Origin of the sequence: Leptospira perdikensis, from assembly GCF_004769575.1 — a bacterium.
GTDB classification, from domain to species: domain Bacteria; phylum Spirochaetota; class Leptospiria; order Leptospirales; family Leptospiraceae; genus Leptospira_A; species Leptospira_A perdikensis.
Genome location: NZ_RQGA01000014.1, coordinates 284,738 through 342,408 on the forward strand (window position 1 = coordinate 284,738; position 57,671 = coordinate 342,408).

49 protein-coding genes and 1 tRNA gene (2 of these 50 running past the window's edge) are annotated in these 57,671 nt (G+C 39.6%); 19 read left to right on the forward strand and 31 right to left on the reverse strand.

Going from position 1 to position 57,671, the window contains the following annotated elements; translation table 11 throughout:
* Nucleotides 1-212, reverse strand: partial view of an MORN repeat-containing protein gene (locus EHQ49_RS14130; protein WP_135580308.1) — the beginning only. It extends 325 nt beyond the left edge of the window; only the first 212 of its 537 coding nucleotides appear in the window; it begins with the start codon at nucleotides 210-212; its stop codon lies off the left edge, out of view.
* A 46-nt stretch (nucleotides 213-258) separates the two neighbouring features.
* Nucleotides 259-2,253, reverse strand: a complete 1,995-nt coding sequence (locus EHQ49_RS14135; RefSeq protein WP_135580309.1) for an ATP-dependent helicase — start codon at nucleotides 2,251-2,253, stop codon at nucleotides 259-261.
* A 79-nt stretch (nucleotides 2,254-2,332) separates the two neighbouring features.
* Between EHQ49_RS14135 and EHQ49_RS14140 the strand changes: the two genes are divergently transcribed.
* Entirely contained in the window at nucleotides 2,333-3,424 is a 1,092-nt protein-coding gene (locus EHQ49_RS14140; protein ID WP_135580749.1) for a response regulator, read from the forward strand.
* 7 nt (nucleotides 3,425-3,431) lie between these two features.
* Here EHQ49_RS14140 and EHQ49_RS14145 read toward each other — a convergent pair whose 3' ends face one another.
* Complete coding sequence (locus tag EHQ49_RS14145) at nucleotides 3,432-3,782, reverse strand: hypothetical protein (RefSeq protein WP_135580310.1); 351 nt, start codon at nucleotides 3,780-3,782, stop codon at nucleotides 3,432-3,434.
* A 224-nt stretch (nucleotides 3,783-4,006) separates the two neighbouring features.
* Between EHQ49_RS14145 and EHQ49_RS14150 the strand changes: the two genes are divergently transcribed.
* Genes EHQ49_RS14150 through EHQ49_RS14175 form a run of 6 tightly spaced genes read left to right on the forward strand, consistent with a single transcriptional unit; the run spans nucleotide 4,007 to nucleotide 12,582 of the window.
* On the forward strand, nucleotides 4,007-6,913 hold the full coding sequence (locus EHQ49_RS14150) for an LPS-assembly protein LptD (protein WP_135580311.1): 2,907 nt from the start codon (nucleotides 4,007-4,009) through the stop codon (nucleotides 6,911-6,913).
* Nucleotides 6,914-6,925: 12 nt separating this feature from the next.
* The gene (locus tag EHQ49_RS14155) at nucleotides 6,926-8,326 is read left to right on the forward strand and encodes an undecaprenyl-phosphate glucose phosphotransferase (protein WP_135580312.1); all 1,401 of its coding nucleotides are present in this window, start codon (nucleotides 6,926-6,928) and stop codon (nucleotides 8,324-8,326) included.
* Nucleotides 8,327-8,335: 9 nt separating this feature from the next.
* A complete protein-coding gene (gene gatC, locus EHQ49_RS14160) occupies nucleotides 8,336-8,620 on the forward strand; it encodes an Asp-tRNA(Asn)/Glu-tRNA(Gln) amidotransferase subunit GatC (protein WP_135580313.1) in 285 nt (94 codons plus the stop codon).
* Nucleotides 8,617-10,083, forward strand: a complete 1,467-nt coding sequence (gatA, locus tag EHQ49_RS14165) for an Asp-tRNA(Asn)/Glu-tRNA(Gln) amidotransferase subunit GatA (RefSeq protein WP_135580314.1) — start codon at nucleotides 8,617-8,619, stop codon at nucleotides 10,081-10,083. Before gatC ends, gatA begins: the two co-directional genes overlap by 4 nt.
* Nucleotide 10,084: 1 nt before the next feature.
* Nucleotides 10,085-10,852: an imidazole glycerol phosphate synthase subunit HisF gene (hisF, locus tag EHQ49_RS14170; protein WP_002974178.1), complete on the forward strand. Its 768-nt coding sequence runs from the start codon at nucleotides 10,085-10,087 to the stop codon at nucleotides 10,850-10,852.
* Nucleotides 10,849-12,582, forward strand: coding sequence for a sodium:solute symporter family protein (locus tag EHQ49_RS14175; RefSeq protein WP_135580315.1), 1,734 nt, complete (start codon nucleotides 10,849-10,851; stop codon nucleotides 12,580-12,582). The genes hisF and EHQ49_RS14175 overlap by 4 nt, the downstream gene beginning before the upstream one ends.
* 7 nt (nucleotides 12,583-12,589) lie before the next feature.
* On the opposite strand, the gene EHQ49_RS14180 is transcribed toward EHQ49_RS14175, so the two are convergent.
* The 5 genes from EHQ49_RS14180 to folD are packed head-to-tail and all read right to left on the reverse strand — an operon-like array spanning nucleotide 12,590 to nucleotide 17,716.
* Entirely contained in the window at nucleotides 12,590-13,693 is a 1,104-nt protein-coding gene (locus tag EHQ49_RS14180; protein ID WP_135580316.1) for a lipase family alpha/beta hydrolase, read from the reverse strand.
* Complete coding sequence (gene rlmB / locus EHQ49_RS14185) at nucleotides 13,680-14,453, reverse strand: 23S rRNA (guanosine(2251)-2'-O)-methyltransferase RlmB (RefSeq protein ID WP_135580317.1); 774 nt, start codon at nucleotides 14,451-14,453, stop codon at nucleotides 13,680-13,682. Before rlmB ends, EHQ49_RS14180 begins: the two co-directional genes overlap by 14 nt.
* The gene (gene cysS, locus EHQ49_RS14190) at nucleotides 14,435-15,892 is read right to left on the reverse strand and encodes a cysteine--tRNA ligase (protein WP_135580318.1); all 1,458 of its coding nucleotides are present in this window, start codon (nucleotides 15,890-15,892) and stop codon (nucleotides 14,435-14,437) included. Before cysS ends, rlmB begins: the two co-directional genes overlap by 19 nt.
* Nucleotides 15,889-16,857: an acetylxylan esterase gene (locus EHQ49_RS14195; RefSeq protein WP_135580319.1), complete on the reverse strand. Its 969-nt coding sequence runs from the start codon at nucleotides 16,855-16,857 to the stop codon at nucleotides 15,889-15,891. Before EHQ49_RS14195 ends, cysS begins: the two co-directional genes overlap by 4 nt.
* Nucleotides 16,841-17,716, reverse strand: a complete 876-nt coding sequence (gene folD, locus EHQ49_RS14200) for a bifunctional methylenetetrahydrofolate dehydrogenase/methenyltetrahydrofolate cyclohydrolase FolD (RefSeq protein WP_135580320.1) — start codon at nucleotides 17,714-17,716, stop codon at nucleotides 16,841-16,843. Before folD ends, EHQ49_RS14195 begins: the two co-directional genes overlap by 17 nt.
* Nucleotides 17,717-17,771: 55 nt before the next feature.
* Here folD and asnS point away from each other — a divergent pair, with 55 nt between their 5' ends.
* Nucleotides 17,772-19,076 carry an asparagine--tRNA ligase gene (gene asnS, locus EHQ49_RS14205; RefSeq protein ID WP_135580321.1) on the forward strand — a complete coding sequence of 435 codons (1,305 nt, stop codon included), beginning with the start codon at nucleotides 17,772-17,774 and terminating at the stop codon, nucleotides 19,074-19,076.
* 59 nt (nucleotides 19,077-19,135) lie between these two features.
* Nucleotides 19,136-19,939, forward strand: a complete 804-nt coding sequence (locus EHQ49_RS14210) for a hypothetical protein (protein ID WP_135580322.1) — start codon at nucleotides 19,136-19,138, stop codon at nucleotides 19,937-19,939.
* Here EHQ49_RS14210 and EHQ49_RS14215 read toward each other — a convergent pair.
* The 6 genes from EHQ49_RS14215 to EHQ49_RS14240 all read right to left on the reverse strand — a co-directional run bounded on the left by EHQ49_RS14215 (nucleotide 19,902) and on the right by EHQ49_RS14240 (nucleotide 26,899).
* Nucleotides 19,902-20,759 carry a hypothetical protein gene (locus tag EHQ49_RS14215; protein WP_135580323.1) on the reverse strand — a complete coding sequence of 286 codons (858 nt, stop codon included), beginning with the start codon at nucleotides 20,757-20,759 and terminating at the stop codon, nucleotides 19,902-19,904. The two genes, EHQ49_RS14210 and EHQ49_RS14215, sit on opposite strands and share 38 nt — an antisense overlap.
* Before the next feature lie 2 nt (nucleotides 20,760-20,761).
* Complete coding sequence (locus EHQ49_RS14220; protein WP_135580324.1) at nucleotides 20,762-22,750, reverse strand: ATP-dependent DNA helicase; 1,989 nt, start codon at nucleotides 22,748-22,750, stop codon at nucleotides 20,762-20,764.
* A gap of 116 nt (nucleotides 22,751-22,866) precedes the next feature.
* Nucleotides 22,867-24,453, reverse strand: a complete 1,587-nt coding sequence (locus tag EHQ49_RS14225; RefSeq protein ID WP_135580325.1) for a sodium:neurotransmitter symporter family protein — start codon at nucleotides 24,451-24,453, stop codon at nucleotides 22,867-22,869.
* A gap of 99 nt (nucleotides 24,454-24,552) precedes the next feature.
* The gene (locus EHQ49_RS14230) at nucleotides 24,553-24,948 is read right to left on the reverse strand and encodes a helix-turn-helix domain-containing protein (RefSeq protein ID WP_100790558.1); all 396 of its coding nucleotides are present in this window, start codon (nucleotides 24,946-24,948) and stop codon (nucleotides 24,553-24,555) included.
* Nucleotides 24,949-25,048: 100 nt separating this feature from the next.
* Nucleotides 25,049-26,566 (reverse strand): LIC12015 family putative lipoprotein, encoded by a 1,518-nt coding sequence (locus tag EHQ49_RS14235; protein ID WP_135580326.1) that lies wholly within the window; start codon nucleotides 26,564-26,566, stop codon nucleotides 25,049-25,051.
* A 33-nt stretch (nucleotides 26,567-26,599) separates the two neighbouring features.
* Nucleotides 26,600-26,899 (reverse strand): hypothetical protein, encoded by a 300-nt coding sequence (locus EHQ49_RS14240; RefSeq protein WP_135580327.1) that lies wholly within the window; start codon nucleotides 26,897-26,899, stop codon nucleotides 26,600-26,602.
* Nucleotides 26,900-26,972: 73 nt separating this feature from the next.
* Between EHQ49_RS14240 and EHQ49_RS14245 the strand changes: the two genes are divergently transcribed.
* Together EHQ49_RS14245 and EHQ49_RS14250 are read left to right on the forward strand one after the other, a co-directional pair.
* Nucleotides 26,973-27,329 carry an STAS domain-containing protein gene (locus EHQ49_RS14245; RefSeq protein ID WP_135580328.1) on the forward strand — a complete coding sequence of 119 codons (357 nt, stop codon included), beginning with the start codon at nucleotides 26,973-26,975 and terminating at the stop codon, nucleotides 27,327-27,329.
* Nucleotides 27,330-27,333: 4 nt separating this feature from the next.
* Nucleotides 27,334-28,083 carry a diacylglycerol/polyprenol kinase family protein gene (locus EHQ49_RS14250; RefSeq protein WP_135580329.1) on the forward strand — a complete coding sequence of 250 codons (750 nt, stop codon included), beginning with the start codon at nucleotides 27,334-27,336 and terminating at the stop codon, nucleotides 28,081-28,083.
* Nucleotides 28,084-28,169: 86 nt separating this feature from the next.
* Here the strand turns inward: EHQ49_RS14250 and EHQ49_RS14255 are convergent, their stop codons facing one another.
* The 8 genes from EHQ49_RS14255 to eno are packed head-to-tail and all read right to left on the reverse strand — an operon-like array spanning nucleotide 28,170 to nucleotide 35,457.
* The gene (locus EHQ49_RS14255; RefSeq protein ID WP_135580330.1) at nucleotides 28,170-28,772 is read right to left on the reverse strand and encodes a hypothetical protein; all 603 of its coding nucleotides are present in this window, start codon (nucleotides 28,770-28,772) and stop codon (nucleotides 28,170-28,172) included.
* Nucleotides 28,747-29,280: a DUF4416 family protein gene (locus EHQ49_RS14260; protein ID WP_135580331.1), complete on the reverse strand. Its 534-nt coding sequence runs from the start codon at nucleotides 29,278-29,280 to the stop codon at nucleotides 28,747-28,749. The genes EHQ49_RS14255 and EHQ49_RS14260 overlap by 26 nt, the downstream gene beginning before the upstream one ends.
* Before the next feature lie 3 nt (nucleotides 29,281-29,283).
* Nucleotides 29,284-30,663, reverse strand: a complete 1,380-nt coding sequence (locus EHQ49_RS14265; RefSeq protein ID WP_135580332.1) for a TldD/PmbA family protein — start codon at nucleotides 30,661-30,663, stop codon at nucleotides 29,284-29,286.
* Complete coding sequence (locus EHQ49_RS14270) at nucleotides 30,663-32,048, reverse strand: TldD/PmbA family protein (RefSeq protein ID WP_135580333.1); 1,386 nt, start codon at nucleotides 32,046-32,048, stop codon at nucleotides 30,663-30,665. Before EHQ49_RS14270 ends, EHQ49_RS14265 begins: the two co-directional genes overlap by 1 nt.
* A 31-nt stretch (nucleotides 32,049-32,079) precedes the next feature.
* Nucleotides 32,080-33,093, reverse strand: a complete 1,014-nt coding sequence (locus tag EHQ49_RS14275; protein ID WP_135580334.1) for a YheT family hydrolase — start codon at nucleotides 33,091-33,093, stop codon at nucleotides 32,080-32,082.
* The gene (locus EHQ49_RS14280) at nucleotides 33,080-33,688 is read right to left on the reverse strand and encodes a ClpP family protease (RefSeq protein WP_135580335.1); all 609 of its coding nucleotides are present in this window, start codon (nucleotides 33,686-33,688) and stop codon (nucleotides 33,080-33,082) included. Before EHQ49_RS14280 ends, EHQ49_RS14275 begins: the two co-directional genes overlap by 14 nt.
* Nucleotide 33,689: 1 nt before the next feature.
* The gene (locus EHQ49_RS14285) at nucleotides 33,690-34,154 is read right to left on the reverse strand and encodes an FtsB family cell division protein (RefSeq protein ID WP_135580336.1); all 465 of its coding nucleotides are present in this window, start codon (nucleotides 34,152-34,154) and stop codon (nucleotides 33,690-33,692) included.
* A gap of 1 nt (nucleotide 34,155) precedes the next feature.
* Nucleotides 34,156-35,457: a phosphopyruvate hydratase gene (gene eno / locus EHQ49_RS14290; RefSeq protein ID WP_135580337.1), complete on the reverse strand. Its 1,302-nt coding sequence runs from the start codon at nucleotides 35,455-35,457 to the stop codon at nucleotides 34,156-34,158.
* A 122-nt stretch (nucleotides 35,458-35,579) separates the two neighbouring features.
* On the opposite strand from eno, the gene lepA reads away from it, so the two are divergent.
* The 3 genes from lepA (at nucleotide 35,580) to EHQ49_RS14305 (ending at nucleotide 39,558) form a co-directional block, all read left to right on the forward strand.
* Nucleotides 35,580-37,385: a translation elongation factor 4 gene (lepA, locus tag EHQ49_RS14295; protein WP_135580338.1), complete on the forward strand. Its 1,806-nt coding sequence runs from the start codon at nucleotides 35,580-35,582 to the stop codon at nucleotides 37,383-37,385.
* Nucleotides 37,386-37,489: 104 nt separating this feature from the next.
* A complete protein-coding gene (locus EHQ49_RS14300; protein ID WP_135580339.1) occupies nucleotides 37,490-38,608 on the forward strand; it encodes a hypothetical protein in 1,119 nt (372 codons plus the stop codon).
* Nucleotides 38,605-39,558, forward strand: a complete 954-nt coding sequence (locus tag EHQ49_RS14305) for a glycosyltransferase family 2 protein (protein ID WP_135580340.1) — start codon at nucleotides 38,605-38,607, stop codon at nucleotides 39,556-39,558. The genes EHQ49_RS14300 and EHQ49_RS14305 overlap by 4 nt, the downstream gene beginning before the upstream one ends.
* A gap of 131 nt (nucleotides 39,559-39,689) precedes the next feature.
* On the opposite strand, the gene EHQ49_RS14310 is transcribed toward EHQ49_RS14305, so the two are convergent.
* Genes EHQ49_RS14310 through EHQ49_RS14320 form a run of 3 tightly spaced genes read right to left on the reverse strand, consistent with a single transcriptional unit; the run spans nucleotide 39,690 to nucleotide 43,063 of the window.
* The gene (locus EHQ49_RS14310; RefSeq protein ID WP_135580341.1) at nucleotides 39,690-40,421 is read right to left on the reverse strand and encodes a succinate dehydrogenase/fumarate reductase iron-sulfur subunit; all 732 of its coding nucleotides are present in this window, start codon (nucleotides 40,419-40,421) and stop codon (nucleotides 39,690-39,692) included.
* An 8-nt stretch (nucleotides 40,422-40,429) separates the two neighbouring features.
* Nucleotides 40,430-42,355: a fumarate reductase/succinate dehydrogenase flavoprotein subunit gene (locus tag EHQ49_RS14315; RefSeq protein ID WP_135580342.1), complete on the reverse strand. Its 1,926-nt coding sequence runs from the start codon at nucleotides 42,353-42,355 to the stop codon at nucleotides 40,430-40,432.
* Between the two features lie 18 nt (nucleotides 42,356-42,373).
* Nucleotides 42,374-43,063 (reverse strand): succinate dehydrogenase cytochrome b subunit, encoded by a 690-nt coding sequence (locus tag EHQ49_RS14320; protein WP_135580343.1) that lies wholly within the window; start codon nucleotides 43,061-43,063, stop codon nucleotides 42,374-42,376.
* Nucleotides 43,064-43,264: 201 nt separating this feature from the next.
* On the opposite strand from EHQ49_RS14320, the gene EHQ49_RS14325 reads away from it, so the two are divergent.
* Together EHQ49_RS14325 and EHQ49_RS14330 are read left to right on the forward strand one after the other, a co-directional pair.
* The gene (locus tag EHQ49_RS14325; RefSeq protein WP_244241494.1) at nucleotides 43,265-43,771 is read left to right on the forward strand and encodes a hypothetical protein; all 507 of its coding nucleotides are present in this window, start codon (nucleotides 43,265-43,267) and stop codon (nucleotides 43,769-43,771) included.
* A gap of 115 nt (nucleotides 43,772-43,886) precedes the next feature.
* Nucleotides 43,887-46,055: a SulP family inorganic anion transporter gene (locus EHQ49_RS14330; protein WP_135580344.1), complete on the forward strand. Its 2,169-nt coding sequence runs from the start codon at nucleotides 43,887-43,889 to the stop codon at nucleotides 46,053-46,055.
* Between the two features lie 135 nt (nucleotides 46,056-46,190).
* Here EHQ49_RS14330 and EHQ49_RS14335 read toward each other — a convergent pair whose 3' ends face one another.
* Nucleotides 46,191-46,574: a DoxX family membrane protein gene (locus EHQ49_RS14335; RefSeq protein ID WP_135580345.1), complete on the reverse strand. Its 384-nt coding sequence runs from the start codon at nucleotides 46,572-46,574 to the stop codon at nucleotides 46,191-46,193.
* Between the two features lie 213 nt (nucleotides 46,575-46,787).
* Here EHQ49_RS14335 and EHQ49_RS14340 point away from each other — a divergent pair, with 213 nt between their 5' ends.
* Nucleotides 46,788-47,375, forward strand: a complete 588-nt coding sequence (locus EHQ49_RS14340) for a hypothetical protein (protein WP_135580346.1) — start codon at nucleotides 46,788-46,790, stop codon at nucleotides 47,373-47,375.
* A gap of 247 nt (nucleotides 47,376-47,622) precedes the next feature.
* Here the strand turns inward: EHQ49_RS14340 and EHQ49_RS14345 are convergent, their stop codons facing one another.
* From EHQ49_RS14345 to EHQ49_RS14355, 3 genes are all read right to left on the reverse strand, one after another.
* Complete coding sequence (locus EHQ49_RS14345; RefSeq protein ID WP_135580347.1) at nucleotides 47,623-48,105, reverse strand: SRPBCC family protein; 483 nt, start codon at nucleotides 48,103-48,105, stop codon at nucleotides 47,623-47,625.
* Nucleotides 48,092-48,421 (reverse strand): ArsR/SmtB family transcription factor, encoded by a 330-nt coding sequence (locus tag EHQ49_RS14350; RefSeq protein WP_135580751.1) that lies wholly within the window; start codon nucleotides 48,419-48,421, stop codon nucleotides 48,092-48,094. Before EHQ49_RS14350 ends, EHQ49_RS14345 begins: the two co-directional genes overlap by 14 nt.
* A gap of 171 nt (nucleotides 48,422-48,592) precedes the next feature.
* Entirely contained in the window at nucleotides 48,593-52,300 is a 3,708-nt protein-coding gene (locus tag EHQ49_RS14355) for a fibronectin type III domain-containing protein (protein ID WP_135580348.1), read from the reverse strand.
* Between the two features lie 629 nt (nucleotides 52,301-52,929).
* Here EHQ49_RS14355 and EHQ49_RS14360 point away from each other — a divergent pair.
* Nucleotides 52,930-54,396, forward strand: coding sequence for a flavin-containing monooxygenase (locus EHQ49_RS14360; protein WP_135580349.1), 1,467 nt, complete (start codon nucleotides 52,930-52,932; stop codon nucleotides 54,394-54,396).
* Between the two features lie 226 nt (nucleotides 54,397-54,622).
* Here EHQ49_RS14360 and EHQ49_RS14365 read toward each other — a convergent pair whose 3' ends face one another.
* Both EHQ49_RS14365 and EHQ49_RS14370 read right to left on the reverse strand, forming a co-directional pair.
* Nucleotides 54,623-55,231, reverse strand: a complete 609-nt coding sequence (locus EHQ49_RS14365) for a L,D-transpeptidase family protein (RefSeq protein WP_244241495.1) — start codon at nucleotides 55,229-55,231, stop codon at nucleotides 54,623-54,625.
* Between the two features lie 151 nt (nucleotides 55,232-55,382).
* A tRNA-Asn gene (locus tag EHQ49_RS14370) sits at nucleotides 55,383-55,455 on the reverse strand.
* A gap of 221 nt (nucleotides 55,456-55,676) precedes the next feature.
* Between EHQ49_RS14370 and EHQ49_RS14375 the strand changes: the two genes are divergently transcribed.
* Nucleotides 55,677-57,671: the 5' portion of a vitamin B12-dependent ribonucleotide reductase gene (locus tag EHQ49_RS14375; RefSeq protein ID WP_135580351.1), read on the forward strand. It continues 1,623 nt past the right edge of the window; the window shows 1,995 of its 3,618 coding nt (coding positions 1-1,995); its start codon is at nucleotides 55,677-55,679; the stop codon falls past the right edge of the window.

A 57,671-nucleotide genomic window follows, 5' to 3' on the forward strand; every position in this document is an offset into this window, starting at 1 on the left:
TTGTCATAAACATATTTGCCGATTCCATTCACACAGTTTCCTTCAATACAACCAAACTTCTTTCCACCTTTTTCTGGATCTTCCAAATTGGCATTTCGTGAATTTGTTTTTGTATCTTGGTTGGATGAATCGGCATCTTTTGTATCCTGCGATGCACAAGCCAAAAACATTGGCAAAAGAAAAAGCCCACAAATGCGAACGGATAATTTCATACGTCCCCCAAATCTGAACCCATCGTAGCGGATGATTTTTCAGAAATCAATTCAAAAAGTATCTTTGGATGTCTTGGAACCGGTCGTTTTCAGTAGAAGTATCGGGTTTCATTGGAGAAGTTTCCAATGGTTTTGGAATGACTTCATCTACTATATCTTTTAAGTTTGGTAAGTCTATAAGGAATCGACTGACAGTCATTAACCTGCTTTTATCAGAAAAAATCGGAGAAGTGAGAAATAAACCCTGTTTGGCTCGAGTGATGGCTACATAAAATAACCTACGTTCTTCTTCTAGGTCTTGGACAGTTTTGATTCGAGAGCTCGGCATACTTCCTTCCACCACTTGCATGGTAAAAACATATTTCCACTCCAAACCTTTAGCAGAGTGGATGGTAGAAAGAGTTAAAAATTCATCTTCTTCCGAGTCTGGTGCGTTTGTATCCTCTCTTTCTGTAGGATCGAGTGTAAGGTTTGCTAAATAATCGGAAAGATGTGGTGATGATTTGGCTAGAATCTTAAAAGAATCCAAATCTTGTTTCCTTTTATCAAAATCATCATATTCCATTTCTAAAATTGGAAAATAGTGAGAAAGGACAGCTTCTACGATGCCCATACTATTTCCTAAATTTAGGTTTTGGGATTTAAAAAGTTGGATTAGGTTTTGAAAGGAAGTTTTTGCCAAATCAGGAATTCCCAAAAAAAATGTAGGAGAGTTTTCGATAACTTCATATTGAAAGTTATGTGTTTCCAAATTTTTATAAAGAACTTGTGCATACTTCTTACCAATACTTTTTTCTAAAAGCAAAACTCGATTCCAAGATAAAATGTCTTTCGGATTATCAATAATACGTAAATAAGAAAGTAAATCTTTTACATGTGCTAAGTCCAAAAATCGTTTCCCTCCGTATTTTCTAAAGGGAATTTGTTTAGCGCTTAGTTTAACTTCCAAAAGATTGGAGATGTATCCCGCACGAAAAAGAACCGCAATTTCTGTCAAAGGAATATGATTTTCATACAATTCCAAAATTTGATCGGTTATCCATGTTGCTTCTTCTTCAGCAGATTCAAATTTGATATGTTTTGGTTTGTCTTGGATATGTTTTGAATGGGCAACCAAACTTTTTTTATAATTTTCTTTACTCTCTGCTAATACAGCGTTAGCCAAATCCAAAACAGGTTGGGTACTCCGATAGTTATCTGTTAGGTGAATTATTTGAGTCTTTGGAAAAATTTTTGGGAAATCCAACATATTATGAACATTGGCACCGCGAAACCCGTAGATACACTGTGCGTCGTCTCCAACCACAAGAATGTTTTGGTGTTTACTTGCCAGTAAACAAGCAATATGTGCCTGGACACGATTTGTATCTTGGTATTCATCAACAAGAATGTATTTATATTGTAATCCAACTTTTTCTCGAATGGATTCTTCTTCCATTAGTATCTTACGAGTAAAATCCAAAAGATCATCAAAGTCTAATGAATTGTGTTTGAGTTTGAGTTCTGTAAATTTGGATTTGATTTCTTGGATTTCTTTTGTAAGACCAAGAAACATAGGGTAGTCTTTTTGAAGCAGTTTTTCTAAAGAAATCTGCAAATTGAAACAACCAGAAAAAATCTCGGCTAAGGTTTCTTTCTTAGGAAAACGGACTTTTGACTGTTTGGAAACCACTTGGTCCCGGGCCATTCCGACAAGACTCACGGCATCATCTTCATCCAAAATCGTAAAATTGGAACCTAGGGATACGGCTAGGGAAAACTTTCGAAGGAACTGATGGCAAAAAGAATGGAAGGTTCCCCCTTGAACGGAGAACATACGTGAATCGTGTAACCCGCTGGCACGATTTAACATTTCTTTTGCTGCCCTTCTTGTGAAGGTGAGAAGGAGGAGGGAACTTGGATCAATCCCACTCTGAACTAGAGATGCCAATTTATGAACAATCGTGTTTGTTTTTCCAGTCCCGGCTCCCGCAACGACTAAGATGGGGCCTGGAGGAGACAGAATGACCGAATTTTGGGCTTCGTTTAAATCCTCATTCACAATACAGAGAATTGTGATATGGATTCTGTTGACAAACTCTAATTATTCTATTTGATAGATGGAACCGGTTTCAGAATATATGACAGCAGTTGTGGGAACAGATAAAGAAACAGACGTTAAAAGAATCCTTGTGGTTGAGGACGAAAGGATCATTGCTATCAATATTTGTTCCACTCTGAAACAATACGGATACAATGCGACTTATGTTTCCGATGCGAACGATGCCATTGAACATATCGAAACAGAACATTTTGATTTGGTGCTCATGGATATCATGCTAAACGGTCCCATGGATGGAATTGAAATAGCAACCATCATCAAAAAAACAAAAGAAATTCCTGTGATCTACCTAACTGCTTATTCGGATGAAGCAACCATCAACCGAGCCAAAGCCACAGAACCTTTCGGGTATTTAATCAAACCATTTAACAGCCGTGATTTGTACATTTCGGTTGAAATGGCAATTTATAAATCGCAAGTACAAAAACACATACGTAATGTAGAGAGCCGACTAGCAGAAAATCAAAAATGGGAAACCATTGCTCTTGTCGCTTCCGGAATTTCTCATGAAGTAAACAATCCACTCACGTCCATTCTAAATTTAGCAGACCTGATTGCGGCAGAAGCTAAAAAATTAGGTAACCCTTCCTTAGGGGAAAAAGCTTCCAAAATTGCAGAAGAATCAGATCGAATTGCAAAGATCATTAAAAACCTAGTTTCCTATTCTCAGTCCACTTCCTCCCAATGGAATTATTCCAATTTGGGTACGATTTTAAACGACACTCGTTCCTTCCTCCACCAATACTTTTTAAAAGAAGGAATCCAATGTGAAATTGAAGTAGGGGATGTTCCTCTCGCCTACTGCCAACCCCAAAAGATCAAACAAGTCCTTCTCAATCTCATCCAAGATGCTAGGGTTCGTGTCAATACCAGGGAAGATACGATTGGAAGAAAAATTGCAGTTTCTTTGCAACAAGCAGAGGAAGATGGAACCAACCATATCCTAATTCAAATTAAAGACAATGGGGCAGAGGATTTAATGAAGGGAATCTCCCAAATGAATTCACTGGAAGTGACAAAAAGTATCATCGCAGAACACAAGGGAAAGATGTATCGAGATGAAAATTCTTCTTCTTGGTTTTTTACTCTACCAATCGTTAAACCACTGTAACAGTCGTTTAACGTTTTCCTAAGGCCAGTGGTTTTGCAAGTTCAGGGGTTTCTTCTAACAATTTAAAAAACAAGGTAATACGGCTCGAGTGTAACATCCAATTGTCCTCTAAAAAGAGGCCTGCCAAGAAAAAGTTAAAATCTTTATAATAAGAAAACGAAGTTTGTGGATTTTTTGTAAAATCGAGAAGGATAGCCAATGCCAACCGATTGGCGCTTTCGTCCGGACCAAACCCTTCCATCGGGATTTGGATCGATGGCTCTGGAATTGTAAAACAATGTTCCGCACTTCCCTCTCTGACTTTGAGATTGTACCGCAAAGTACCAGGAATACGTTCCCCAGAGTAGGTTTTTGCCATTCAAAACTCCCGGATGCTCAAGGAATGAGCCATTTGATTATGTCCATTACATGAATAGTTAAGCAACCTCTTTTTCCGGTAAAATACGAGATTCCAGTCCGAAATTCTGCCTGGTTTTCCATTGATTTTTTCGACCGGTGTAAAACTCTCGTTCTATACTTTCAAAGCCCGCTGTGCAAAAATCCATTCGTTTTCTTATATTATTTTATGGTTTTCTCTTCGGAATGGAAATTCTGGCGCAGGATATCAATGGGCTAAAACTTCTTTTTCCCGATGCTTCTGGACCGTCCAAAAACTCCCAAGAGGACGAAAGAAAACAAACAACAGCCCAAGTACAACGAGGGCTGGTTCGAAAGTCTGTCGATGCCATGTCTGATCGCGAAGTAGAAGATAACCTTCGCAATTTAGGACTAAATCCATCTGGAACCATTTATACAAAAAGAGAAAGACTGAGAGAGGCTCTAGTTCCAGCAGAAGAACAAACGTTAACTCCTGAAGCACTCCTGAGTTCCCAACCGAAAAAAGACCCACCAATTCAAATCCAAAATGCGGCTGAAGGCCAACTTTTGAATATCGACAAAACCAAAGGTGGTGTTCTCGTACTTCGTGGTAAAGTGCGACTTAAAATCAGGTCTGGAGAACTTGTTGCGGATTCCGTTTCTATTGATGCCAACCGCCAAGAGATTTATGCCGAAGGTGGTGTGGAATACAAAGATGGAAGCGCCAAAGTAAACGGCGACCGAATGATCTATGATTTAAAGATCAACCAAGGTGTAGTTTATAATTCGAAACTCAGTATGTTTCCTTCTTTTTTCATTGGTCAAAAGTTAAAACGGTTAGATGAAAAACGTTATCTTTTGGAGATGGGATACTTTACTGCTTGTAATGCGGAACTACCTCATGAGTCGTTTCAAGCTCGTAAAATCTTTATACACGATGATAAGTCCGTTGTTGCTTATAGTGTTTCCTATAAAGTAGGTGGCACATCATTATTTTGGTTACCTGTTTTATACAATTCCGAATCAGGAAATGGAGTTACAACTCAAGTTGGTAAAAACAATACCCAAGGTTGGTTTTGGCAAAACTCCTACCAATGGTCAGATTCTTATCCTAATAGTATCTTCCTTGCCAACGGTTATAAATTTAGATTCGATATGTATGAAAAAACGGGGCAAGCTGCTCAGTTAGAGATGTGGAAAGTCTCTCCAATTTTGAATTACAATATCAATCTCGGTTATGCGAATTATAAAAACAACGCAATCACCCCCGTTTATGAAGATCGTTTTAAAAATGGAGGTGTTGGCAACGTTGCTGTTACCAATAACGTAGATCGCGGAGAGATGTTTCCAAACACCGGACTTCCCTATCGCAATACAGGCGTTAATTACGACCCTTGGTGGAAAACAGACATTCGGTTAAATGCAAAATTTAACGATTTTTCTCGTGATTATACAAGAAACGTTCAAGTACAATACGAAAATTATAGTAATCGTCAATTTGATTATGAATTTGGAAACAGATACCAACCATCTAATTCATTACAATCTTTATATACATATAGAGATGTAAGATTTGGACTCATTCGTAACATGCTCAACTGGAACTTAAATTATACGGAAAACCGGGGAGATTTGAGTGTCGGATTTTCAATGAGCAGAACTCTCGTTTACCAAATCCAAGCGAACCAGTACTTTGCAGCACAGGATACTTTACCTGCAGTAACTATTAGAAACTCAAGTAATATTGGACTTGTCCCTGGAACTAGTAGTCCAATCTATTGGGACTTACTTTTCCAAACCAATATCAATCGAATTTATGGTGCTCCCCAACAGAGAACCAATCCTACAACAGGCGTTGTGGACCCAAGAAGTCAATACCAAGACTTCGTCTTAAGATCACAAACCAATGTGATCGGGGAAACAGGTTTTAGATCACCGATTGCTATGGGTACATATATGTCCTTTACGCCATCAGTTTATATGGGTGCCACAAAACAAACAGTGGAGTATCCTGGATCAGGAAATGATTTAAATAGCCCCGACCGGGATGTGAACAAAGCTTATGCCACGATGTTAAAACAACAATCTTATCAGTATGTAAGGCAATCACATACGGCTCGGATAGGAATTCCTGAAATATTTTTATCTACTACATATCGTCGTTTGGATGCAGACAAAGCAGAGGCAAAAGATCCTATCCTTGGAAACTTACGTCAACATGAAGCAGAATTTGCATTAGAAAGTTACGCACTCAATGACTGGGATATCTCAGTGAGAACCATTCGTGATTTGCGTCAATTCTCATCTACCTATAATCCGGGTCTTACCAATATGCAAAGATGGTATTATACTGTAGTACGAGTGGGTGGGTTCTTTGATTTCGTAGATGGATTTACAACGCGTAGACCAAGTCTTCTTGAAAGAAAAAGAAACTTTTATTCTGGTGTATTTATTAACAACGATTACGTACATCACACTCCGCAAAATCGTTCACTTTCAAATAACCTAACTGTTTCTTATAAAATGGGGGGATTTTCATGGCCCATTATTAGAGCCTTTCGTAGTTTAGAAGTAGGGTCTACTTGGTATCATGTATACAAAGACAGTTATTTAGATAGTTATCGTTTTTTCTTTAAAACGGATGTGAAAGTAACTAGATATTCTGGCGTTGAATTAGAACTCGATTCTCGAGTCACCGAACCTTGGAGGCTCACTGCTCTGGCCCAAGGCCAGTTTTATGCAATGAATACGAGCCCCGAGTTGTACACCTCACAAACAGGTACTAACTATGACCAAACCACCATTTGGGAAGATTTAGCTGCAGGAACCGGAGCACAAGGACAAACAGAAAGACAAAAAACTGTTTTCAACATCAACAGGTTTATGATGACTTTGAAACTCGACTTACACAACTGGGAATACCGTCTGGGATACAGTATGAATTTACGGGCATTACCTGGAGGTCTCACAATGAACAACCAATTGACTTTTTATGACCAGTCAGTATACTTCTCTGTGAACTTAACCAATTTCAGTTTTGCAGATTCTGCATCGGCACAAGCGACACGTGTTCGATTATACAGATTCCGTAAACGTCCTCTTGACGGAACCTCTACAGACTTAACGGACTAACCTGAGTTTAAAATGCTAAAAGAAAGAAGCCAATCCTTCAAACTCCTATTCCTTGTGACAGACTTTTTCATTGCACTCACAAGTTTTGTTTTTGCTTATACGATTCGTTATTATCTATCTCCTGATTCTGCGTTTCAGATCCAAACAATCGATCCATTAAACTATTTGATATTAGGTATTGTTCTTGGGTTCTCTCAAGTATTATCGTTTTTATCTATAGATTTGTATCATCCACGAAGAGGATTGTCCTTTTCCGATGAACTGTTTGCAATCATCGCTGGTGTGGTTCTAAATCTACTTGTTGTTTTATCTCTTTTGTTTTTCTTTCGAGGAGAAAGTTTTTCAAGACTTGTAATTGCTTATTTTGCGATTTGTACTGTCATCCTTACTTCCTTTTCCCATTTCATTTTACGTTTCCTGATGCAGTATTTAAGAAGTAAAGGATTCAATTTAAAATCTGTACTCATCATTGGTACAGGGAAATCTGCGATCAATTTTTCTGAGACCCTCAAAAAACATTCTATCTACGGATATATGGTAAAAGGTTTTGTTGCAGGAAAGAAAAACCTATCTTCCAAAAAAATACAAACGGTTACTACGACAGAAAAATTAGAAGCTTATGTCGAAAAAAATAATATCGATTTGATTGTTTATGCTTTGTCACACGAAGAAGGAGATTCTTTAAAAGGAGTCATAGATATTGCAGATTTTCACGGTATCGACCTAAAAGTAATTCCCAGTTACGAAGAAATTGTAACAGCAAAAGGAAGAGTAGAGGTATTGGATGGAATTCCCATTATCTCAATTCGAAATATTCCTTTAAGATTGGGATACAATTTAGTTTTAAAAAGAAGTTTTGATATTCTATTTTCTCTACTTTTTATCATCCTATTTAGCCCATTCTATCTTCTGATTGCATTACTCATAAAACTAACAAGTAAGGGACCAATCTTTTACAAACAAGAAAGGGTCGGACTCGACAATAAAGTTTTTGGAATGATTAAATTTCGGTCCATGGTAGTTCAAACCAAAGAAAAGTCAGACACACTTTGGACAGTGAAAGATGATCCACGAGTTACCGTCGTCGGCGCTGTTCTAAGAAAACTTTCCCTAGATGAAACTCCTCAGTTTTTTAATGTATTACTTGGTGACATGTCTGTTGTGGGACCAAGACCCGAACGTCCATTTTATGTGGAGAAATTTCGAAACGAACACCAACAGTATATGAGACGTCATGCGGCCAAAGCAGGGATTACTGGTTGGGCTCAAGTACAAGGATTTCGTGGAGATACTTCGATTGAAAAACGAATAGAGGCAGATATTTTTTATATTGAGAACTGGTCCTTACTGCTTGATATCAAAATCATTTTGCTCACACCCCTAAAAGCCATTATAGATAGGAACGCATACTGAGGAAATATTATGGATGAAAAAGAATTAAAAAACATTGCCCACTTGGCAAAACTGAACATTGAAGATAAAGAAGTTTCTTCTATGTTGAATGACTTTTCTCGGATTGTACAATACGTAGACGAAATCAAAAACTTGGACACAACGAGTGTAGGTGATGACGAAATCTACGAACAGATCTTCTATGAATTGAGAAAAGACTTAGCAGAAAATGCTCTTAAAAGAGACGACTTAGCAAAAATTGCGCCAGCATATGAAAATGGATACGTTGTTGTTCCCAAGGTAATTGAAACATGAAAGATTTAATTTATCTAACTTATTCCGAAATTAAAACTAAACTAAATGACGGTTCCTTAAAATCTACAGATTTAGTTTCAGCTTATATCAAACGTATTGAAACCGCTGATTCAAAAGTCAAAGCCTTCCTTGAATTCAATAAAGAGCAGATCTTAAAACAGGCCACAGAAAGTGACGAGAGAAGAAAGTCCGGAAAATTGTTTTCCGAATTTGATGGAATTCCCATTGGAATCAAAGATAATATTTGTATTACCGGTCAGATCACATCTTGTTCTTCTCGTATTTTGGAAAACTTTCGTTCCCCTTATGATGCATCGGTCATCCAAAAACTAAAAGACAAAGGATTCGTTTTATTCCCACGACTCAATATGGACGAGTTCGCTATGGGATCTTCTACAGAAAATAGTGCATTCCAAACTACAAGAAATCCCTTTGATACAAACCGTATTCCAGGGGGATCTAGCGGTGGTTCGGCGGCGGCAGTGGCTGCATCTATGTTACCAGTTTCTCTTGGATCGGATACCGGTGGTTCCATCCGCCAACCGGCAGCACTTTGTGGAATTTGGGGACTAAAACCTACCTACGGGCGTGTATCTCGGTATGGCCTAATTGCTTATGCATCAAGCCTTGATCAAATTGGACCATTTTCTAACGACCTACAAGGAATTTCGGATCTTATGGAAATCATCTCAGGCCTTGACCATAAGGACCAAACCACAGCAAAAGTAGCTGCTTTCGAAGCAAATTCTGTTTCCTCAATCGATTGGAAAGGTAAACGAATTGGTGTGATGAAGTCAGAAGATTTCAGCTTTTCACCTGACGTAAACAAACGTTACGCGGAAATATTAAAGACTTTGGAATCCAAAGGAGCAACTCTTGTCCCTCTTGACTTTTCCTTATTGAAATATGCCATTCCCGTATACTATTTAATCGCTACGGCTGAGTGTTCCTCCAACTTAAGTCGGTTTGACGGCATTCGTTATGGATTACGGAAAGACGGTGCTGGAAAACTTGAGGATTTGTATTCAGAATCGAGAACTGCAGGTTTTGGACCGGAAGTCAAACGTCGAATCTTACTTGGAACATTTTCACTCAGTTCCGGTTATTACGATGCCTATTATGGCAAAGCTCAAAAAGCAAGGGTTCTCATTCGCAAACAATACGCGGAATTCTTTAAGAAGGTAGATATCATTTTTCAACCTACTTCTCCCACAACTGCTTTCAAAGTTGGTGAAAAAACGAAAGATCCAATCCAGATGTATCAAGCCGACATCCTCACTACATCTGTCAACCTAGCAGGCGTTCCTGCCATCAGTTGCCCTGCGGGATTGGATTCTACAGGTCTACCGATTGGATTACAAATTACATCTTCTCATTTTGATGAATCAAAACTTTTAAGTTATGCTAAATCTGTTTCTGAATTAGAAGTTTGTAAACTGACACTTCCAACTGAGATCGCCTAACATGGACGAGTTAACCAAAAGAGTCATTCCTTGTTTGGATATCAAAGGAGGAAGGGTTGTCAAAGGTGTTCAATTTGTAAACCTAATTGATGCAGGTGATCCAGTCTCTTGTGCTGTCGCTTATGAAGAAAACAAAGCAGATGAACTTTGTTTTTTAGACATTACAGCTTCTTCGGACAAACGAGATATCCTTCTACATTTGGTAGAACAGGTAGCAAATAGACTTTTTATCCCTTTCACTGTTGGTGGAGGGATCCGCACTATCGAAGATGTGAAAGCAGTATTAAATAAAGGTGCCGATAAAGTATCAATTAATACCAGTGCTTTTCAAAATCCGAAATTACTAAAGGATTCCAGCGAAATTTACGGCTCCCAATGTATTGTTTGTGCGATCGATGTAAAATTCCATCCGGAACGTAAAAGATACGAAGTGTATTTAAACGGAGGGCGTTTGGAAACAGGTAGAGAAGCCCTTGATTGGGGAAGGGAGGCTTTTGAAATGGGAGCCGGAGAAATCCTTCTTACCTCTATGGATAAAGATGGAACCAAAGATGGATTCGATATCACGCTAATGAAATCATTCACTTCCAATCTTTCGATACCTATCATTGCATCTGGTGGAGCTGGAAATCCGGAACATATGGCAGAAGTCATCCTTCGGGGTGGTGCCGACGCTGTACTTGCGGCATCCATTTTCCACTTTGGAGAATTTTCTATCCAAGAAACCAAACAAACTATGAAAGAGATGGGAATTAAAGTGAGACTATGATTTCTTTTCACATTCTCGATTCTATTTTTTTCCTTTTTCCCTTTCTTGTCATTCTCCTCCTCCTGATTCGTTTTCGTTCGAAACAAAATTCCACTAAAGAATATTTCCAAGCAGAGGGAAGTTTATCTTGGTTTGTGGCAGGTACTGCCATGGTGGCCACTACATTTGCTGCAGATACGCCTCTTGCGGTAACAGAAATTATACGAGGCCAAGGTATTGCCGGAAACTGGATTTGGTGGTATATGGCAGTGGGTGGATTTGTTACGGTATTTTTCTTTTCTAAACTTTGGAAAAGGTCTGGTGCTTCCACTGATTTAGAATTAATAGGTCTTCGTTATAGCGGAAAGGAAGCAAATTTTTTAAGAGGATTCAAGGCCTTTGTCATCGGATTTTTACTCAACCTAGTGATTCTTGGTTGGGTTAACCTCGCTATGTTAAAAATCATTCCAGTGTTTTTTCCTCTTTGGACTGCCTTCCATATACTCATTTACTTATTGTTATTTGGTGTTTTTTATACTTCTATCGCAGGTCTTCGAGGTATCTCCTATATCGATGTCTTTCAATTTTTTTTGGCTTGGATCGGATGTATTCTATTTGCTTATTTCGCGGTGAATTTACCGACCATTGGTGGACTTACAGAACTAAAATCCAAACTAGATAGTAACAAAATTTTATTTTTCCCAAATGGATCTTCTGGGACCCTTCCTTGGGATCATTTTTTAATCCTTCTAACAGTTCTTTGGTGGTCTAGCTGGTATCCCGGGTCCGAACCTGGAGGAGGGGGATACATCGCACAAAGAATCCTTGCTACAAAAAATGAAAATGCAGCCCTTAAAGGATCCCTTTGGTTTGTAATCGCACATTACTTTGTGAGACCTTGGCCGTGGATTCTGGTAGCCCTTGTTTCGGTGATTCTTTACCCAAATCTTTCTGATGTGGAAAGTGGAAAGGGATTTCTTATGGTATTACAAGAAGGAATGCCAAATGGAATGATAGGCCTAATGCTCAGTGCTTTCCTAGCTGCTTATCTTTCCACACTAGCCACTCATTTGAATTGGGGCGCTTCCTACCTCGTAAATGATCTTTGGAAACCTATTCTACAAAAGGGAAGATCTGAATCTTACTATATAAAAGTATCTTATGGAGTCCAAATCCTAACAGCGATTTGTTCTTTTTTTCTAGCAGTTTATGGAATGGAAACCATCAAAGGTGCCTGGGTGTTTTTGCTAGAAGCATCTTCGGGAATTGGGTTTATACTAATTGCTAGGTGGTTTTTTTGGAGAATCTCTGCTTGGACAGAAATTTTGGCATTTATCCTCTCTCCCGTTTTGTATTTACTCTTTTCTGTTTATTTGAAAATAGAATTTCCTTATTCTATACTTTTCACAGCATTTTCCTCTGCTATTTTATTGATTTTTTCTACATATTTATTTCCTACCACCAATCGGGAAGTCCTTGTTCAGTTTTACGAAACAACCAAACCTCCTTATTTCTTTTGGAAAGGTTTTTTTAAACGAGAAAAAAAGAATCAAACGATTTATCCCAATCGGTTGGTAATTTCTTTTTACGGCACACTCTCTGGACTTTCCTTTGTGTTCGGAGGTTTGTATTCCATCCAATGTCTAGTCTGGAAAGAAGGAGAGATTCTTATAGGTTTACCGATATTTTTACTAGGACTCCTTGGATTGTTTCTTTCCCTCAAGGCCTTACAAAACAATTCAGAGAGTTAATCTAACTTTAGTAAGGTGAATTTCGAATTTCAGTAATGACTTGAGTGAAAAGATTCCGACTTTTGGTATCATCAGCACTTACTGTTTGGAATGCCATCATCGAATGATCACAATCCGCAATATCAATTTGTTTGTAAGTTAGATTTCCAAGTCTTGCACTATTACGAGGTACAATGCCGTCTGACTGTGTAAAACCGGCATTATTCAAAATATTACAACCTGTATTGTAGTAAAAAGTTTCACCCACTGTACAGTTACTCATCACTCCGGCAAAACTAACAAACTTTCCATTTAAGTTCGCATCCAAATAAGATTGATTTAAAACATCCAAAACAAGATTATTAGCACCTGAAATTACCGTCTGTCCGCTACCTTGATTGGTATAACCTAACTCCGAGCCGCCTTGGGTTCCTACGAGATAACTACCGAGATCATTCAAAAATGGATTACTTCCTAAAAAACTTGGAGTCGCAAAAGGAGATCCGAACTGTGGGCTTGCCAAAGTTACCACAAGTCGAACAAAGGGAAGGACTCCCGTTTCCTTAGCCAAAGCAACTCTTGTGACAAGTCCTCCCATAGAATGAGCCACAATATACACTTGGTCCGAATCAACAAAATTAGAACGGAGTGTCGAATGAAATTGGCGACCGTTTACAAGAATACTATTGGAAGTGCGATAGGTATAAAGATAAAAATCAAATTCCGAACTCGCAGAATTTCTACCTTCTTGAAAATGAATGAGCCCATTAGAAAAAGTATTTTTTATATTCTGTATTTTTTTCTCATCGTTTGTGATCGGATCTGAATCTCTCTCTGCAGGATTCCAACCATGAATCAAAACAATTTTCTTTTTTGTAGATTTGGGAAAAAAATCAGAACTTAAAAATTGAGAATCAGAAAGGTTCCTAGAAAAACCAGGAAGGAATCCAAATAGTTTTTGATTAGGATTTGGAAGAAGCCCTAATAAAGAAAGTAACAATGCTTCGTTATTTTTTTTATCTTCGGATACAAATTCTTTTCTATAAAAATCGTAAATACAAGATTGGAATGCAAAAATCCCTATGACGAGATAAATAAAATTAGATAAAGTATTTCGCCTAACGCGAAACATTTTGCACCCGATCCAAAGTAATTCCGCAAGCAACCACCACATTGAGTGAAGTAACTGAACCATACAAAGGAATTCTTGCTACATAATCTGCTTCTTCCAATAACAAACGTTTCACACCTTCCCCTTCATTTCCCATAATCACAGCCATTTGTGAGGCATCAGGCAAAGTTTCCCAAATGGTCTCTTCACCTTCTTCATCAGTTGCAAGGATCCAATATTCATTTTTTTTAAGATATTCCATACCATGCATCAGGTTCGCCACTCTATAAATCTGCAAATGATGAACAGCTCCCGCAGAAACTTTTTCCACAACAGGAGTGATAGGGGATGTATCACGATCAGACATTAGCACATGTTTTACGCCCATACATTCAGCAGTTCTCAGTAGATTCCCAAGATTCCCCGGATCTTGAATCCGATCTAAAATTAGTATGGGACCAACGCCTGCCTCCACATTCTGTTTGAATTGTTCAAACCCAAGGGAAGAAAATGATTTTTGTTTGGTGCGAATGATGACGTAACCTTGGTGGTTTTTGTCAGAAGCAATCCGGTCCAGTTCCCGAGTGGAAACTGTTGTGAATTTTACGGAATTGGGAATGTATCCACGAATTCTTTGTTTTTCTTCAGTACCCATCGAGTCTTTCACTATCACTTCCCGAATGGTTTTGATTCCGCGTTCCGGAGCCATTTGTTCCAATGACTCCAAAAATTCATAAAAGTTTCGTTTTCCAAAAAGTATTTCTACTGGGCTTTTTTCCATGTGGTGTTTCCTTCTTTTGTATCAGCGAGAAGGATTCCTTTTTCTTCCAACTCTTTACGAATTTTGTCGGCAGTAGAGAAATCTTTGTTTTGTTTGGCGATCTTTCTTTGGTTTATTTGATCCAAAATCCAATCTTCAGAAATTCCGTCTAAGGATTGGACTTGTTTTTCAAATTGAAATACAGCAAAGAGTTCATTGATTTTATAAAATAATTGTAGAGATTCTTTTAAAAAAGTAGGATTAGCCGTAGAACCGCCACCATCCAAAACTTGATTCACAATCCGAACGAGTTCAAAAACAGAAGCCAGGGCTCTTGGAACATTCAAATCATCCCCAAGAGAATTCATAAATTCCGAATTTACTTTTTGTAATTCTTGGTTTGAAAATTCAAAAATTTCTAAAATTTCAGGAACTTTTGTCCACAATTCACCAGCATCTAACACACGGTAAATGGTATTTTGAATTCGTTCCATTGCCGTTTTGGATTCTTCTAATTTGTTTAATGAAAAATTCAATTTACTTCTGTAATGTGCAGAAATCAAATGATAACGAATTGCGTTTGGATCATAACCTTTTTCCAAAATATCTCGTAAGGTATAGAAGTTTCCCTTACTTTTGGACATTTTTTCTCCATCCACAAGCAGATGTTCGCAGTGAAGCCAGGTTCCCACAAATTCTTCCTCGGGAAAAGCTCCATGACTTTGTGCAGCTTCATTTTCGTGATGAGGGAAGAGGAGGTCAATCCCACCTGTATGAATGTCCACACCAGATCCGTATACCTTACGAATCATAGCAGAACATTCCAAATGCCAACCAGGTCGTCCACTTCCAATACGAGTATGCCAACATTTTTCTTCTTCAGTCTTTTGGTTTTTCCAAAGTACAAAATCGCGAACATCATCTTTCTCGTATTCATCCGCATCATACCGAACACCTGACTTCATTCCAGATACGTCAATCTTAGATAGTTCTCCATAACGACTGAACTTCTGAATGGAAAAATACAAGTTCCCATCTTTTTCGTAAACAAGACCATTCTTCTGTAGTGTTTCTACAAGGCCGACCATGTCTTCAATGGATTCAGTAGCTTTTGGGTAATGTTCTAATTTTTGTATATGAACTGTTTCAAGATCCTTAAAAAAAGCCTCTGTCCAAGGTTTTGTAAATTCCTCTACGCTCATTTTTTGTTTGATCGATTCATTGATAATTTTGTCATCAATGTCTGTGATGTTCATAGATTGGTTTAGCTTATATCCACCTAACAGAAGTGAACGGCGAAGTATATCTACAAATAAAAAAGAACGAATATTCCCAATATGGGCAAAGTTATACACCGTTGGCCCACAAGAATATATAGTTACATTTGTTGGATCTTTCGGTTGGAAGGGTTCTTTTTTTCCTGATTTAGAATTCTGGAATACAAAAGGGACTAAACTCATAAGGCAAAAATTTCTTTTACAAATTCAAGGTTTGCTTGTGGTTGTTTGTCTTTCCCAGCTTCATTTCCTTCAGTAGGGTAAAGTTGCATACGTTTATCACAATTCATATGGTTAAAAAGAGCAAATGTAGATTTTGGATGTGAAATCACATCTTCCATTCCGCAAGAAAAGAGAGCTGGAATTTTGATTTTTTTTGCAAAGTTGAGTGCATCAAAGTAAGCCAATTCCTTTTTATAATCAATTTTTTTAGTCGCTCTTTTTTCCAAAAAGGGAGTGAGTTCTCGAATCCAAGGATTTCCTTTTAAAGAAATTTGATCTTTGTCTATATAACAGAACGAAGGTGTTTCTAAAATCAAACCTTTGATACGATCAGAATAGGCTGCACCAAACACAGAAAGAGCTGATCCAATCGACTTACCATGTAAGATGATTTGGTCACCATCAATCCCATCTGTCAAACGTAAGAACTCTATAGTACGAATCACATCTAAATAGAGTTTACGCATATAGAAGTCCTCTTTTTGGTCGAGGCCATGGGCAAAATAATTTGGTGTCCAACCGATAGGAGATTTTCCTGTTGTCGGGTCAATCGGAGCATGAATCATTTCTTCCCCATGACCCCTTAAAGTGATATGGAGTTGGGCTACACCCAAATCAGAATACCCTTTTTGAATTTCTTCCGGAATCGCTAAGTAGTCATGAAAATATACAACTACAGGGCGATTCCCCCGTTTTCTAGGAATTGCAAGTTTTCCATGTAACACATGATTGTCGATACTCTGGAAACTAACATCATTTAAAGATTCCCAAATAAAAGATCCCTTAAGCACCGTTTTGTATGTGGCTTTGATTGGAACTTTCTTTAATTCGGCTATGCCTTCCTTCCAAAAACTATCAAGATCCGATGGAGGATCTAGTTTGGGAACTGTTTGGAAACATTCATCAAAACTAACGGTTTGAGGCATGGGAATCCAACTTAGGAGAAAATTGATTTAAAAAACTATACATAGTTTGAAGTAAAAGAACAGAGATAGTCATAGGACCTACACCGCCAGGAACCGGCGTATAGTAGGAAGATTTGTCTTTGGCTTTAGAAATTTCAATGTCTCCCACATTTCCTACATTATAACCAGCATCTAAAAGAACCGCACCGTCTTTGATCCAATCGGCCTTAATGAACTCAGGTTTTCCAACAGCTCCGACCACAATGTCCGCTTGTTTTACAAGTTCCGGTAGGTTTTTTGTTTTTGAATGACAAAGAGTTACCGTGGCATTTAAGTTAGTGAGCATAATGGCCATAGGTTTTCCAAGTATTGGAGAACGTCCTACCACAACAGCATGTTTACCCGAAACATCAATTCCATATTCTTGCAGAAGGAGAACCATTCCGTACGGAGTGCACGGAAAATAAGCTTCACCATTCATCGACAGTTTTCCAAAAGAAATCGTCGTGACACCATCCACATCCTTTTCTAAAGCAATCTCATCAAAACATAAACGTTCATCAATTTGGTGAGGGACGGGATGTTGCAAAAGAATTCCGTTTACGGACTTATCTGCATTTAATTTTCTAATTTCGGCTAATAGTTCTTCTGTGGTAGTTTCTTCTTTTAGTCTCACATAACGAGACCCCATTCCTACTTTTTCACAAGCCTTCACCTTCATATTCACATAAGTTTCAGAGGCAGGATTGTTGCCGACAAGGATGGTGGCAAGAGTGGGAATTCCCTTACCATCGGATTTAGCCTTTGCTAATGTTTCTGCGATTCGATTTCGGATTTTTTCGGAAATCGCTTTACCGTCTAATAGGATGCTAGATTTCATTCTGTAAGTTCAAAATTTCAAAGAAAATTGAACTGGCAAACAGAAAAAACCATCCATGATTCCAAGTTTAGATCCATCACAATCCAAGTCCCCCAATTCGACTTCCACTCATAGTTTACAAGGTTGGGTCCAAGGACTCCGCGGGAATAACCACGTCCAATTCCTCCAACTCCGCACCGAAGGTAAAATCTACCAAGTGGTCGCTGAGAAAGAATTTTTAGGAGAAGAAATCTTCAAACAAGTCAAAGGACTTCCCCAAGAGACTTCCCTCACCGTTTTTGGGATCGCGCAAGCCAACGAAAAGGCACCTGGAGGCGAGGAACTGTTCCTCCATTCCTTTACCCTTGTGGGAGAGTCCCACCAGTATCCCATCACACCCAAGGAACATGGACCTGATTTTTTACACAACCACAGACATTTGTGGTTACGCTCTAAACGCCAACTCGCCATCCAAAGAGTGCGATCTGAATTGTCTTTTGCCATCAGAGAGTTCTTTCGTAACGATGGATACACCCTCATCGACACTCCGATCTTAACCGGTTCCATTGGAGAATCTGCCGGAACTTTGTTTTCCACAGAATATTTTGATTTAGGCCAAGCCTATCTGGCGCAAACAGGGCAACTCTATCTAGAAACAGCAGCTTTTGCACATTCCAAGGTTTACTGTTTTGGTCCCACGTTTCGCGCTGAAAAAAGCAAAACCAGACGCCATTTGACAGAATTTTGGATGCTCGAAGCAGAAACTGCCTTTCTTGGCCAAGAGGGAAATCTAGACTTACAAGAACGATTTGTAAAAGCAGTCCTTCGCACCACCATAGAACGAACTGGGGAGGATTTGAAAGCCCTCGACCGTGATCCGGCACCACTCCTAGAACAACTTGGGAAACCTTTTCCCCGGGTGGATTACGGGGAAGCAATCCGAATTTTGCAAACTGCAGGAGAAGGGATCACTTGGGGAGAGGACATCAATTCCGACAGGGAACAAATCCTCACAACTCACTTTGGCACAGCCATTTTCATTCAAAATTTTCCAAGGGCAATCAAAGCCTTCTATATGAAACAAAATCCTGACGATCCCAATACCGTTCTCTCTGCCGATTTGATCGCACCAGATGGAATCGGGGAAATCATAGGAGGATCCGAAAGAGAAGAATCGTATGAGAAGATTGTGGAACGCCTAAAGGAAGAAGGCCTTCCTCCAGAGGATTATTCTTGGTATTTGGACCTTCGTAAGTATGGATCTGTCCCTCATGCAGGTTTTGGAATGGGTCTGGAACGAGTGATTGCCTGGGTTTGTGGTTTGTCCCATATTCGGGAATGTATTCCTTATCCACGGATGATTTACAGACTCAGTCCTTAATTTTTCTTAAAGGAAATTTTGCACTAAGGCCGATCTTTTTAAGGAAAGAGAGGCACCTTATGGCACAGCAAGCAACCCAAGTTTTAAACACATCAATAGAACAAGAAGCTTGGGATCTTTATGAGGTAGGATCAAACGAAGATGTCGTGGTTCTTGCCAAACGTCATCCTGAGAACTTTTATATCCAACACCTAAGTTATTTAGCTTTGTATGAAATGACAGGTAGAGCGACGATCTCCGCTCCCAAAGGTATATCGAGCCTAGCACCTCTCGTAGACGCAATCCAAAACCACGAAATTGGAAAAAGCTCAGAAGCTTGTAATAGTTTAAACCTTTATTTCAATACACAAACCAACCCACTTTGTTTTTCCATCATCCAAACTGCGATCAAAATCTATTTTAGAGCAGAAGCTTATGAAGAATCAAAATCGGTAATTACTAGATACAAAAAACAATGGAATGACAACTCCTTTGTTAAAGAAGAACTCATTTGTACGTATTACTTAAAACGATATGATGAAGTGATCAAAGTTTTTCGTGACAATATGAAATTGTTAAACGATTCTGATATCCATAAACTTGTGGGTATGGCACTTCTCTTTTTGGATCGTCACAAAGAAGCAAATCTTATCTTTGAAAACATTCCAAACAAATTAAACCTACCAAGTTTTGAAGAAAAACGTAAAATGTATGATTCCGTATACAAAAAGATTTCTGAACTAGAAGCAAAGTCAAACTCTCTAGCCCACAAAGACTTAGAAGATATGGGTTTCGCTTATCTCTTTCACGGAGACTATGTTAAAGCAGAAAAAATGTTTTTATCTCTTACCGAGAAACTAAAATCAAAACTCTGCAACGTGTAAGATTTTTTCTCGTTTCGGGGTGGCTAAGTAATTTAGCTGCCTCGTCTGTAGGAATGATAAGATCCGTTTGGTTTTTTCCAGCAGTTCCTAGTGCCAAAACAAAGTAGGGATTCTTTCCTACTTTTGCTTCCACTCCCTTCCCCGATTGTTCTTCTTTATAAACAATATATCCAGTTTCGATGGCATACGCTTCTTTTACGTATACAGGAGAATAAATATCTAAACCACGATCTGTCTGTATTTTAGGAAACAGAGCTCGTTTGAGACTAAGGTGGCGAGCGTCGACGACAAGACCCGAAAATTCTACTGGAACTACTTCTTCACTAAATTCAGGAACTGATTCTAAGCCATATTCCAAAGGAATTTGTGCGATGATTCCATCTTTTCCTTTCAGAGGTAAACTTGCTTTTGCTTCCAAAATATTTTTTACAAATTGAAAATCATACTCTTCTTTTTCTGATCCAATATAAGAATTAAGTCGTAACCTTGCCTGTTGGTTCACTTGAGTGTATTCATAAACAGTATAATCTGCATTAAAAAGTATGGATTCTAACCTTTGGCTAAGACGAACCCGGAGTTTTTCCCGAGCTTTTTTACGAGCCATAGAATGTGCCTTACCTTGGCTTGTGGCAGTATTTTTTCCGGAGAACTCAGGATCTTCCTCATCGAATACAATTTTTGGAATGGTTTCTTTGACAGAGGAAAAAACGACAAGGTCTGTCCAATTGACAATGGAGGCATAGATATCCTTATCTTCAATTGGTTTTGACCCAAGAGAGAAAGTAAGTAATAAGACCAAACAAATATAGATTCGTTTCATAATTAAGATTTCGGCAGAAGATTGAATTTTCTTTCCAATTCGTTAAATTCCGTAATGAAAGGAACCCCTTTGGGGAGACTTTGCAAGACGTTTTTTCCATAGGACTTTGTATGGATTCGCGGATCAAGGATACTCACCATTCCTGTATCCGACTGTGAACGAATGAGCCGTCCAAACCCTTGTCTGAGTAATAAACAAGTTTTCGGAACCTGCATTTCCCAGAAGGGACTTTTTCCCTTTCGTTCCATATCTTCCATTTTCGCTTGTAAAACAGGTTCTGTAGGAACCTGAAAAGGAAGTTTTGTCACAATTACATTTCTTAGTTTATCACCTTTGATATCCACACCCTGCCAAAAACTAGAAACTCCAAAAAGAACACTTTTTTCATTTGCAAGAAACTCCCGTTTGGCGGCAATAGGCCCCATCTCCGTTTGGGAAAAAATAGGAAAAGGAACTTGGTTTCTTAATTCTTCATAGAGTTCGGATAAAAGTTTGTTCGAAGTAAAAAGAACAAAAGCATCTCCTTCTGATAGTTTGAGGAGACGGGTGATCCAATAGGATAAATCTGTTTTATTTCGTCTAGGGTCTTGGACCGGATCAGCGACCTGTTTGGGAACAAACAATAGAGAATGAGTGTTATAGGAAAACGGAGATGCTAACGTTTTGGTTTTTACGTCCGAGGTTCCCACTTCTTTTAAAAAATACTGAAAATTCCCAGCAGTCGGTGAGAGCGTGGCGGAAGTCATCACCACAGAATCCATATTGGGAAATAGAGTATTTGCTAAAATTTCGTCCGTGTTTTTCGGTTGGGAAAATAGATAATAGAAGGGATCTTTTGCTGATTGCGGTGGTGGTTCAATCCAAAATACCAAATTGGGGTTGGTTTTCAAACGAAAGTCATTGAGAAAAGAGGAGGCTTTTTTAAGATTTCCCGAAACCATTTCAAGTCCCAGAGCCATTTCTTTTTCTTCCATATCCTCACTGTCTTTTTTGTATTTTGTAAGAAGGCTTTCTAACTGAGAAGCAAGATCTGCTAAACTGTCTTCAAAAGCTCCATTATCCAACTTAATTCGTTCCGTGTGACGTGTGGAAAATTGGTTGAACTGCAAAGGAATGGCAGAAAGTAACATACGAAAAAGTTCATTCGCATAACCAATCGAAGTTTCTACTGACTTCATAATTTTATCGCTGTTTTTCAGTTTTAAAACAAGGCCAGTGCGTTTCTCAGGAAAATAAAGATAATGTAAAAGGTTCATCAGTAGGTCATAACGGATTTCTGAACCAAAAGCTCGGCCCACAATTTCCGGAAAGGCGTGAGCTTCATCGATAACCAATTGGGAAAAAGGAGGAAGGATTTTAAAATCTCCCGCAAGATGGCTTGCAAGAAGGTGGTGGTTCACAATGAGAATATTAGCTTTTTTCCATTTTTCTTTTTCTAAAAAATAGTAAGAGGAACTAAAGTTGGGGCAATTTCTCCCCAAACAGTTGTCAGACTCTCTTGCAACTGAATTCCAAAAAGAATTAGATAAAAACCCATCATATTCGGCGCGAATCCCTGCCGTTGTTTGTTTCTCCCAGTTCACAAAGTATTGGAGGGATGATTCCATTTCAGGGCCAAAATCTCCCCTTTCCATAACTCGGTTGTATTTCCGTTTGCAGAGATAGTTACTCGCACCGAGGGCCACCATAGCATTGACAGGAACTCCTAAAGCTTCCGAAACAAGTGGGATATCTTTATAAAGAAGTTGGTCTTGTAAAGATTTGGTTTCTGTGGAAACCACAACCGTACATTCATTCTCTAAGGAAAATAGGGCACTTGGAATTAAATAGGCAAGAGACTTACCCACACCAGTGCCGGCTTCAATGGCCCAGTGGGATCCGGTATTAAAAGCCGATTCAATGGAAGTTGACATTTCCATTTGTTCTTTTCTGACTTCGTAATCCTTCCAAAGTTTAGGAAGTTTGGTTGTAAAAACTGATTGTACGTCCAATCCCTAATGCCTGTTCCGAAAAAGAAGAATGATACAAACTACTGTCAAACTGATTACAGATACAAGGGATGCAGTCATAATGAGTATCCCTTGCCAATTGAGCACCTCAGGCGAAGTCATACGACCACCTTTTCTTTTTTTGGGTCTAGTGCTTTCGAAACCAAAATATAGATGAATCCATAAATCAAAAATAACCCAATCACCACCGAACGAGCCACTGTAGCCTTTGTTTTTGCATCTTCCACATTTTCACCTTTGTTTTCTGCAAGGAGTCCCATCACTTCAGGGTTCATTTTATCCAAATATTCAGGTAAGTTCATGTAACAGAAAGAAACGAAGATAAATAATAAAAACCAAGGAGTGATGTACTTCAAAACAAATCGAATAGACCTAGGAAAAGGAATGAGACTACCTTCGTTGGCATCTCTTACACCCCGATCCACACCAATCTTAAACACAAAAATAAAAATTTGTATTGATGCCAAAATATATATCATAATGGTTCCGATATAAAAATCGGCTATGTCAAGGGCAGCAAAATCTTTGTTAAAATAAATTATAGGAAGGCACAAACAAAAAGTAAAAAGGAATAAAAGTAGAGATGATTTCCTTCTACCAACATGAAACCCTTCCTCTAAAAAAAGAATTCCAGGTTGTAACATAGTAACAGAAGAGGTGATCGCAGCAAGAAATAATACAAGAAACCACAATCCACCAAAAAAATCCCCACCCGGCATCATTCCAAAAACAGAAGGTAAAGCAATAAAACCCATTCCAAAAGTTCCAAAGGAAGTGGCCTGCATTCCTAAAAATAAAAATGCAACAGGAATGGTGATCATACCACCAAACACAACTTCTGCGAATTCATTTAAAGAAGCGGAAGAGAGACTTGATAAAACAACATCGTCTTTTTTCTTCAAAAAACTAGAGAACACGAGAGCAATCCCAAAACCCGTTGATAAAGAAAAGAAAATTTGTCCAGCTGCACTGATCCATACCTTAGGTTGGGTCAGTTTAGACCAATCAGGGTTCCACATTACGGCAAGGCCCGACTCAATTCCAGGGATCGTGAGCACTCGAACAAGGATGATGGTTGCACAAATGCCCATAAGAGGCATAGCAATCTTTGCAAAGGCCTCAAGTCCTTTCGAAAGCCCACGATACACGAGTAAAAAATTAAACAAAACACAAAGAAGAAAAAATACGATGATAGGGGATTGAAAACTTGAACCGTTGGCCTCAGCACCAGTGAGGTGTAAAAAAAAAGTGGAGGCTTGTTTTGTCATTTCACTTTGTGTGGAACCATTCAGTGACATTTGACCCGTGAGAAAATAGTAAGCATAAGCCAGACACCAAGATTCAATGAATACATAATATACGTAGATCATCACAGGAATCATCACACCGATGGTTCCTGAAAGTTTGAGAGGGAATCCTTTTAGATACTCGCGAAAAATAAATGGAGTACTATGACCATGTTTGCCACCCATACGGCCCATGGTCCACTCAGCTAAACAAACGGGAATTCCGAGAATTAGAAAGCTGATGATATAAGGAACCATAAAGGCACCGCCACCATTTTGCGCAGCTTGTCCCGGAAACCGTAAAAAATTTCCAAGCCCAATGGCACCACTCGCCACAGCCAAAATCAAACCGATACGACTGGCCCAGCCTTCTTGGTGTTCCACTTGTCTCTCTTTCATCAGGGACTATTGAATGTAGTAGGAATTATGTGACAAAATCTTTTTGCAGAAGATTGAGAAAAAGCAAGGCTTTGACACCTTGCTTTGGTATTTTTCAAATTAGCCTAGAAATAGCTCTTTTTTTTCCATTTTCAGAACTTTGGAGACCAGATTTTTAAAATCTTCCGGTGGTTCCAAAAGTCCAAGTTCTACTTTTGACAAAAACGGAGTGGAAACCTTCAATTTCTTAGCGAAATCGTATTGTTTGATTCCTAACTCACGTCTGACTGCCCAAAGTTTGTTTTTCAATCCATTGGAAAACTCAGGGTAGATGTCTTCCACAGCGCTTTCGTTGAAAAGCTTATCAACAGAGGTTTTGAGATACTTAGCACAAGATGACTTGAATTTTTCAGTCGGATCTTGGGCTCCAGTCTCAATTTTGGATAGGTAACTCGGAGAAACTCCTAGCGCCCTCGCCATATCGTACTGTTTGATACCTCTCTTCTTTCGAAGCATGTAAATGTGATTGTTCATTTATCCCCCCTAACAGTCAGAATATGTCAAATATGGCAAAATTCAATAAAAAAATTTTGCCATACTCCAAAACTTGCAAGGGTTATAATATAACTTCTTTTAGGCGATCGGCAGCAATTACCAAGTTGTAAGTGGTTTTTAGACCAGAGACTTTTTGTTCAATAAATGAATTTCTCTGAGCACCTTCCATCTCCGACTTAATTCTTTCGCGAACAACGGCGTAGGGCTTAGGAATACGATTCTGAGGGTTTTTGGGATCAGAATCTGCATAAGCATAAAGTTTACCAGCTTCATACGCATCTCGCATTTGTGCTTCCGTAACCGTCACAGGAATGGCTTTAATTTCATCTTGTAGCGATTTTAACGCCAAAGAAACTTTCATTTTATCCATTTGCATCAAATAGCCGATTTCCGATCCCACATCTTGGACACGATCTGAAGTTTCTGCAATTTTTCCCTGAAGGATCGTAGACTGAAATAAATTGAGCATATCCCATGTTTTTGATTTTTCATCCTTGTATTCTTGTTTTAGAATATTCGGAATGGCTTCGAAATCGACAGACAAATCTTTCCAAGTGTAGTTTTTTCCATCACGATTGGAATATAATGAATAATCTGGTGTAAATATTTTTGGATCGATATCGGTTGGACCGGAAAAACGAGGAAGGTTAGCGACAGTGATTCCACTTTCTTCCGTGATTTTTTTAAGTTCTTTTTGGTAGAGACCTTGCTCATACTCTTTCATGGTGTGAGACGCAAACTGATTTGCTTTGTCTGTCGATTCACCTTCCGTAAAATAAGCGACAGATGCTTTCGTATCTGCATCCTCATGAGTTTTTCCATATTCTGTAGCTTCCGCTTTAAACTCATCAAAAATGGATGTGAAATATTTTTTTAGTCTTTCTGGATGGACTTTCTCAGTTCCTGTAGAACGTACTACATAGGCAATCCTTCCTTCTCCTGCTTTTGCATAAGAAATGAAAGTTCCCGTTTTAGCCTTTTTTACTTCCGTTAAAATGTCTTCCAATGGTGTTTCTGCACAGTTCGTACAAAAAGGTTCCAATTTTCCAGCAATAGGTCTACGTGTAATGTCTTCAGTAACTTTGGAAATTTCTTCCGCAATTTCTTTATTAGACAAAGAATTCAATTTATTTGCGAGTTCCTCTGCTTTTTTTAAGTTAGCAGCCTCATCTTCACCACGAACTAGTGCTAGTTGAAGGTTCACAAATTCTAAAGGTTTTTCTTTTAAACCATTTTTAACATACTCGCGCATATATACATTGAGTTTCAAAAACTGATTCACCAGAGATTCAATTTTCTGAACATCCGCTTCCGCTACTTTTTTGGAAGAAATGGCGTCCTTCAAAAGAATTTTTTCTAAGGCGATACTTTCTAAAATTTTTGCTTGGATATCGGCTGTGATCGGTTGTGGTTCAGGGTTTCCTCGTTTGGAAGCCTCAATCACAAAATTCATTTCTTTACGAGTTACAGTTCCACCGTCAAAAGTAGCCAGGATTTCTGAATCCTTAGAGCAATTGAGAAGTGGTACGAGTATCAAACCGAGCAAAACGCCCAGAGTGAAAAGTTTGTTTAGATTCATTGGATTTCCTTGTCTATTTTTTTCAGTAGTCTTTTAGTATTTGCGAACCGGTTTTTCCGGCTTTTTGGGTTCTGAAACTTGAGTGGCAGTTGGTACCGTTTTTTCTTCTGTTACCGAGGTTCTCTTAACAACAGAATCTGCATTCGAAACTTTCAACTTGAGAATTTCTGATTTTTGATCTTCCAATTTACTCATTTCCGATAAAAAAGTTTCTTTAAGAATGGGGGAATATTCCCGGTCAGAAGCCAGGCGGTCGGTCAATTTTTTCAATTCTACGACGTCTCGATCCACTTCTTCTAGTTTTTTGTATAAATGGGCAACAGTTACCTTCAAACTCCACTCCTTCCAAAAGTTTTATTTACTTGCAATAGAGTGCAAGAATGAAATAAGAAAAATAACAATTTTTATGAGCCTAGACGATTTAGTAGTTTCGACTGAAAAAATAGATACTGTATATGTGACCAAATTACAGGGAAATCTAAATAACTTTACTGCCGAAAAGTGCATCAAATCGATTCTCAATTCTTTAAAACACGGATCTGTCATTTTGGATCTAGAAGAGTTGAATATGGTAACCACCCAAGGAATCATCGCTTTCAAAACGATCAGCGAAGAAGCCTTCCTGCACAAACATAAAATCATCTTAATCAATCTCCCGTTAAGTGTTAGGCAAGCATTTTTGATGGCAGGTGTTCGTAATTTATTTCCCATCGCAAACAATGAAGAGGCAGCATTCAAAATGGCCTCAAGACCCAGTAGGTAAAACCGTGAATTCAGGATTTAATTTTTTTCGTAAAATATGGCATGTACTCGGGCTCATCATTCCCGTGACTCTTTTTTTTGATCCCTTCAAAGATGCCTTTAGTCTTGTCTTTGCAACTCGAGCCATCCTTGTTTCCTTACTCGGAATCCTCCTTGTTAGTTTGTTAATTTTGGAATTTGTCCGACTGAATCATTCCGGTTTTGAAAATTTCTTTTACAAATATTTTGGGTTCTTAATGAAAGAGTCTGAAAGAAAAAGATTCAATGGAACGGTCCCTTATTTTTTTGCAAACTTCCTCGTTGTTTTGTTCTTTCCTGCGGAAATAGCCATTCTTGCGATTTTGTTCTTAGTGATTGGAGATCCCTTTGCTGCCTATGTCGGGAGTAAGTACGGTAAACATAGATTCTATAATGGAAAATCACTCGAGGGAATTATCGGATTTTTAGTTCCGGCATTTTTGTTTTCTATTTTGGCACTTTTTCTCATTACCAAATCCCAACCAGGAAGTTTCCTTGCGATCCTTGACAACCAAGGGGCTGTCCTCTGGACTCCCATTTATCTTGTATTCTTTTCTGTGGTCTCAGCTTGCGTGACTGAATTTTTTGCTAATACGACAGCCAAAGGACTTGTGGATGACAACCTTCTCATCCCAATTGTAGGAGCAGTGGTTCTATCCGTTTTATCCTTATTGTATTTGGATTATACACCGATGGATTTTTTCTTCGATCCAAACGCACTTTACATTCAAAAATAAATTCTAAATCCAATGGCTTTCCGTGATAAAAAAACGAAGAGCCATTCAAAACTTAAAATCTTCACCTGAGCCAAAACCCATAAAAATCACTTCCAGCGTAGTTCAACAGTTCTCTGTTTGGTGATCGTATCCATTCCTGGAACAATCACTTTGTATTCTAAGGAGATGGGACCAAGTGCTTCTAACAGAAAAGGTGACTTTTCGATTCCTTTATGGCGAAATTCTTCTTTCAAAAGAGCCCCTAAATAGTGAAAGGAAACAACAACATTGTTTTGGAATAAATTCCCTTCCATCCGTTCCGTTGAATTTCCATATTTTAAATAGGCAATGTAATTCGAACGAAAAACTTGTTTTTCCATTCCATTATATGGTTTCGGAAGCACCAATCGAAACCCAGGTGTTTCCCTTGCTGTAAAATATAAAAAATTTCCAAAATCCTCATAGTTAGGATTTTCTTTTTTAAAGAACTTCCGATCAAGAGAAACAATATCTTTTTCTGTTTTGGGTTCTGTACAATCCAAAGGTTCATTGAAATTATCACAGAACTGAAATGATTGTTTTGGCTCTGTTTGGCATCCACAAATCAAAAAGTTGATACAAACAAATAAAGAAATTAAAATAAAAGAAGGGTGAACTAGATGCCAACGAAAAACAGCCAAATGGTCAGGATTTGAATTTATTGAATTCATAGGATTCCCTAAGTGTATTGAAAAAATAACTAACTTCTTTTTCTCGAAAGTAACTTTGAGTGGAATTTGGGACAACTAGTTGGCCTCGGGAAAAATGGTAAACTGTTTCTGCATACACACCCTGAAACAAATACATCCGATGGAAATCATCTTTAGATTTCGCAATGACAATGTTATGCGAAGTGACATATCCTGGAATTAAAAGAACACTCGAATCTTTTTTTTGCAAAAGACTTTGAAATTCCAAACATTCCTTCTTTTTTTCAACAAGTTCCTCTCTATGGATTCTTTGTTTGAAGGCCAGAACTTTAGTCCAACGACCTGGATAAGCAAACTCTCTTTCTGTTTCATCAGGAGTCCATTTGGGGAGTAAAACAGATTCATAAAGGATTTTAGAAAACCTTTTCTCTGCCATTGCTTTCAATTCAAAAAGAATGTCTTCCTCTTGGTAGGAAAGAATAACAAAAAAAGAAGCGCCTTGTGGTCTTTCTAAAATCTCTTGTGGCATGGGTTACTCTTCAGTCACTCCCGTGATGGTAAATCCATCGAGTAATAGATACGGAACAAAAGAAGATTCACCCAGAAGTTCTCCTTCTTTGGAGATTGCTTCGATTTGGTTTAATGCCTCAAATGCATTCCCCACAATTTGTACTTCTCGAACCGGGACTTTCTCTCCATTTTCTAAAAGGTATCCTCCTTTGATCACTCCCGAAAAATCACCGGAGGCTCCATCTTTAGTTCCCGAAATTCGGTTCACAAATAGAGTTTTACCCGGGAGTTTGAAAAACTCATCTTTGGTTGAGGTGCCTGGTGCAATCTGGAGTTGTTTCGGACCACAACCGGGAAGGCTTTGGGCTCCACCGCTCGCAGATCCATTGGATTTCGGAAGTCCTGCTTTTTTAGCCTCAAAGGTATTGTAGAAGTAAGTATTTAAAACTCCCTCCGTTAGGACTGATTTTTTTGAAGTAGGAAGGCCTTCGCGGTCAAAACCGGTAGATCCCATCAAACCATTGTTCGTTGGATCATCCCAAATGGAAAGTAATGAGGAGGCAACTTTTTCGCCGAGCTTACCAGCCATTTTGGATTTGCCTTTGCGGAGACTAGTTCCATTTAAAGAACCTATAAAAAGTCCAAGAAAAAATGAATACACGGCATCGGGAGGAAGCAAAACCTTTCCTTGAAACCCAGAGATGGGTTTGGCATAAAGTGCTCCCATACATTTGTCTCCAAAATTCATAAAGGCCTTTTTCCATAGAGTTTGGAACTGGTTTTTGTCAAACCCACTGGCAGAATCATAATCAAAACTTCCGACTAAATCCCCATCCACACCCATTCCCATCACCGAAGCAGAAAGTTCAGCACCCAGTTCATGGGCCATCACTCCTTTGGAAGAAACGATGAGTTTGTAACCCTTGCTAAGCGAAAAATCGCCCGAGTCAATATTGACCTTAGAATACAAATCATTTCTCCAACCGAGGGCTTCTTTCGCAGAATTGACCAAATCCTCAATTCCCATTCTATCTAAGGATTCATCATATTGGTTGAAATGATTCTGAATGGATTCTGGCTCTGGAAGTCCTAAATCAAAATCCGGAGTGGATTGGCTTTTTGCTAAACTATAAGCTTCTTCAATCGACTGATAAAGGCTAGGGATATGATTGGAGATGATAAAACCTTGGTTTCCCTCATGAATCACACGAATTCCAAACATATTTTCTTCGGTCGCCGTACAGTTGTTTAAGTCATTTTTTTCTAAACTGACATCTTCCGAATATCCGTAACTGGAATAAATCTCTACTTGGTCGATCCCGTTGGTTTTTGCTTTTTTGACTAAATTAGAAAGTAAATCTTTTTGGTCGTTCAAACGTTTTTCAATCGAATTACGATCCATTATTTACCACCGAGTAATACTTTTGTGCGAACATAAGGGCCACCGGCATCTACTTTGGCTGGTTGTCCTTTCCCACAATGTCCCGAACCCAAATCCCATTTGAATTCTTTGGAAACCATATCTATATTTTGTAAAACATCAAAGGCAAGACCAGAAACTGTCACACCCTTCAAAAGATCTGTGATCTTTCCATTTTGGATGCGGTACGCTTTTTGTACGGCAAACATAAATTCACCAGTGGCATCTGCTTGGCCGTTTTTGGCTCCATCCAAATAGTATCCGTCTTTTGTATTGGCGATCATTTCTTCCAAACTGGAATCTCCAGGAACAAGGAAGGTGTTACGCATACGAATGAGAGGAACATCTCCATACTCCCAAGCTCTTGCCGATCCCGTTGGAGCCACTCCAAACCGTTCTGCGGTTTCTCGGTTGTGGAGGTAGGAGGAAAGGATTCCGTTTTTGATAATGACTGTATTTGTGGGAATGATTCCTTCATCATCCACAGGGATGGAACCACCCGCACCTTCATAGTATTCAGAGTAACCGGAGTCGCATAACGTCACTAAGTCAGATCCAACTCTGTGTCCAATTTTTCCTTGGGCCACAGACCCAGACAAAACAAAGTCCGCTTCTACGGTATGCCCAATGGCTTCGTGAACGAGTAGTCCCACAATCGAAGGGGATAAAATGACTGTGGAAAGTCCACCGTCGGGAAGAGAACTAGAAAGTAAATCCACAGCTGTTTTACAAGCTTCGTCAGAAATCTCCGTCGGTGACTGGGAACGAAAGAGACAATCCCAACCGCCAGTCACACCAATGGAATGGGAGCCGGATTCCATCTTTCCATCTTCTTTGGCCACAGCAGACACTCGGAATTCTGGTCTTATCATACTAAAAAAACTATCTGCTCCATCGGTGGTCACGATGGCTTTTTCTTCGTAAATTTCGGAATACCCACATCCAACTGATTGGAGTTTTGTCGATTGTTTGGCGGCTGCATTTTGGATGTCTAAAACGAGTTTTAATTTTTCTTCTACCGTTCGGTTACGAAAGTCTTCAATCCCTTTCCCGATAAAATCTCCAATGGCAAAATTTGCTTTGGGCAAATTCGGAATTTTATCTTTTCGCAAAGCAGAGGATAGACGAGCCGCTTTTTTGGCTACCTGGATGGCGTTTTGGATAGATGATTTTGAAATTTCGCTAGTCGATGCAAAACCCCAAGTTCCCGCTTCCAAAACCCGAACTCCAATTCCCGTTCTTTTGCGAAGGGCAGTGGATTCCACTCGTCCTCTTTCGGCAAAGAAGGAACGACTTTCTTTATGATGGTATCTTAGTTCTACAAATCCGGACTCTTCGGCCAAACATTCTTTTAATAGGTTTCGCATACGTCCCTTCCTTATATTTTAATGTATTTGATTACGATTTGATTTGAGAATCAAAAAAATCGAGGAGGATCCTAGGAAGCCATCTTCCTTCTGGATTGTCCGGAGAAGAATCACTAATGAATCCAACATGTCCCCCTTTTTCCGTAAGAACGGTTTGTAATAGGGGATAGGACTTCCAACGAATTTCGTGCCAAACTTCCGAGGGAACCACAGGATCATCATCGGCATGAACGATGAGGCCAGGAATTTTGATTCCACCAAGGTATTTGACACTAGAACAAATATTATAGTATTCCAATACATTCGCATAACCAGAAATTGGTGCGGTAAAGAAATCATCAAAATCAAAAAATGACTTACTTCGTAAAACTCTTTCTTTCATTTTATCTGAGATTTCATAAACTCCCGAAGTTACCTTTTCTTTCATGGTATCCAAAAAATGATCTCGGTAAAAATTACCGGCCCTTGAATCAATAAAGTCACAACTTCGTTTTAAATCCAAAGGAGGGGATGTGGCCGAAAATGCCTTCGAATAATGTTCCCTTTTTTCTCCAAAAAATTTAATCACCAGATTCGCAGATAATGAAAATCCTGAAACAAATATGGATTTAGTAAAATGTTTATAAATGTATTTTAATACGGCTTCTAAATCTTCCGATTGGCCGGCATTATAAGGTTTTTTGGCAATCCCAAACCCACGACCACAGTTCCGCAAATTCATACGGATTACCCCATAACCACGATTAAGCGCTTCTTTTCCAGCACTTACCATATAATGGGATTCAGAACTTCCTTCCATTCCATGAATGAGAAGTAAATAGTGTCCATTCCATTTGGAGGCTTTTTTTCGAACTAAAGAAAGTGGGGGATTATGTTCTAACCAAAGCAGATCCCCAGACCCATCATTTGTGGGAATGAGGATACTCTCTGAATAGTACTCATCCTCAAGTGAATTGTCTGGAGGAAAGAGTACGTTGTAGACAGTTTGTAAATGTCTACCTTCTAAAAATCTTCTGGGTTTGAATTCTCTGTTAGAGGACGTCAATTGTGTTTACGATCTTATCTACAATCCCGTAAGCCAAAGCTTGGTCGGCATCCATATAATAATCGCGATCAGTGTCTTCCACCAATTGTTCGTAGGTTTTGCCACAAGCATCCGCTAACATTTGATTGAGTTTTTCTTTAGTTTTGACAATATCCTGAGCATGGATGAGTAAATCCGTAGCAGGAGCTTGGATTTGTCCTCCAATGGAAGGTTGGTGGATCATCACTCGACCATTTGGCCAAATGTAACGATTTCCTTTTTTTCCTCCAATGAGAAGGATAGATCCCATAGAAGCAGCCATTCCCATACATACTGTGTGTACCGGTGAGGAGATCATTTGCATGGTGTCATAAACGACAAGTCCAGAGGTGACAACACCACCGGGGCTATTGATATAAAACGTAATTGGTTTTCCAGGATCTACCATTTCCAAATACATAAGTTTGGCAGTGAGTTCCTTGGAGGATTCGTCAGTGACAGGACCCCAGAGAAAGATTTTCCGTTTTTCCAGGAATTTCTTACCCATGTTTTTGTCGCTAATGAGATCTTGGATGGTTTCGGTGATTTCTTTTTCTGGTGTTTCTTCTTCTGGCATATTAATTCAGTCTTTTGTCATTAGACATAGGTTGCAAGCGTTTCAGCTTGAAGTAAACGCCTAGAATCAGGAAAACACTAAAAGAAATAAAAAAGAAACGTAATAAAAAGAGCGGTGGTTCTTTCCAATCTGCACTCAAACCCGCTGTGTGTAACGTTGCGGGAAGGACCTTTGGTTTTTCCGTTGTGTGCGAGATCGATTCTTCAAATTTCAATACATGGGCAGTCTCAGAAAGTAGGTAATACTTCCTTGCTTCCTGTTCTAAGGCATAAGCATCATTTTTTAGGCGGCGTTCCTTTTCTTCCAACCCTTGGTTTTCGACCACAAGCCTCTCTACTTCCGCATTGAGATTTTGTAATTCCTTCTCGAGGCGCATACGTTCGGCGATCCCTGACTCGGACAAAAGTCCGAGATAGAGACCAGCGCAAATATAGGTTACGAGTAGGGAGGCTTTCGATGGTGTCATATTACTTTAAGTTGTAAAAAGTGTTTACTCCGCTGTATGTTGCATTTTTTCCAAGTTCCTCTTCGATACGAAGGAGTTCGTTGTATTTTGCAATTCGGTCTGTTCGGCTGAGGGATCCAGTTTTGATCTGACCGGAGTTTGTTGCCACAGCGATATGGGAAATGGTAGAATCTTCTGTTTCTCCCGATCTATGAGACACAACCGCAGTGTACTGCGCTTTTTTAGCCATTTCAATGGCACTGAGGGTTTCCGTAAGAGTTCCAATTTGGTTCACTTTGATGAGAATGGAGTTACCAATCCCTTTTTCGATCCCTTGGGCGAGTTTTTTGATATTGGTTACGAACAAATCATCCCCCACAAGTTGGATCTTTTTCCCCAGCTTTTCGGAAAGTTTTTTCCAGCCTGTCCAATCGTTTTCATCTAGGCCGTCTTCCATGGTAATGATCGGATACTTGGACACTAAATTTGAGTAGTATTCTACTAGTTCTTCCCCAGTCTTTTCCGGTTTTTTCTCTGCTTTGAGGACGTATTTCTTTTTCTTCTCATCGTAGAACTCGGAAGCGGCACAGTCCAAACCAATTTTGATATCAAGGTCTGGTTTGTATCCAGCCTTTTCAATGGCAGTGAGAATGACTTCGATGGCTTCGCTATTACTTGTTAGGTTTGGAGCAAATCCACCTTCGTCACCAACAGCGGTATTGAGACCTTTTCCTTTTAAAACGGATTTTAGGCTATGAAATACTTCTGCACCCATACGAAGGGCTTCGCGGAAGTTCGGAGCCGACACAGGAAGGATCATAAATTCTTGGAAGTCGATATTGTTGTCCGCATGAGCGCCACCGTTGATGATATTCATCATTGGTACTGGAAGTTCACGAGCAAAAGTTCCACCAATATAACGGTATAAAGGAAGACCAGTATGGGCCGCAGCCGCTTTTGCCACAGCCATAGAAACTCCAAGAAGTGCATTGGCACCTAACTTAGATTTATTGGCTGTTCCATCGAGGGAGATCATCGTTCCATCAATGAGAAGCTGGTTGGTTGCCGAAAGGCCTAAGATGGATTTAGAGATTTTAGAATTTACATTTTCTACGGCTTTGAGTACACCTTTTCCGGAGTATCTTTTTTTATCACCGTCACGAAGTTCTACGGCTTCGTGTTCACCAGTTGACGCACCAGAGGGAACCGCCGCACGACCAAAGGAACCGTCTTCTAGTGTGACATCCACTTCAACGGTTGGATTTCCTCTGGAATCCATGATTTCACGGGCTTTGACGGAACGAATGCTATCTTTTTGGGACATCGGGAATTGTTTCTCCTAAGGGATAATTTCCTCCCAGTGTTAGGAATTTTAAGCCTCTGACAATAAACTTTTTCGACAAAGAGCCTAGTTCCAGGAAAATGACTTAAAAAGAAGAGGGAACCGTGAACGAACGCCAAAAATTCACCCGCAATTTTTCCATCATCGCCCATGTCGACCATGGAAAATCCACTCTGGCGGATCGTTTGCTTGAGATTGGTCTTGTCACCGACCAAAGGACAAAAAAAGACCAAATCCTCGATTCCATGGACATCGAAAGGGAACGTGGGATCACAATCAAGGCGAACAATGCGTCCTTCGATTACCATGCCAAAGATGGAAATATTTATCACCTCAATTTAATTGATACTCCGGGTCACGTGGACTTTACTTACGAAGTGTCTCGTTCCCTTGCTGCCTGCGAAGGGGTTTTACTCATTGTGGATGCAAGCCAAGGGGTCGAAGCCCAAACTTTGGCCAATTTGTATTTGGCAATGGATCTTGATCTTCGCATAATTCCTGTTATTAACAAAATCGATCTTCCTTCTGCTGATATTGACAAATGTAAATTGATGATTGAAGAGTCACTTGGCCTCAATCCCGATGAAGCCATTCCCATTTCTGCCAAAACTGGACTCAATGTACAAGATGTTTTAGAGTCCATATGTTATCTACTTCCGCCACCAGTGGGTGATGTGGAAGCTCCTCTGAAAGCTTTAATTTACGATTCCTTCTTCGATACCTATATGGGTGTGGTTGCCAAAGTCAGGTTGTATGACGGTAAACTTCGCAAAGGCGAAATGATCCATATGATGAACATTGGCCGTCAGTTTACCGTTACGGAAGTTGGAATCAACCGTCTCTCCATGGTAGCTTGTGAAGAACTGCAAGCGGGAGATGTAGGTTATGTAGTGGCTGGGATGAAAAAGATGGGAGATGCCAAAACGGGGGATACCATCACTCATGCCAATAGACAAACCGCAGAAGATGTGAAAGGATTTAAAGATGCAAAACCTATGGTATTTGCTGGTCTTTTTCCTATTAACGGCGAAGACTTTGATGCCCTGGTAGACGCTATCGAAAAACTAAAGTTAAATGATTCGGCACTTACCTTTGAAAGAGAAAATTCCGCTGCCTTAGGATTTGGATTTCGGGTGGGTTATCTCGGACTCCTTCATATGGAAATTGTCCAAGAGCGTTTGGAAAGGGAATTTAATTTAGCCCTCATCACCACGGCGCCCTCCGTAAAATTTCGAATCACTACGACCAAAGAGGATGTGATCGAAGTAGACAACCCAAGCAAATGGCCTGATCCCATTTTAATTGGGAAGTCGGAAGAACCATTTGTCAAAGCCACCATCATTGCACCTGAATCTTACGTCGGAAATATCATGTCTCTTGTGATTGAAAAACGAGGGATCCATATGGATACGGTTTATCTTTCTAAAGACAAACTCCAACTCACTTACGAACTGCCTTTGGCAGAACTCATTTTTGAATTCTATGATAAACTCAAATCTTATACCAAAGGTTATGCATCCTTGGATTATGAAGAAGTGGGGTATAGAGATTCCAAACTAGTTCGAATGGATATCCTTGTGAATGGAGAGCCGGTAGATGCTCTATCCTCTATAGTGCACAAATCCAAAGCGGAAGAACGCGGGCGAGTCATCATTGAAAAATTAAAAGACCTGATCCCACGCCATCAATTTATGATCCCACTCCAAGCAGCCATCGGTTCGAAAGTGGTAGCTCGAGAAAGTATTTCTGCCCTTCGTAAAAACGTAACGGCAAAGTGTTATGGTGGAGATATTTCTCGTAAGAAAAAACTTCTCGAGAAACAAAAAGAAGGGAAAAAACGAATGAAACAAATTGGAAACGTAGAAATTCCACAGGAAGCTTTCCTTTCCATTTTGAAAACCGGGGACTAGAGTTTACTTTAGAATTTAAAAATCTGCCAAGAATTCCATTGGCAGAAACCAAAACGATCCTCCCCATCTACCTGATGAACGACTCCAAACAAGGTTGATACCAAATGAATCTTGTCCCTTCCAATCCATTTCATCATTTTGACCATTCCCGTTTTTTCCCGGAACTTCCGATTAGAATTTCTGAAATCCCTTTAGTTACAGCACTAGATTCATTACTACCAAAAGAGGAGAAATCGCGCGCTCTAGATACTCAGTCAATGCCAACACTCCATCTCATTCGTGATGACTTACTTCCCTTTGGTTTTGGAACTAAGTGGAGAAAGGTTTTTGGTATTCTCCAATATTTGCAAAAAAATCAGATTCGCAAAGTCCTCCTTTGGGGTGCCATACATGGAAACTATCTGGCAAGTTTTACTTATATTCTTCGTCGCAGTGGGATCACTGTAGATACAATAACCTACACAAGGGATCCCAATTTGCAGTCGTATAATGAAAGGTTGGTTCGAGGGCATTCTCATACTTTAGTCTGTTATGCGAATCGAAAAGAAGCTTATACGGTTTGGTTAGAAAAGAAAAAAAATTACCAAGGTCTATCTTTACCGGAATTTGGAATCCATGTAGGACAAAACCTGGGACTCCGTTCTTTCTGGCAGGAATTGGAGAAAAAAATCATTCAGTCTCTAAATACCACTCTAGAGCAGAAGGATCCAAATTTACAGAGAAACCAAAGAACCAATGCCATCCTACGAATGGAAATTGGATCGGGAGCGACCTTTCTTTCTGCCTTAGATTATTTTAATGAAACATCGATTCTTGTCCAAGGAGTGATGGTAGGCGAAAAAAAGGAAACCTGGATATCCACAAGGGAAGATTTACAAAAACAATTGGGCCTTAGATCCATTGCGATTAGCGAAGGGCAGGTTTTGGAAACAGGGAAAGAAGACAAATCCCAAGTAAAATCAGAAAGGAATAAGGCCGCAAAGTCGGTATCCTTTGGAAAACAAACTAAGGCCCAAAAACAGTGGATTTACGATTTTTATCGAAATACAGATATTCTCTTAGAACCGATTTATAGTGGAATGACGATGAAACCCTTACTGCGGGAAATATACGAAATGCAATTATCTCCGTCTTTTGCAATGGGAACATCTCCCATTTTTTATCTCCACCAAGGGGGCCAAATCCAACATCTAGACATGATTTTGGAAAAAGAAAAGAAATGAATCCTCTGGAAAAACCACTCGTTTCCATCGTCCTTCCTAGTTTTAATCGCAAAAACATAGTGGATCGAGCCATTACTTCGGTGATCATTCAAACCTATCCCCACTGGGAACTCCATATCGTGGATGATGGGTCAACCGATGAAACTTGGAAAGACTTACTTACGAAATTACCTGGATGGAAGGCGCAACTTTCCTCCTTTGGAAGAAATCAGAAATCCATCCAAGTCCACCAAACAGAACATAGGGGAGTGAGTGGGGCAAGGAACTTTGGAATTCAAAAAGCAAACGCCGAGTGGATCGCATTTTTAGATTCTGATGACGAATGGTATCCAGAGAAACTTTCCAAACAAATAGATTTTCATAGATCCCATTCAGAATTTTTCTTTTCGCAAACCAAAGAGGTCTGGAACAAAAAAGGAAATTTAATGGAACCCAAAGGCAAATACCAAAAATGCTCTGGATGGTTTTTAAAAGAATCCTTAGAACTTTGTATGGTGACCTCTTCCAGTTTTTTGGCGCATAAACCAACACTGGAACAGATAGGAGGATTTCGCACCGAACTACCTGTATGCGAAGATTATGATTTATGGAACCGAATCCTTTTAGCTGGATTTCCCATAGGTTTACTCGAAGAAAATCTAATGGTTCGTTACGGTGGACATGAAGACCAACTCTCAAACCAGTATCTTGCTTTAGAAAGATTTCGATTGTATTCTCTTTTGCTGACCAAGGAAGAATTGTGTGAAAATGGAAAATGGGATTTGTTAGAACCACTAACAAAATCTCTTTTTCAAACTGCCATCAAATCTCGTCTGGACACCATCCTCCAAGGCCGAACCAAACGAGGGAAGGATACAGAATGGATCGAAAGTTTACTTGCCGATTTTTTATCAGAAAATCCTATTTCTAAAAAAGCTTTAGAACCATTGTTAGTTGATTCTCTATTTTAAACGAAAAAAGTAGGGCATCTAGGAACAAAAAAACCCGACTGTTTCCAATCGGGTTTTCTTTTCTTTGTCTCAAAGTAATTGACTTTGAGACAAATTTTTAAACAAAGAAAATTGTCTCTAAAACATATTTATTAGCTAGAGATATATTCTCTGTTCAGTCTTGTGATGAAGTTTACCGAAATTTCTTTCGGGCAAGCTGCTTCACATTCGTATTGGTTTGTACAATTTCCAAATCCTTCTTTGTCCATTGCACTTACCATTTTACGAACTCGTTCTTTCTTTTCGACCACACCTTGTGGTAGGAGTGCTAAGTGAGATACTTTTGCAGATACAAAGAGCATTGCCGATGCATTTTTACAAGCAGCCACACAAGCTCCACATCCGATACAAGTAGCCGCGTCCATAGCAAGGTCAGCATCTACCTTTGGAATTGGAAGTGCATTTCCATCTGGTGCTCCACCCGTATTTATGGATACATACCCACCAGCTTGGATGATACGATCAAAAGCAGAACGATCTACGATTAAATCTTTTGCCACAGGAAATGCTTTGGCTCTCCAAGGTTCGATGTAAACGGTATCCCCATCTTTGAACTTACGCATATGCAACTGGCAAGTAGTGGTTCCTTTTTCTGGACCATGCGGAACGCCGTTGATCACCATAGAACAAGCCCCACAAATACCCTCACGGCAGTCATGGTCAAAAGCGATAGGATCATCACCTTTTTTGATTAGGTCATCGTTTACAACGTCCAACATCTCAAGGAAAGACATGTGTTCGCTGATGTTGTTCGCTTCGTAACTCACCATACGACCTTTATCTTTTTTATCTTTTTGTCGCCAAACTTTAAGGTGTAACTTCATAGTATCCATTATTTGTAGCTCCTTACGGCTAGGTGGATGTTTTCATACTCGAGTTTTTCGCGGTGTTCTTCCGGAGCTTTTCCTTCACCCTTATATTCCCAAGCAGTTACGTGACAGAATTTTTCATCATTACGTTTTGCTTCGCCATCTTCTGTTTGGTGTTCCTCACGAAAGTGACCACCACAAGATTCTTCTCGTTTGAGTGCATCTAAACAGAGTAACTCACCAAACTCTAAGTAGTCAGCAACACGACCTGCTTTTTCTAACTCCTGGTTGAGTTCGGATCCAGAACCTGCTACTTTTACGTTTTTCCAGAACTCTTCACGAAGTTCAGGAATTCTTTGGAGTGCGTCTTTTAGGCCTTTTTCATTACGAGCCATACCACACTGATCCCACATGATTTTACCAAGGGCTCTATGGAAATCGTCTGGAGTTTTTTTACCGTTGATCGCAAGAAATTTGTTTGTCATCTCACGAACGCGGGCTTCTGCTTCTTTGAATTCCGGTCTATCTGTAGAAATGTTTTTATGACCTTCTTTGGCAAAATAGTCACCAATTGTATAAGGAATCACAAAGTATCCATCAGCAAGACCTTGCATAAGAGCAGAGGCTCCGAGTCGGTTTGCACCGTGATCAGAGAAGTTTGCTTCACCGAGTACGTGAAGGCCAGGAATGTTGGACATTAAATTGTAATCCACCCAAAGTCCACCCATTGTATAGTGAACCGCAGGGTAAATACGCATAGGTACTTTGTATGGGTTTTCTCCCGTAATGCGTTCATACATTTGGAAGAGGTTGTCATAACGGTCAGCCACCACAGGTTCACCCAAACGTTTGATGGAATCAGAAAAATCTAGATAAACACCAAGTCGTTTGTCACCAACTTTAGGACCAACTCCAAGCCCATTATCACAAGCTTCTTTTGCAGAACGTGAGGAAATATCACGAGGTGCTAAGTTTCCGTAAGATGGGTATTTTCTTTCGAGGTAATAATCTCTTTCATCTTCTGGAATTTCATGAGGAGCACGAAGATCATCTTTTTTCTTAGGAACCCAAACCCGTCCGTCGTTACGGAGAGATTCTGACATAAGAGTTAGTTTTGATTGGTAGTCTCCTGCTTGTGGGATACAAGTGGGGTGAATTTGCGTATAACAAGGGTTTGCAAACCCAGCACCTTTTTTGTAGGCACGGTAAGTAGCAGTTACGTTAGATCCTTTTGCGTTGGTCGAAAGGTAAAACACGTTTCCGTATCCACCAGATGCAAGGATGACAGCGTCACCCGCATGCGAAGAAATTTCACCAGTCACTAGGTCACGAACTACGATCCCTTTGGCATGACCATCCACAAGAACAAGTTCTAACATCTCTGTTCTTGGATACATTTTGACGGCACCACGAGAGATTTGTTTTTCTAATGCTGAGTAAGCACCAAGTAACAACTGTTGGCCGGTTTGCCCTTTGGCATAAAAAGTTCGGGATACTTGTGCTCCACCGAAAGATCGGTTGGAAAGGGTTCCACCATACTCACGAGCAAAAGGAACACCTTGTGCTACACACTGGTCAATGATGTTTGTGGATTCATGAGCCAGACGATAAACGTTTGCTTCTCTTGCACGGAAATCCCCACCTTTTACGGTGTCGTAGAACAATCTGTAAACGGAGTCACCATCATTTTGGTAGTTCTTCGCCGCATTGATCCCACCTTGGGCAGCAATGGAGTGGGCGCGTCTAGGACTGTCTTGGAAACAGAAAACAGAAACTTGGTATCCAAGTTCTGAGAGAGTAGCAGCAGCGGATGCTCCAGCTAAACCCGTTCCTACAATGATGACTTTATACTTACGTTTGTTTGCCGGGTTTACAAGTTTGATGTCTTGTTTGTGTTTGTCCCATTTTTGTTCCAATGGACCCGACGGTATTTTTGCATCTAATTTCATAACTTCTCCTAAAAACCCTTAACGAACATACCCGAGTAAAATCGAGATCGGCATGGAACAATTTCCCAGGAAAATGATAAGACCAAGTCCTGTAGATAGTTTCTGAATGGTTGGGTTGTGTTTTGGTGCAAGGATTCCTAGAGTTTGGAACATTGATCCCAAAGCATGAGAAAAATGCAGAGCTAGGAAAACCATAAAAAGGATGTAAGATCCTGCAATGACTGGATCTTGAAATCCAAGGATAACCATAGCATAAACATCATGAACGACATCACCATTTTTGAGAATGTATTCATGAGTGTAATGATCCGGATTAGTGAATCCTAATGTAAAATGTGCTAAATGGTACACAAGAAACGTAAGGAGCAAAAGTCCGCTATAAGCCATAGTGCGTGAAGCAACAGAAGCTTGGATAGTAGAACCCTTAGCATAAGATACAGGCCTTGCTTTTGTGTTTTCAACTTTTAGGAGGATGGCAGTACATACATGTCCGAAAAAGGCCACGATGAGTCCAATCCGCGCTACCCACAATAGGGGTCCTAAATCCTTAAGAAACTTTGCATAGGTGTTTAATTTTTCTGGTCCTTGGAAAACCTGTAGGTTTCCGACCATATGAACGATCACGAATCCAAACCAGATAAATCCAGTTATGGCCATTATGATCTTCTTTCCAATTGAGGACCGAAAGAAGTCTAAACTCAACGTCATTGAAGAGCTCCTGTTAGAGTATAGGTGTAAATTTTTTCTCTTACGTCCAGTTTTAGACAGATTCCACTTCCCGTAAATTCATAAATCTAATTGGTAGCAAACTTACGAATTTGAGTTTGTTTCTCAATAGAAACTGAACTTGATAAGGGCAGTGGAAAAGGGGTTGAGTTACCACCCAAAGCCCGAGAAAGTAACCAAATCTTGCTTGGAAAATCTACATGGAATGTTTGGGTTCATTTTGTAATTTGTTTCCCACTCCTTATGGTTCTTTTTTGGATTTCCTTGGCAGGTTGCGCCAAACAAAATACAGGTTTTTCTGAGACAAGAAAGATATATTTACGAGAGGTCGGTCTTCCCATCTTTGTGACAATCAACCCTCGGCATAAAACCGATAAAAAAGAACTTCAGTTGTTTATTAAAACGGAAAACCTAACAAAAGTTAACATCTCAAAATTCCAAATTCTTTTTTTTGCCAGGGACAACTCCAATCAAATCCTAATTCCCGAAGATAAAAAAACACCTGAGCTCATTTGTTCGATCGAAAAAAAAATTCAACCTAGTACTATTATCAAATGCCATGTGGGTCCCTTTGTATATACAAACCTTTGGTCTTCCATCCAGATCCAATCCATTTCTTTTACGACTGAAGACCAAATGCGTCACGTCATCAGCGAAGCGGACTTAGACGACGTGACTGTCTGGTTATGAATTTTGGCAATTTTTTTCTGACGATTTTTTCTTGAATCACTCATTCAAAACAATTTAGAATCATTCCATTCGGGTTGACACCTCATCCCTAAAATTTTAGGATTCCAAGACCATTATGTTTTCTAAATTAAAACAAGATATTCCGTCAGGCCTTGTCGTATTTTTAGTCGCACTTCCTCTTTGTTTAGGAGTTGCTTTGGCAAGCGGTGCCCCTTTATTATCCGGTGTCATCTCTGGAGTGATTGGAGGGGTCGTTGTCGGGATACTGAGCCATTCCAATACCAGTGTGAGTGGACCTGCGGCGGGTCTTGTAACTTTAGTCCTTGCTGCCATTGCAGGCATTGGTGACTATCGCAGTTTTCTTCTCGCTGTTTTTATCGCTGGATTTATCCAAATGATCATTGGTTTTTTACGTGGTGGGTTCATTGCAACTTACATCCCGTCAAACGTAATCCAAGGTTTACTTGCATCCATTGGGATCATCCTCATCTTAAAACAAATTCCGCACGCTGTTGGGTTTGACGTAGACCCTGAAGAAGACTTTATTTTCTTTCAAAAAGATGGAGAAAATACATTCTCAGAGCTTTACAATATCATAAAATACTTTTCTTGGGGTGCGGTCACCATAGCCGTTTCCTCCTTGGCTCTGATCATTGCTTACGATAAATCCAAATGGAAACCTTTAAAGTTTTTACCTTCACCGGTGTTAGTCATTCTTTTGGGAGTTTTTTTAAACGGTATCTTTCAAAATTACATACCGGAATGGTATCTTTCCCAAAAACATTTAGTATCTATACCCAATATTAAAAACTGGGAATCAGTATTTTTCTTTCCTAATTTCTCTGCGATCACTCAAACCAAGGTTTGGTATTATGCAATCACCATTGCTGCCTTTGCAACTCTGGAAACCTTACTGAATTTAGACGCAGTAGAAAGAATCGATCCTCACAAACGACTTGCATCACCAAACAGAGAACTTGTGGCACAAGGGATAGGGAACTCTCTTTCTGGTTTGATTGGAGGCCTTCCGATAACCTCGGTGATTGTTCGAAGTTCCGTCAATATCTATGCGGGAGCAGAGTCCAAATTTTCGACCATCTTCCATGGGATATTATTATCGATCAGTGTTGTTTTTTTTGGATCTCTTTTGAACTTAATTCCATTGTCATCATTAGCTGTAATTTTGATTGTTACTGGTTTTAAACTCACCAACATAAAATTATACCGATCCATTTATAAAAAAGGGAATTATCAATTTCTTCCATTCATTGCTACCATTGTAGCCATCATATTTACTGATCTTCTAACAGGGGTTCTTATCGGACTCTCCATCAGTTTCATTTTTATTCTAAAAAATAATTATAAAAACCCATTCTCTGTGGAGACGGAAACCTTAAATATTGGAGAAACAGTTCGCATTGAATTGCCTAACCAAGTTTCCTTTTTAAACAAAGCCTCCATCAAAGATACACTTTGGTCACTTCCCGAAAATTCCAAACTGATTGTGGATGCCTCTAATTGTAATTTCATTGACCATGATATTTTAGAGGTTTTGGAAGAATTCAAAACGGTAGTCTCTGTCGAGAAGAAGATCCAGCTGAATTTGATCGGTCTGAAAGATTCTTATGAGCTCAGTGACCAGGTGCAGTTTGTAAATATTTTGGACAAAGAAGCCCAACAAAAACTAACTCCAGATGAAATCTTAGATTTTTTAAAAAGGGGGAACGAACGGTTTGTTAAAGGGAAATGGTCGGAAAAATACTTCAAACACCAGGTGAATGCAACCGCCTTTGGCCAAAATCCCATTGCCGTAGTATTGTCTTGTATTGATTCAAGGACGAGTCCTGAAATTATTTTTGATGCAGGTCTTGGCGATATCATTTCGATTCGCATTGCGGGAAATATCGTAAATGAAGAAATCCTCGGAAGTTTAGAATTGTCCTGTGCAAAAATTGGAACCAAACTGGTGGTTGTACTGGGTCATTCCAACTGTGGTGCCGTTTCCAGTGCTATCTATGCACTACGGGAGGGAAACATTGCCAGTGTCACAAAGAAAATCCAAAAAGCAATTGATGAATCAGAAAAAATCATCCATCCCATCCAGAAAGAAAATGAACACATTTTCAACCATGTAGTGAAAGCAAACGTGAAAAACTCAATTGAGGAGATCCTAACAAATAGCCCTTTCCTTTCCGAAAAGGTAACATCGAAGGAAATCAAAATTGTCTCAGGGTTTTATGACACTTCTTCAGGCGAAGTTCAATTCTTTGAAACTGCTGGATGAATGGTTTTGAATTAATGGTAAGAAACGAATAGGGGAGTTACGAATAGGTTTCATTCTATGAACTCCCCTATCCTTTTTTTAATAAACCAGGTAATGTTAAATGGTTAACATTACCTTTGGTTCAATCAAAAATATTTATTTGTTCACAGCGACAAACAATGGTTTGTATACTTTCCAATTTACATAGGCAAGAAAAGCATTAGCAACCACAACGAAAATACCTACAGGAATTCCTTCAGGCGCAATGGTGATGTGAACAAGAAAAATATTCACAACAATCGGCGCAATGACTATGGAAGCCAGGGGTACAAATCGGCCAGACAAAAAAGCAATCGCACAAACAAGTTCTGTTACTTTAATGAGAGTCATTAAATAACCCGAAGCTTTGATTCCATCATTGAATATCTTTAGATCTCCTGTTGTTTCTGGCTGTTGAACCAGATTGAAGAGAACGGCAACAGAAGAAAAAAGGAACAATGCACCAAGCAAAATCCTAACAATTGTATAAGCAATTTTCATACCACTATCCTTCGGATGAGTTTATTTCTAATCTAGGTGATTTCTGGAACCATCCTAATTTTCAGAATTATGAACCAAATCACGAAAAAGTCACCTCGTTTTCCAGGGAAGTGGAATTTCGGAAAATCCCATCCACCGTCATTTTTAGTATTTTTACTCATCTCAACTGCAATAAACTCGTTGTTTGGTGGCATTGATAACTAGGTCTAACCAATGAAATCTGGATTTGCATCAATATTGATTTTGGCTGTTTTGTCCGTAAACTGTCTGGCAACTTCTCCTGCAGAAATTCCGAAAATAGAAACGTCGGAAAAATTCCTACGGCTCCAATACTCACAGGAATTGGAAACGAAAGTGTTGAAAGTTGGGCCCTCCCATGAAATCTCCATTGGACAATTCGCCCTCCAATCCTTTTCGGATACGAGCTCACGGCTTTTTTCTATAAACTCACTCTCACCATTAAAATCGAATGACCCTCTCGAACCTGGAGCCATTGTCCTACGAAAGGTGCAAGTGGACCGGGCTTTGGAATTTGAGGAAGGAACCACAAAGTTCCGCCAAGCAACCTTTGCCTCTATCGTTGAGTTTTTGGTGGTAAGTCGATCCGGAGAGCCAAAACGAATTTTAGGTCATTCAGAACAAATCACTTCCCAAACCCTTCCTTTCAGCGAAGAAGATACGGAATCAAAGAGCAAAATAGCCAATAGCATCCAATCTGCAGTAGAAGAAGGTTTAAATCAAATCGTAACTTTGAAAGAGTTTTCCTCACTATCAAAAAGCCAAAATATGTTTCAAAGATAAGTCAAAAGCACCAGTGAAATAGAAATCCAATCCGTTTTCACTGGGCTTTGCATATAGAAACTCAAACGAACGCGACATCTAATGCGACATAATACTAATTATGGGAAGTAGCATATTGGCTCACGAAATCATCTCCTCGGAAATACGAACCAAAGCCTATATACAATTCCTAATTTCATTATCCTTGGTCCTTACAGTCAGTTGACCGAATAGATATGGAAAACCCCGCGATACAAAAGAATCGGTCTTATTTGATTCTCTCCAAATACTTCGCCAGGTTTCCCACATGTTGTTTTCCACCTTCGATGGCGCCATACTTTTCGTTCACACGTTCCAGTTCCGCCTTACTTGAAAAAATTTGTTCCATAGTCAGATTGGTTCCATCTCCCACAGATTCAAAAATGATTTTGGACTGAAAGTCTACGTCTTCGTCGCCTTCACCGTCACCAATATGTTTATACGATATAAGATGCGGTTTTTGAATGTCAATAAACTGGATTTTGTTTTTATAATCATGCCCATCCGGACCGTGCATCACAAAATCCCAAATACCACCATTTGAAAAATTTAGGCTGATTGTAGTTAATGTGAACCCATCCGGACCCCACCATTCCGCCAAATGTTCATTAGACGACCAAACTTCAAATAATAGATCCACGGGGACATCAAAGTATCTTTTATAAGTCACTTTGTTGTTTTCAATGATTGTTTCTAAGTTATTTCCTACCATTTGTTCTTTCCTTTTTTAATTTCATTACATACTGATCCAATTTATCGAAACGTTTTGACCACAAATTCTTAACATCCAAAATCCAATCTTCCATTTCCTTCAATCCGGTTTGGTTCAAACTGTAAATTCGCTTCTGTGCATCTTTTTTCATCAAAAGCACATTTGCGTCTTTTAGGACTTTTAGATGTTGGGAAATGGCAGGTGGACTCATTTGGAAATTTTGGCTGATTTCTGTGGAAGTCAGTTCGCCGTTTTCAACCACTAGTCGCACAATGTCCCTTCTGGTATCATCTGCTAATGCAGCAAAAGCATTCATTGAACACATTATTAATCGACTACTTAATTAAGTCAATTCTTAAATAAACAATCAAAGCGAAATCAATCTGTTAAGAATCGTTTTTTAGGGCATTTTCGGAATTGTCTTTTTCAAGAAAACTCGCAAGAGAAATAGGGCATTCCCCTTCCCTTGCGAGCCTTTAGGATTAAATCAGAAACGAAATAAACTGAGCGTTTGGTTTGTGGCTCGATTCAAAGTAGTGACAAGAAGGCGACCATTTGTAGGTTCAATGATCGCATAAGGATAATCACCCGAATTGTTTCCATAAGTTAAAGAGATATCTGTCGCAACACAACCTGTGGCATTTAGATTGCATCGCGTAAGATACGGCCTCATATTTGGCCCGCGACCCACTGCCAAAAGTTTTTGGTTGGGGTAATCAAGAGTTAAGGTCGAATAATATCCTCCGCCTGAAACTCCCCCACTGATATTCAGACTTTCTGGATTGGATCCATCCAAATCAGAACGAAACAGTGTCATGGATCCAGCCGTGATTTCAGGACCAGTCATCAGTAGTTTTTTATTGATTCGATCTATTTGGATTTGCCTATATGAGTTTACGATAGAAGAGCCCGCAGAGATATCCGAAGTTTGGCAACCACTCCCATCTACCTCACAACGAATCAACCGAATCTTATATCGATTTGCCGAATCTTGCATATTGTCCAATCGAACAACAACCAATATTTTATTGTTATACGGGTCCAAAGTGATTTCCGGTTCATAACCAGAGTTATTGCCTAGACCTGAGGAAATATCAGATTGTGTACAATTCAAACCATCTAAATTACAACGAAAGAGACTGGTTTTTCCTTGGGATGTACTGTCATCCAGAGTCACGATGAGTAGTTTTTGGTTCGCATAATCTATGACAGCTGATGCATCCACAGCTGACCGATTTCCCCTTCCCGTTGCTGCAGAAATATCTCTAAACACACAATTGAGTCCACTAAGATCACACTGGAAATATCCCAATTTATCTGAGTAGTTTGGTGCAAAAGGGGAAAGAACTATGATCTTTTGATTCAAAGAATCGAGCAGAATCCGTGGCCTATGACCTTGCATATTTCTCCCGACTCCTAACGAAATATCTCGGTAAATACAACCCGTCCCATCCACATTACATATATAAAGATTGGGTTTTGCTGAATTTGGTAGTCCTGAAAAATTTGCGATGATGATCTTTTCGTTGATTGGATCATAAACAAAAGTTCCAAGTCCTCCCGAATAATCGCCTTGTGCCGCAGAAATATTTGTATGTTGGCCTGTGGCGAGCCCCGGAGCTACGTCATTGGTTTTGAACTTGTATTCAGAAGTAGAAAGGGCACTCTCTCCTCCCGAACCAATTGTCACCAAACGGAAGTAATATGTTGCATTTTGCGAAAGACCTGAAAGGAGTGCATAGAGTTCTCCACTAACTGATTGAGAAGGAGATGTTTTGGAAACCCCAGGAGAGGTTTGATAGTACACTTTGTATCCACTGGCACCAATGACTCGATTCCAATCCATATAAGCAGAGGTTTGGCCACCTGAAACCAAATTTAAAAATGGGGGATCAATCCGAATGGTTACAATAAGATTTCCCACTGTGGTTTTCGGACCTGCGGCACAAACACCCGGATCATCTTTAAATGAAAATTCTAAAACATAATCTCCTAATACATCTGGAGTAAACTGTGCACTCTTTTTGTCCTTATTGGTTATATTAGAATTTTGCAATATAGAAAGAGGTGGAACTGATAGAAATTTCCAATTGTATTGAAAGTTGGTTAGATTTGCACCACAGAAGGAGCTGTCAGGATCAATCGAAGATGACGCATCTAAATTAACAACATTACCCAAAGTGACTGAAAGTGATGATGTTAGGCTAAGGATTGGAGATTGGTTTGCAAAAGGTGTGGTTGCTTGTAAAACTCCGCTCCACTGGCTCCTGTTTCCAGCCGAGTCAAAAGCACGGATACAGAAATAATGAATGGTTCCTGAAGAAAGTCCATTTACAGTAAAACTCATAGCGGATCCAGAAACAACCGGAGAAATATTACTCGGCACAAGAACTGCAGCGGTACAATCATCATCCGTTTGAATCGGAAGGCTCGACCTTCTTCTGATTTCGTAGGCAGATGCCATTCCTAGATTTCCGTTATCGCCAACCGAGGTCCAATCCAAACGCACTTGTTGGTAGGATAAAACATTCGCTGTAGCAGAAACGATTTCGGAAGGAGGAACAAGATCCGAAACTGAATACGTTGTGGCAAAGGCTTGAGCATTCCAATGATTTCTATTTCCAGCACTATCCAAAGCCCGAACACAAAAATGATAAGTGGTTTGTGGTTGGTGGCCATCGATGTCAAAGTATTCTTTTGTCCCTGCATCTTTCGGAATCAATTGGTGAGAGATACCTGTAGCAAGATCACATTGAGTGTTATTCAAAATAGCTGTATTGGATCGACGAACTTCGTAAGCCGCTGCACGCCCAACAGAACCATCGGAACCGGGAGCCGTCCAAGACAAACGAATCCTTGAAGACGAAAGAGCGGTTGGTTCCAAATCGGTAATGTTTGCGGGAGCCAAAGTGTCCGCAATGTGCACAGTTGCCGCTGTCTGTAGATTTTGATAAGTTGCAAATACACCAGCAATACCTGGTGCTGTGGCAATAAAGGAAAACTGACTTAGATTACCAACTGGATTTACACCAAGACCAACTCCAGTGACATGAAAAGGTGTGTTCACAAACTTCTGAACTCCCCCTAATGTTCCTCTGGCGGCAAATTGAATGGTTTCATTCACTTGCATATAAACCTGATTAGGAAATACTTCTAAGGAATCAATGGTCGCAACTGTTCCCGGTGGATAAGGAGTTCCCATTGTTGGATTGTTCGGATTATTTGGATTGTATCCATTATCGAGCTCCCAAACATCATTGAATCCGTCCCCATCTTTATCGGGATCATAATTACTGATATAACTAGGGTTTCCGGAATCGGTTGGGAATAAAAACATTGAAGAAGTGGGCCTTGTAGTTTTTTGCCCATAGGAATCAGTGGCTACAACTTGAATTTGAATTCCCGCCTGTACCATTGCTTCATATGGAATATTCACTTGATACCAATTGGTCGATCCCTCCCTTACCATCGGATAGTAATTGAGACTTCCCCCAGCCGGGCCTACGAGCAGGTTGACTGTCATGGCATCGTTATCTGGTTCCACAACTTCAGCACGGAGTTGATAAGGAACCGATTTGGTATTGGGTTTTAAATAATAATAGGCTCCATAAATTACAGGAGGTAAATTTCCATTAGGAGGAGTTCCCACACCAAAACTGGAAAAACTTTTCGTTTGGATGACTACCCTTTCGCCATCTAACGAAGAGTTTGTGCCAGACCAACCAGCAAGTACACTTCCACCATCTGAACTACCGGCTGAAGTTAGATGAAAACCTTTACTTTTGAGCAATCTTAAATTCATCGATTGGGTTTTGTTTGCATCCAAGGTGATTGTGACTGTGATGTCTTTTTTAAAAACATAAGATGGAGTCACTTCATATATATAACTCGTGGGGATGTATCCTGATTGGAACGGAGTTTGGTTTGCATTGTATCGAGTGATTTGGAAGTCAACGGACTCCTCCATCGCCCCTTGCGGAATTAAAATGGTAAAGAGTTCATCCTGGGATTGAATTCTTGCACCTTGAGAACCAGCAGTTCCACCACCTACGGGGACACCGGAACTGAATGCAGCACCCAGGAAGGTAGCAAGTTGTTGTTTTTCAAAAGCATTTTCTTTGGTATCAAATACAACACCTAAGATACATTGGTTTAGTTGAAACCAAGCCAAAAGTAAAATCAGTCCCTTTTTCATATAATCTTTTCCTTTTCAATTGATCGTTCATTCGCATTTTGCTTTCAAATTTTGAAAATCATAACCCACAGTTCAAGAGAAAAACACTAAAACCAACCAACTACTTTTATACCCAACAACTGTTTGTTGTTTCCACAAAAAAACTAACTATGGTTTTCCTTATACCATTTGGTACATTAAAATCAATCCTTGGTTCGATTACGACTTCTAACAGAACCCGAATCTTTACAAAATGAAACAAAGGAAAATAACCGCCCTCCGAGTGGGTATCCCTCTTCCAATCAAAACGATGTTTTATTTAAAAAACAAAAACCACAACATAACATAGAAAAAGCGAACAAATCAATTCAATGAAATCCTTAAAATCGAAAAACGAAATTTCGATCCACAAAAAAACCACCTAACACAAAATAAACACAATATACCTGAACTGATTTATGTTTTGTTCAATCAACAGAACATTAGAATCAATATGATTCTAATGTGAATCTCCATATTTCTTTTTTATCACACATATGTTTTTTTTATTGCAAATGAATCCCAAACGGATGTCATTCTCTCTCAGTTGCAATCCGCGGAACAATGTTCTTATTAGAAGGTTCATGCAAAATTACAAAATGAGGAAACAAATGACAACATCACTTCCTAGAAATCCTTCCGTTGTGGTGATCGGTGCCGGTATGACTGGTATCCTACTTGCGATCGAATTAGAAAAAGCAGGGGTCACTGACGTTACCATACTCGAGAAAAAAAATGACTTAGGGGGGACATGGCGAGAAAACACCTACCCTGGAGTTGCCTGCGACATTCCGGCTCATATGTACACGTATAGTTTTGAGCCAAACCCGGAATGGAGTCACAGATTTGCTCATGGAGATGAAATCCAAGCTTACTTTAAACGTGTTAGTGATACTTACAAAGTAACTCCCAAAATTCATTTTAATGAAGCGGTAACAGATGCATCATATAACGATGGAAAGTGGACAACAAAAACGAACCAAGGGAAAACCTATGTTTCCGATTTTCTGATTTCAGCTACAGGAATTTTGCACCATCCGGCTCGTCCCAATATCCAAGGTCTCGATTCTTTTCAAGGAAAATGTTTTCATACAGCTGAATGGGATCATTCGGTTGGTTTAGAAGGAAAACGAATTGGAATCATTGGAACAGGTTCGACTGCCGCACAAGTTATCCCGGAGATGATCAAACTAGGAAAAAAAGTTTCTGTATTCCAAAGAACTCCGCAGTGGATTGTTCAGGTTCCTGATACCAATTATTCCGAAAAAGAAAAAATACGTTGGAGAAAGGACAAAGCTGTGTTAAAACGTTTTCACAAGTGGTATACCTTTGCCGTAGAACAAACTTTTTCGAAAGCGGTAATCGGCAAAAAACTCCCACATATGCTCATGAGTTTTCTCTGCAAAAGAAACTTACGAAATTCGATTAAAGACATCAACCTTCGAAACAAACTAACACCGAACTACCGCGTTGGCTGTAAACGAGTGATAGTTAACTCTACCTTTTACAAAGCCATTCAAAAACCCAATGCCGATTTAGTGACAGAAGGAATTGAAAAAATCACAGAAAAAGGTGTTCTTACAAAAGATGGAAAACTTCATGAGTTGGATGTTCTCATCCTAGCTACAGGATTTCATCCATTCAACTTTATGAGACCAATGAACCTAACAGGAAAAAATGGTGTATCTATTGAAACTGTTTGGAAAAAGAAAGTACAAGCCTATCGATCATTATTCATTCCCCACCTTCCCAACTTTATTCTTATGCTTGGCCCAAATACTCCTATCGGAAATTTTTCGGTCATTGCAATGAGTGAGGTCCAAACTAAGTATGTTTTGAAAATCATCCAGGATTGGAGGCGAAAGAAATTTGATGAAATTGAAACCACAGAAGATGCCCTCAAAAAATTTGCGGCTTATTTGAAAGCCGGTATGGGAAATACGGTTTGGCTCGGTGGTTGCCAAAGTTGGTATTTGGATCCAGATGGTGATCCTGCGATGTGGCCTTATACCTGGAGTCGCTGGGAAAAAGAAATGAAAACTCCTGATTACAAGGACTTCGCACTAACAACTTTCTAACTGAAATTTAAAACCAAATACAACAATTTTTGCCGGTATTTATTACAAATACCGGTTTTTTAATTTTTCAGAATATTCGAATTATCGAAAATAATATTTTTAATTTTGTACGCCTCGCAAATGCAATCAAAATGACAATTTGAAACGATACGCGATCCCGCTCTTCGTTCCAATCTTTGCTCACGCAAAGGATTTCCACTCCGATCGGTGGCATAGGAACGTATCTTCAATCCAAAATTTGGATTAAAATATTTGGTTTTTTACTACCATCTAAAACGGAAACTAAAGTTTCTAAAACTTCTTTGGAAACACCTACACAACCGGAGGTTGGTTTGTCTTCATTCCAAACATGAAGAAAGATCATACTTCCAAGTCCAGGAAAAGCTGGTTTAGTATTGTGTTCGATCACAACAAATAATTCATAAATATAGGAATCCCAAAGAGGTATAGCCCCTTTCTCTTGATGTTTGGTCAGTTGGTTGTAACTTCTGGACTTAGGATTGTCATTCCAATGATAGTTTTTTCGAATTTCAGTGTATTCTAAATTTCTAATTTCCTTTTTACCTTTGCCAAGAACCCGTTGAATAGGAAAAATACCTGTAGGAGTGTGTCCATCCCCTTCTCGTTTCTCAAAACTTAACAGAAGTCCATTTCGGCCCAGACGTACGGGTATTTTTTCGAGCACTGCGAGCCATTCCCCGTTATTTAGAGTATAAAAATCTAAACTTCCAGTGGTTTGGCTGGCTCTCGCGGTAACAAAAAGGATCTGTTCTGCATTCTGAAGAGGAGATTCTAGTGATGGATTTTCTTCACTGCTAAGGGACTCTGAGCCCAAAAATGAGAAAAAGCAAAAAAGAACAATGGCAGAATTGGTTTTTTGGCGCAGAAATTGCTTGGATTTTAGGGAGAAACCTAGAGAATGGAAGGAGTTTGTTAGGGATTTCGGAGAGTCGATGGATTTCAAAACTCTGGGACAATTCGACCTGCTCCCCCTGCTGGGCTCGAACCAGCGACCCAATGATTAACAGTCATTTGCTCTACCGACTGAGCTAAAGGGGAATCTCGAATCTGTGACCATGCTACGTAGGAAGGTCTCTAGGTCAACGAAAAAAAATATTAAGAGCCAACAGAAATTTTGAAAAAATTCTAAAAATTCAGGGGACCTAGGCTGAAAAAATGGATGTTTCCAACTAAAGACACCTTCATTGTGACATAATCCTCTCCGCTCCTGGTAGGGGAAAAAAATAGAAATTGTATATGTTGTTGTAGATGGGGTCTGCATGAAAATTGAGAGGCATTTTACCAAAGGGAATAAGGGTCTTTACCCGAATTTAACTTGGGTCCGTAAGGATTCTAAAATTACGAATACTGACGGGTCAGTTGTATTTGAGGCTAACGGAGTGGAAGTTCCGGATTTTTGGTCACAGGTAGCAACGGATATCCTCGCGCAGAAATACTTTCGCCGAAAGGGAGTTCCCAAATATTTAAAGAAAGTGGCGGAAAAAGGAATTCCTGAATGGTTACAACGTTCGGTTCCTGATGATGAAAAACTTTCCGCTCTCAATCCTGAAGACAGATTTGTGGGAGAATCAGATTCCAAACAAGTATTCCAACGCCTTGCGGGATGTTGGACCTATTGGGGTTATAAATACGGATATTTTACTGATGAAGACAGTGCCCGTGTTTTCTATGAAGAAGTTATTTTTATGCTCGCAAGCCAAATGGCTGCACCCAATTCCCCACAGTGGTTCAATACAGGACTCCACTGGGCCTATGGAATTGATGGAAAATCACAGGGACATTACTATGTAGATCCTAAGTCTGGGAAACTTGTAAGATCAGCCTCTTCTTACGAACACCCACAACCCCATGCTTGTTTCATCCAATCTGTGGATGATGACTTAGTCAATGAAGGGGGGATCATGGACCTTTGGGTTCGTGAAGCTCGTCTTTTCAAATACGGTTCAGGAACAGGAACAAACTTTTCTAACCTACGTGCTGCCAATGAATCTCTTTCTGGTGGTGGAAAAAGTTCTGGGCTCATGTCCTTCCTTAAAATTGGAGATAGAGCCGCAGGAGCTATCAAATCAGGAGGAACCACTCGTCGTGCAGCGAAGATGGTTTGTCTTGATATGGATCATCCAGACATCGAAGAGTTCATTGATTGGAAAGTGCAAGAAGAGAAAAAAGTGGCTTCCCTTGTTACAGGATCCATTCTCAACAACCGCCTTCTCAATGATATTATGAGTGCTTGCGCCTCCGCCAAACAAACACTTGGTGAAGAAGCATACGACCCGGCTGCCAATTTAGATCTTAAAAAAGCGATCCAAAAAGCAAGAAAAGCATTTGTTCCAGACAACTACATCAAACGAGTCATTGACCTTTCCAAACAAGGTTACAAAGACCTACTCTTTGAAGAGTTAACCACCGACTGGCAATCAGAAGCTTACAACACAGTTTCAGGACAAAATTCCAATAACTCCGTTCGAATCACAAACGAGTTTATGGAAGCTGTGGAAAAAGATCTCCCTTTCCATCTTTACAATAGAACCGAAAGAGAAAAAGCAAAGGCACAAAACAGGGAAGCAAAACCTGCAAAAACACTTCGGGCTCGTGATCTTTGGGAAAGAATTGCGAATGCAGCATGGAACTCTGCAGACCCAGGAACACAATACCATAGCACCATTAACGAATGGCATACTTGTCCAGAAGACGGTGCCATCAATGCATCGAACCCATGTTCAGAGTATATGTTCCTCGACAATACTGCGTGTAACTTGGCTTCCGCAAACCTTGTTAAATTCTTAAAAGAAGACGGAACTTTTGATGTAGAAGGATACCGCTACTTAAATAAAGTTTGGACCATCATTTTAGAAGTATCTGTCCTTATGGCACAGTTCCCTTCCAAAGAAATTGCAGAACTATCTTACAAGTTTAGAACTCTCGGACTCGGATACGCAAACCTTGGTTCTCTTCTTATGGTCATGGGAATTCCTTATGATTCACAAGAAGCAATGGCTGTGACTGGCGCGATTTCTTCCATCATGCATATGACTTCTTATGCGACCTCAGCAGAGATGGCAAAAGAACTCGGACCATTTGCCGGATACGAAAAAAACAAAGACCATATGCTTCGTGTCATTCGTAACCATAGACGTGCAGCTTATAACGCACCGAAAGAAGAATACGAAGGTCTTACTATCACTCCAGTAGGAATCAATCCGTCTTTTCTTCCTTCCTACCTTTTGGAAGCAGCAAAAGAAGATTCTGATAGA

What these genes read in the sequence shown, in the direction of transcription:
- EHQ49_RS14140 (WP_135580749.1), top strand. Translation starts at nt 2,333, where the DNA reads ATGACAGCAGTTGTGGGAACAGATAAAGAAACAGACGTTAAAAGAATC.
- EHQ49_RS14145 (WP_135580310.1), bottom strand. Translation starts at nt 3,782, where the DNA reads ATGGCAAAAACCTACTCTGGGGAACGTATTCCTGGTACTTTGCGGTAC.
- EHQ49_RS14150 (WP_135580311.1), top strand. Translation starts at nt 4,007, where the DNA reads ATGGAAATTCTGGCGCAGGATATCAATGGGCTAAAACTTCTTTTTCCC.
- EHQ49_RS14155 (WP_135580312.1), top strand. Translation starts at nt 6,926, where the DNA reads ATGCTAAAAGAAAGAAGCCAATCCTTCAAACTCCTATTCCTTGTGACA.
- gatC (WP_135580313.1), top strand. Translation starts at nt 8,336, where the DNA reads ATGGATGAAAAAGAATTAAAAAACATTGCCCACTTGGCAAAACTGAAC.
- gatA (WP_135580314.1), top strand. Translation starts at nt 8,617, where the DNA reads ATGAAAGATTTAATTTATCTAACTTATTCCGAAATTAAAACTAAACTA.
- hisF (WP_002974178.1), top strand. Translation starts at nt 10,085, where the DNA reads ATGGACGAGTTAACCAAAAGAGTCATTCCTTGTTTGGATATCAAAGGA.
- EHQ49_RS14175 (WP_135580315.1), top strand. Translation starts at nt 10,849, where the DNA reads ATGATTTCTTTTCACATTCTCGATTCTATTTTTTTCCTTTTTCCCTTT.
- EHQ49_RS14180 (WP_135580316.1), bottom strand. Translation starts at nt 13,693, where the DNA reads ATGTTTCGCGTTAGGCGAAATACTTTATCTAATTTTATTTATCTCGTC.
- rlmB (WP_135580317.1), bottom strand. Translation starts at nt 14,453, where the DNA reads ATGGAAAAAAGCCCAGTAGAAATACTTTTTGGAAAACGAAACTTTTAT.
- cysS (WP_135580318.1), bottom strand. Translation starts at nt 15,892, where the DNA reads ATGAGTTTAGTCCCTTTTGTATTCCAGAATTCTAAATCAGGAAAAAAA.
- EHQ49_RS14195 (WP_135580319.1), bottom strand. Translation starts at nt 16,857, where the DNA reads ATGCCTCAAACCGTTAGTTTTGATGAATGTTTCCAAACAGTTCCCAAA.
- folD (WP_135580320.1), bottom strand. Translation starts at nt 17,716, where the DNA reads ATGAAATCTAGCATCCTATTAGACGGTAAAGCGATTTCCGAAAAAATC.
- asnS (WP_135580321.1), top strand. Translation starts at nt 17,772, where the DNA reads ATGATTCCAAGTTTAGATCCATCACAATCCAAGTCCCCCAATTCGACT.
- EHQ49_RS14210 (WP_135580322.1), top strand. Translation starts at nt 19,136, where the DNA reads ATGGCACAGCAAGCAACCCAAGTTTTAAACACATCAATAGAACAAGAA.
- EHQ49_RS14215 (WP_135580323.1), bottom strand. Translation starts at nt 20,759, where the DNA reads ATGAAACGAATCTATATTTGTTTGGTCTTATTACTTACTTTCTCTCTT.
- EHQ49_RS14225 (WP_135580325.1), bottom strand. Translation starts at nt 24,453, where the DNA reads ATGAAAGAGAGACAAGTGGAACACCAAGAAGGCTGGGCCAGTCGTATC.
- EHQ49_RS14230 (WP_100790558.1), bottom strand. Translation starts at nt 24,948, where the DNA reads ATGCTTCGAAAGAAGAGAGGTATCAAACAGTACGATATGGCGAGGGCG.
- EHQ49_RS14235 (WP_135580326.1), bottom strand. Translation starts at nt 26,566, where the DNA reads ATGAATCTAAACAAACTTTTCACTCTGGGCGTTTTGCTCGGTTTGATA.
- EHQ49_RS14245 (WP_135580328.1), top strand. Translation starts at nt 26,973, where the DNA reads ATGAGCCTAGACGATTTAGTAGTTTCGACTGAAAAAATAGATACTGTA.
- EHQ49_RS14255 (WP_135580330.1), bottom strand. Translation starts at nt 28,772, where the DNA reads ATGAATTCAATAAATTCAAATCCTGACCATTTGGCTGTTTTTCGTTGG.
- EHQ49_RS14260 (WP_135580331.1), bottom strand. Translation starts at nt 29,280, where the DNA reads ATGCCACAAGAGATTTTAGAAAGACCACAAGGCGCTTCTTTTTTTGTT.
- EHQ49_RS14265 (WP_135580332.1), bottom strand. Translation starts at nt 30,663, where the DNA reads ATGGATCGTAATTCGATTGAAAAACGTTTGAACGACCAAAAAGATTTA.
- EHQ49_RS14270 (WP_135580333.1), bottom strand. Translation starts at nt 32,048, where the DNA reads ATGCGAAACCTATTAAAAGAATGTTTGGCCGAAGAGTCCGGATTTGTA.
- EHQ49_RS14280 (WP_135580335.1), bottom strand. Translation starts at nt 33,688, where the DNA reads ATGCCAGAAGAAGAAACACCAGAAAAAGAAATCACCGAAACCATCCAA.
- EHQ49_RS14285 (WP_135580336.1), bottom strand. Translation starts at nt 34,154, where the DNA reads ATGACACCATCGAAAGCCTCCCTACTCGTAACCTATATTTGCGCTGGT.
- eno (WP_135580337.1), bottom strand. Translation starts at nt 35,457, where the DNA reads ATGTCCCAAAAAGATAGCATTCGTTCCGTCAAAGCCCGTGAAATCATG.
- EHQ49_RS14300 (WP_135580339.1), top strand. Translation starts at nt 37,490, where the DNA reads ATGAATCTTGTCCCTTCCAATCCATTTCATCATTTTGACCATTCCCGT.
- EHQ49_RS14305 (WP_135580340.1), top strand. Translation starts at nt 38,605, where the DNA reads ATGAATCCTCTGGAAAAACCACTCGTTTCCATCGTCCTTCCTAGTTTT.
- EHQ49_RS14310 (WP_135580341.1), bottom strand. Translation starts at nt 40,421, where the DNA reads ATGAAGTTACACCTTAAAGTTTGGCGACAAAAAGATAAAAAAGATAAA.
- EHQ49_RS14315 (WP_135580342.1), bottom strand. Translation starts at nt 42,355, where the DNA reads ATGAAATTAGATGCAAAAATACCGTCGGGTCCATTGGAACAAAAATGG.
- EHQ49_RS14320 (WP_135580343.1), bottom strand. Translation starts at nt 43,063, where the DNA reads ATGACGTTGAGTTTAGACTTCTTTCGGTCCTCAATTGGAAAGAAGATC.
- EHQ49_RS14330 (WP_135580344.1), top strand. Translation starts at nt 43,887, where the DNA reads ATGTTTTCTAAATTAAAACAAGATATTCCGTCAGGCCTTGTCGTATTT.
- EHQ49_RS14335 (WP_135580345.1), bottom strand. Translation starts at nt 46,574, where the DNA reads ATGAAAATTGCTTATACAATTGTTAGGATTTTGCTTGGTGCATTGTTC.
- EHQ49_RS14340 (WP_135580346.1), top strand. Translation starts at nt 46,788, where the DNA reads ATGAAATCTGGATTTGCATCAATATTGATTTTGGCTGTTTTGTCCGTA.
- EHQ49_RS14345 (WP_135580347.1), bottom strand. Translation starts at nt 48,105, where the DNA reads ATGGTAGGAAATAACTTAGAAACAATCATTGAAAACAACAAAGTGACT.
- EHQ49_RS14350 (WP_135580751.1), bottom strand. Translation starts at nt 48,421, where the DNA reads ATGAATGCTTTTGCTGCATTAGCAGATGATACCAGAAGGGACATTGTG.
- EHQ49_RS14355 (WP_135580348.1), bottom strand. Translation starts at nt 52,300, where the DNA reads ATGAAAAAGGGACTGATTTTACTTTTGGCTTGGTTTCAACTAAACCAA.
- EHQ49_RS14360 (WP_135580349.1), top strand. Translation starts at nt 52,930, where the DNA reads ATGACAACATCACTTCCTAGAAATCCTTCCGTTGTGGTGATCGGTGCC.